General features: G+C 62.6%; 51 protein-coding genes and 2 pseudogenes (2 of these 53 cut by a window edge). 27 read left to right on the top strand and 26 right to left on the bottom strand.

All coding sequences use genetic code 11. The features are described 5' to 3' along the window. Both J0663_RS10955 and J0663_RS10950 read right to left on the bottom strand, forming a co-directional pair. Positions 1-1,306, bottom strand: partial view of an ATP-binding protein gene (locus tag J0663_RS10955; RefSeq protein ID WP_207240380.1) — the 5' portion only. It extends 212 nt beyond the left edge of the window; the window shows 1,306 of its 1,518 coding nt (coding positions 1-1,306); the start codon lies at positions 1,304-1,306; its stop codon lies off the left edge, out of view. 362 nt (positions 1,307-1,668) lie between these two features. Next, positions 1,669-3,666 carry a methyl-accepting chemotaxis protein gene (locus J0663_RS10950; RefSeq protein WP_207240379.1) on the bottom strand — a complete coding sequence of 666 codons (1,998 nt, stop codon included), beginning with the start codon at positions 3,664-3,666 and terminating at the stop codon, positions 1,669-1,671. A gap of 419 nt (positions 3,667-4,085) precedes the next feature. Between J0663_RS10950 and rpmH the strand changes: the two genes are divergently transcribed. From rpmH to yihA, 4 genes are all read left to right on the top strand, one after another. Further along, positions 4,086-4,220, top strand: a complete 135-nt coding sequence (gene rpmH / locus J0663_RS10945) for a 50S ribosomal protein L34 (protein WP_008524438.1) — start codon at positions 4,086-4,088, stop codon at positions 4,218-4,220. Between the two features lie 21 nt (positions 4,221-4,241). Next, the gene (rnpA, locus tag J0663_RS10940) at positions 4,242-4,643 is read left to right on the top strand and encodes a ribonuclease P protein component (protein ID WP_207240378.1); all 402 of its coding nucleotides are present in this window, start codon (positions 4,242-4,244) and stop codon (positions 4,641-4,643) included. Next, positions 4,643-6,436, top strand: coding sequence for a membrane protein insertase YidC (gene yidC / locus J0663_RS10935; protein ID WP_207240377.1), 1,794 nt, complete (start codon positions 4,643-4,645; stop codon positions 6,434-6,436). The genes rnpA and yidC overlap by 1 nt, the downstream gene beginning before the upstream one ends. A gap of 290 nt (positions 6,437-6,726) precedes the next feature. Then, a complete protein-coding gene (gene yihA / locus J0663_RS10930) occupies positions 6,727-7,380 on the top strand; it encodes a ribosome biogenesis GTP-binding protein YihA/YsxC (RefSeq protein WP_207240376.1) in 654 nt (217 codons plus the stop codon). A gap of 46 nt (positions 7,381-7,426) precedes the next feature. On the opposite strand, the gene J0663_RS10925 is transcribed toward yihA, so the two are convergent. The 3 genes from J0663_RS10925 to J0663_RS10915 all read right to left on the bottom strand — a co-directional run bounded on the left by J0663_RS10925 (position 7,427) and on the right by J0663_RS10915 (position 9,368). Next, positions 7,427-7,984 (bottom strand): fasciclin domain-containing protein, encoded by a 558-nt coding sequence (locus tag J0663_RS10925; protein ID WP_207240375.1) that lies wholly within the window; start codon positions 7,982-7,984, stop codon positions 7,427-7,429. 128 nt (positions 7,985-8,112) lie between these two features. Continuing rightward, positions 8,113-8,832, bottom strand: coding sequence for an anti-sigma factor (locus J0663_RS10920; protein WP_207240374.1), 720 nt, complete (start codon positions 8,830-8,832; stop codon positions 8,113-8,115). Then, positions 8,829-9,368, bottom strand: coding sequence for a sigma-70 family RNA polymerase sigma factor (locus tag J0663_RS10915; RefSeq protein WP_207240373.1), 540 nt, complete (start codon positions 9,366-9,368; stop codon positions 8,829-8,831). Before J0663_RS10915 ends, J0663_RS10920 begins: the two co-directional genes overlap by 4 nt. 145 nt (positions 9,369-9,513) lie before the next feature. Between J0663_RS10915 and argB the strand changes: the two genes are divergently transcribed. Together argB and J0663_RS10905 are read left to right on the top strand one after the other, a co-directional pair. Continuing rightward, the gene (gene argB / locus J0663_RS10910; RefSeq protein WP_207240372.1) at positions 9,514-10,401 is read left to right on the top strand and encodes an acetylglutamate kinase; all 888 of its coding nucleotides are present in this window, start codon (positions 9,514-9,516) and stop codon (positions 10,399-10,401) included. A gap of 169 nt (positions 10,402-10,570) precedes the next feature. Beyond that, on the top strand, positions 10,571-11,719 hold the full coding sequence (locus J0663_RS10905) for an alpha-hydroxy acid oxidase (RefSeq protein WP_207240371.1): 1,149 nt from the start codon (positions 10,571-10,573) through the stop codon (positions 11,717-11,719). Between the two features lie 18 nt (positions 11,720-11,737). On the opposite strand, the gene J0663_RS10900 is transcribed toward J0663_RS10905, so the two are convergent. The 3 genes from J0663_RS10900 to bchE are packed head-to-tail and all read right to left on the bottom strand — an operon-like array spanning position 11,738 to position 15,178. Then, positions 11,738-12,508 carry an isocitrate lyase/PEP mutase family protein gene (locus J0663_RS10900; RefSeq protein ID WP_207240370.1) on the bottom strand — a complete coding sequence of 257 codons (771 nt, stop codon included), beginning with the start codon at positions 12,506-12,508 and terminating at the stop codon, positions 11,738-11,740. After that, positions 12,505-13,590 (bottom strand): bifunctional transcriptional activator/DNA repair enzyme AdaA, encoded by a 1,086-nt coding sequence (locus J0663_RS10895; protein ID WP_207240369.1) that lies wholly within the window; start codon positions 13,588-13,590, stop codon positions 12,505-12,507. Before J0663_RS10895 ends, J0663_RS10900 begins: the two co-directional genes overlap by 4 nt. 55 nt (positions 13,591-13,645) lie before the next feature. After that, a complete protein-coding gene (gene bchE, locus J0663_RS10890; protein ID WP_207244382.1) occupies positions 13,646-15,178 on the bottom strand; it encodes a magnesium-protoporphyrin IX monomethyl ester anaerobic oxidative cyclase in 1,533 nt (510 codons plus the stop codon). A gap of 185 nt (positions 15,179-15,363) precedes the next feature. On the opposite strand from bchE, the gene J0663_RS10885 reads away from it, so the two are divergent. Together J0663_RS10885 and J0663_RS10880 are read left to right on the top strand one after the other, a co-directional pair. Next, positions 15,364-16,077, top strand: a complete 714-nt coding sequence (locus J0663_RS10885; protein WP_207244381.1) for a pyrimidine 5'-nucleotidase — start codon at positions 15,364-15,366, stop codon at positions 16,075-16,077. Positions 16,078-16,247: 170 nt separating this feature from the next. Next, complete coding sequence (locus J0663_RS10880; protein WP_207244380.1) at positions 16,248-16,874, top strand: EF-hand domain-containing protein; 627 nt, start codon at positions 16,248-16,250, stop codon at positions 16,872-16,874. A gap of 88 nt (positions 16,875-16,962) precedes the next feature. Here the strand turns inward: J0663_RS10880 and J0663_RS10875 are convergent, their stop codons facing one another. Then, entirely contained in the window at positions 16,963-17,829 is an 867-nt protein-coding gene (locus J0663_RS10875) for an LOG family protein (RefSeq protein WP_207244379.1), read from the bottom strand. A gap of 195 nt (positions 17,830-18,024) precedes the next feature. Between J0663_RS10875 and dapD the strand changes: the two genes are divergently transcribed. From dapD to J0663_RS10860, 3 genes are all read left to right on the top strand, one after another. Next, the gene (dapD, locus tag J0663_RS10870; RefSeq protein WP_207244378.1) at positions 18,025-18,885 is read left to right on the top strand and encodes a 2,3,4,5-tetrahydropyridine-2,6-dicarboxylate N-succinyltransferase; all 861 of its coding nucleotides are present in this window, start codon (positions 18,025-18,027) and stop codon (positions 18,883-18,885) included. A gap of 101 nt (positions 18,886-18,986) precedes the next feature. Beyond that, positions 18,987-20,180, top strand: coding sequence for a succinyl-diaminopimelate desuccinylase (gene dapE, locus J0663_RS10865; RefSeq protein WP_207244377.1), 1,194 nt, complete (start codon positions 18,987-18,989; stop codon positions 20,178-20,180). After that, positions 20,167-20,763, top strand: a complete 597-nt coding sequence (locus J0663_RS10860) for a hypothetical protein (RefSeq protein ID WP_207244376.1) — start codon at positions 20,167-20,169, stop codon at positions 20,761-20,763. The genes dapE and J0663_RS10860 overlap by 14 nt, the downstream gene beginning before the upstream one ends. A 6-nt stretch (positions 20,764-20,769) precedes the next feature. Here the strand turns inward: J0663_RS10860 and truA are convergent, their stop codons facing one another. The 6 genes from truA to J0663_RS10830 all read right to left on the bottom strand — a co-directional run bounded on the left by truA (position 20,770) and on the right by J0663_RS10830 (position 25,374). Then, positions 20,770-21,570 (bottom strand): tRNA pseudouridine(38-40) synthase TruA, encoded by an 801-nt coding sequence (gene truA / locus J0663_RS10855; RefSeq protein WP_207244375.1) that lies wholly within the window; start codon positions 21,568-21,570, stop codon positions 20,770-20,772. Continuing rightward, positions 21,570-22,505, bottom strand: coding sequence for a methionyl-tRNA formyltransferase (fmt, locus tag J0663_RS10850; protein WP_207244374.1), 936 nt, complete (start codon positions 22,503-22,505; stop codon positions 21,570-21,572). Before fmt ends, truA begins: the two co-directional genes overlap by 1 nt. Positions 22,506-22,525: 20 nt before the next feature. After that, positions 22,526-22,945 (bottom strand): type II toxin-antitoxin system VapC family toxin, encoded by a 420-nt coding sequence (locus J0663_RS10845; protein WP_207244373.1) that lies wholly within the window; start codon positions 22,943-22,945, stop codon positions 22,526-22,528. Continuing rightward, positions 22,942-23,202, bottom strand: coding sequence for a FitA-like ribbon-helix-helix domain-containing protein (locus J0663_RS10840; RefSeq protein ID WP_064707788.1), 261 nt, complete (start codon positions 23,200-23,202; stop codon positions 22,942-22,944). The genes J0663_RS10845 and J0663_RS10840 overlap by 4 nt, the downstream gene beginning before the upstream one ends. Before the next feature lie 63 nt (positions 23,203-23,265). After that, on the bottom strand, positions 23,266-23,781 hold the full coding sequence (gene def / locus J0663_RS10835; RefSeq protein WP_207244372.1) for a peptide deformylase: 516 nt from the start codon (positions 23,779-23,781) through the stop codon (positions 23,266-23,268). A gap of 96 nt (positions 23,782-23,877) precedes the next feature. After that, on the bottom strand, positions 23,878-25,374 hold the full coding sequence (locus J0663_RS10830; protein WP_207244371.1) for a globin-coupled sensor protein: 1,497 nt from the start codon (positions 25,372-25,374) through the stop codon (positions 23,878-23,880). A 200-nt stretch (positions 25,375-25,574) separates the two neighbouring features. On the opposite strand from J0663_RS10830, the gene J0663_RS10825 reads away from it, so the two are divergent. The 3 genes from J0663_RS10825 to J0663_RS10815 all read left to right on the top strand — a co-directional run bounded on the left by J0663_RS10825 (position 25,575) and on the right by J0663_RS10815 (position 30,385). Beyond that, positions 25,575-26,798: a DNA recombination protein RmuC gene (locus tag J0663_RS10825; protein WP_207244370.1), complete on the top strand. Its 1,224-nt coding sequence runs from the start codon at positions 25,575-25,577 to the stop codon at positions 26,796-26,798. 84 nt (positions 26,799-26,882) lie between these two features. Further along, positions 26,883-27,782, top strand: coding sequence for a ribokinase (locus J0663_RS10820; protein WP_207244369.1), 900 nt, complete (start codon positions 26,883-26,885; stop codon positions 27,780-27,782). Positions 27,783-28,024: 242 nt separating this feature from the next. After that, the gene (locus tag J0663_RS10815; RefSeq protein WP_207244368.1) at positions 28,025-30,385 is read left to right on the top strand and encodes a methyl-accepting chemotaxis protein; all 2,361 of its coding nucleotides are present in this window, start codon (positions 28,025-28,027) and stop codon (positions 30,383-30,385) included. Between the two features lie 74 nt (positions 30,386-30,459). Here J0663_RS10815 and ptsN read toward each other — a convergent pair whose 3' ends face one another. The 7 genes and pseudogenes from ptsN to lptC form a co-directional block, all read right to left on the bottom strand. Next, the gene (ptsN, locus tag J0663_RS10810; protein ID WP_003570770.1) at positions 30,460-30,924 is read right to left on the bottom strand and encodes a PTS IIA-like nitrogen regulatory protein PtsN; all 465 of its coding nucleotides are present in this window, start codon (positions 30,922-30,924) and stop codon (positions 30,460-30,462) included. A gap of 73 nt (positions 30,925-30,997) precedes the next feature. Next, positions 30,998-31,573 (bottom strand): ribosome hibernation-promoting factor, HPF/YfiA family, encoded by a 576-nt coding sequence (gene hpf, locus J0663_RS10805; protein ID WP_207244367.1) that lies wholly within the window; start codon positions 31,571-31,573, stop codon positions 30,998-31,000. A 381-nt stretch (positions 31,574-31,954) separates the two neighbouring features. Further along, positions 31,955-32,115 (bottom strand): annotated as a pseudogene (locus J0663_RS10800) (EamA/RhaT family transporter); the annotation flags it as partial. 4 nt (positions 32,116-32,119) lie between these two features. Further along, positions 32,120-33,679, bottom strand: a complete 1,560-nt coding sequence (rpoN, locus tag J0663_RS10795) for an RNA polymerase factor sigma-54 (protein ID WP_207244366.1) — start codon at positions 33,677-33,679, stop codon at positions 32,120-32,122. Positions 33,680-33,823: 144 nt separating this feature from the next. Beyond that, entirely contained in the window at positions 33,824-34,600 is a 777-nt protein-coding gene (lptB, locus tag J0663_RS10790) for an LPS export ABC transporter ATP-binding protein (RefSeq protein ID WP_207244478.1), read from the bottom strand. 37 nt (positions 34,601-34,637) lie between these two features. Then, the gene (locus J0663_RS10785; protein WP_207244365.1) at positions 34,638-35,270 is read right to left on the bottom strand and encodes an LptA/OstA family protein; all 633 of its coding nucleotides are present in this window, start codon (positions 35,268-35,270) and stop codon (positions 34,638-34,640) included. Between the two features lie 14 nt (positions 35,271-35,284). Continuing rightward, positions 35,285-35,950: an LPS export ABC transporter periplasmic protein LptC gene (lptC, locus tag J0663_RS10780; RefSeq protein WP_207244364.1), complete on the bottom strand. Its 666-nt coding sequence runs from the start codon at positions 35,948-35,950 to the stop codon at positions 35,285-35,287. Positions 35,951-36,172: 222 nt separating this feature from the next. Here lptC and sppA point away from each other — a divergent pair, with 222 nt between their 5' ends. The 3 genes from sppA (at position 36,173) to J0663_RS10765 (ending at position 37,956) form a co-directional block, all read left to right on the top strand. After that, complete coding sequence (gene sppA, locus J0663_RS10775) at positions 36,173-37,123, top strand: signal peptide peptidase SppA (protein ID WP_207244363.1); 951 nt, start codon at positions 36,173-36,175, stop codon at positions 37,121-37,123. A gap of 29 nt (positions 37,124-37,152) precedes the next feature. Beyond that, positions 37,153-37,452 carry an integration host factor subunit beta gene (locus J0663_RS10770; protein WP_003544934.1) on the top strand — a complete coding sequence of 100 codons (300 nt, stop codon included), beginning with the start codon at positions 37,153-37,155 and terminating at the stop codon, positions 37,450-37,452. A gap of 171 nt (positions 37,453-37,623) precedes the next feature. Continuing rightward, entirely contained in the window at positions 37,624-37,956 is a 333-nt protein-coding gene (locus tag J0663_RS10765) for a LapA family protein (RefSeq protein WP_207244362.1), read from the top strand. Between the two features lie 23 nt (positions 37,957-37,979). On the opposite strand, the pseudogene J0663_RS10760 reads toward J0663_RS10765, so the two are convergent. Further along, a pseudogene (locus J0663_RS10760) lies at positions 37,980-38,413 on the bottom strand (GNAT family N-acetyltransferase). A 57-nt stretch (positions 38,414-38,470) separates the two neighbouring features. After that, on the bottom strand, positions 38,471-38,926 hold the full coding sequence (locus J0663_RS10755) for an SRPBCC family protein (RefSeq protein ID WP_207244361.1): 456 nt from the start codon (positions 38,924-38,926) through the stop codon (positions 38,471-38,473). Between the two features lie 412 nt (positions 38,927-39,338). Here J0663_RS10755 and J0663_RS10750 point away from each other — a divergent pair, with 412 nt between their 5' ends. The 5 genes from J0663_RS10750 (at position 39,339) to olsB (ending at position 45,088) form a co-directional block, all read left to right on the top strand. Beyond that, positions 39,339-40,436 (top strand): class I SAM-dependent methyltransferase, encoded by a 1,098-nt coding sequence (locus J0663_RS10750; RefSeq protein WP_207244360.1) that lies wholly within the window; start codon positions 39,339-39,341, stop codon positions 40,434-40,436. Next, a complete protein-coding gene (locus J0663_RS10745; protein WP_207244359.1) occupies positions 40,433-41,293 on the top strand; it encodes a TrmH family RNA methyltransferase in 861 nt (286 codons plus the stop codon). The genes J0663_RS10750 and J0663_RS10745 overlap by 4 nt, the downstream gene beginning before the upstream one ends. Next, the gene (gene lspA / locus J0663_RS10740) at positions 41,290-41,793 is read left to right on the top strand and encodes a signal peptidase II (protein ID WP_207244358.1); all 504 of its coding nucleotides are present in this window, start codon (positions 41,290-41,292) and stop codon (positions 41,791-41,793) included. Before J0663_RS10745 ends, lspA begins: the two co-directional genes overlap by 4 nt. Before the next feature lie 55 nt (positions 41,794-41,848). Further along, positions 41,849-44,101: a PAS domain-containing hybrid sensor histidine kinase/response regulator gene (locus tag J0663_RS10735; RefSeq protein ID WP_207244357.1), complete on the top strand. Its 2,253-nt coding sequence runs from the start codon at positions 41,849-41,851 to the stop codon at positions 44,099-44,101. Between the two features lie 108 nt (positions 44,102-44,209). Next, positions 44,210-45,088, top strand: coding sequence for a l-ornithine N(alpha)-acyltransferase (gene olsB, locus J0663_RS10730; protein ID WP_207244356.1), 879 nt, complete (start codon positions 44,210-44,212; stop codon positions 45,086-45,088). A gap of 132 nt (positions 45,089-45,220) precedes the next feature. On the opposite strand, the gene J0663_RS10725 is transcribed toward olsB, so the two are convergent. After that, entirely contained in the window at positions 45,221-47,503 is a 2,283-nt protein-coding gene (locus J0663_RS10725; protein ID WP_207244355.1) for an NADP-dependent malic enzyme, read from the bottom strand. A 113-nt stretch (positions 47,504-47,616) separates the two neighbouring features. On the opposite strand from J0663_RS10725, the gene mutS reads away from it, so the two are divergent. From mutS to murJ, 4 genes are all read left to right on the top strand, one after another. Continuing rightward, complete coding sequence (gene mutS / locus J0663_RS10720; protein WP_207244354.1) at positions 47,617-50,343, top strand: DNA mismatch repair protein MutS; 2,727 nt, start codon at positions 47,617-47,619, stop codon at positions 50,341-50,343. A gap of 11 nt (positions 50,344-50,354) precedes the next feature. Next, on the top strand, positions 50,355-50,630 hold the full coding sequence (locus J0663_RS10715) for a hypothetical protein (protein ID WP_207244353.1): 276 nt from the start codon (positions 50,355-50,357) through the stop codon (positions 50,628-50,630). A 131-nt stretch (positions 50,631-50,761) separates the two neighbouring features. Further along, entirely contained in the window at positions 50,762-53,665 is a 2,904-nt protein-coding gene (locus tag J0663_RS10710; RefSeq protein WP_207244352.1) for a [protein-PII] uridylyltransferase, read from the top strand. 10 nt (positions 53,666-53,675) lie between these two features. Further along, positions 53,676-55,262: a murein biosynthesis integral membrane protein MurJ gene (murJ, locus tag J0663_RS10705; RefSeq protein WP_207244351.1), complete on the top strand. Its 1,587-nt coding sequence runs from the start codon at positions 53,676-53,678 to the stop codon at positions 55,260-55,262. A gap of 204 nt (positions 55,263-55,466) precedes the next feature. On the opposite strand, the gene J0663_RS10700 is transcribed toward murJ, so the two are convergent. Continuing rightward, on the bottom strand, positions 55,467-55,895 hold the full coding sequence (locus J0663_RS10700) for a YcbK family protein (protein ID WP_085776727.1): 429 nt from the start codon (positions 55,893-55,895) through the stop codon (positions 55,467-55,469). A 187-nt stretch (positions 55,896-56,082) separates the two neighbouring features. On the opposite strand from J0663_RS10700, the gene J0663_RS10695 reads away from it, so the two are divergent. Then, positions 56,083-56,250, top strand: partial view of a VOC family protein gene (locus tag J0663_RS10695; RefSeq protein ID WP_207244350.1) — the 5' end (the start) only. 240 nt of this gene lie beyond the right edge of the window; 168 of the gene's 408 nt are visible here — the first part of the coding sequence; its start codon is at positions 56,083-56,085; its stop codon lies beyond the right edge, outside the window.

The following is a 56,250-nucleotide window of genomic DNA, read 5'->3' as shown; positions in this document are numbered from 1 at the left end:
CCTTCAGCGGCATGCCGGGACCGGTATCGTCCACCGTGATGCTGACGACGCTGCCGACGCGCTGGGCGGAAACGGTGATGCGCCGGATGGCGCCTGGGCCGCCCTCGCCCGGCGAGGTCAGCGCCTGCAGCGCGTTGCGGCAGAGATTGTGAATGACCCGGAAAAGCTGCTCGCCATCGGCATCGACCTCGAGATCGCTCGCGAACTGCTCGACAAACTCGATGCCGCTTTGCGGCTCGATCGCCAGCATGTCCTTGACGTCCTGCGTCAGTTCCAGCAGCCGGACGTGGCGGCGGCGAGGCGCCGATTCGCTCGCCTTGCCATAGGACAGCACTTCCGTCGTATAACCGACGGCGCGGTCGATGGTGCGCAAGAGCTTCGGCGCGAAGCTCTTGACCATCGGATCCTCGACATCGACGAGCCGGTCCGACATCAGCTGGGCCGAGGCCAGGATATTGCGCATGTCGTGATTGATCTTGGAAACCGCCAGCCCGAGGGCGGCGAGGTTTTTCTGCTGCTTCAGCGTCTTTTGCAGCTCCATCTGCATCGAAGTGAGGTTACGGCCGGCCACCGCCAGCTCGTCGCGGCCGCCGTCCCCGATATAGATATGCGCCGGATTTTCCGGATCGGAGGAGAATTGCTGCATGCTGCCCGTCAGCCGGCGAATCGGGCCGATGAGAATGCGGTTGATCGCAAAGAAGATCAGCGTCGCGGTGAAGAGCGAGATCAGCACCGAAAGCAGCAGCATGTTGCGGGAATAGCCGAACATCGCCGTGCGCAGCTGCCGGTCCTTCATCACCACCTCGACGCCGGTATTGGTGTCGCCGACGGGGCCATAGACGCGGATCATCCTGCTGCCGCCGAAGATGAGGGTGTCGAGCGCATCGCGGATCGCCGTCAGCGGCGGCACGTCGGTGAGGTCGTAGGACTCGTCGACCGAGGTCGGCATGTCGGTCGTCGCCAGCAGCCGCGACGTGCCTTCCTTGCGCAGCACGATAGCCTTGGTGCCGGTCGCCTCGAGCGTCTCCTTCTGCAAGGCGCGCGGCAGCTCGACCGGCTGCAGCCCGTCGATGACGATGGCGGCAGCGGCGGCCGTGTTCAGCCTCTCCTGCAACCAGCGTAGACGCATGCTGGCGACCGAAGGGAAGAAGATCAGGATTTCGGCGAGCATGATGAAGATAACCGTGAGCCAGAGCAGCTTGCCCGACAGTCCGCCGAACATGCCAGACGGGCACCGCCCCCTGGCAGCCTCGCCAGCCGCCGGGTCTTCCGCCGAAGGATTGTCGCCCTGATCACGCACCGGCATTTTCGTCTCGCCCGATCGGCAGCATTGGAACCGCCCTCACCGCTGGAACTCTTATATTAGACCAAGACGCTCCGCTTTCAAATCTTTGCGAACAGCGTCACGTCGTCACAAAGAAACGTCCGGCCTGGAAGAAGCCCCCCAACCCCTCGCCACAAGGGGGAGGGACTAATTTGTGGCGCCCGCGGGCAGCAAATATCAGCCTTTCAGCGGATAGAACGATTAAGTGGGAAGCGCCGGTGGTGCCGCAGGTTAAGCCCCTGCCCTTGTTGGGAGGGATTTGGGGCGGGGTCTTTGCCCGGCGCGGGCAGAAAGAACGAACGCCGCCCGGAGGCGGCGTTAGAAGACGGCGTGATCAATCGAGCTTAAAATTCTTCCCAGCTCTGTTCGGCAGGCGCCGCATTGCCGCCGAAGGCGCGGGCGACCTTGGCGATCGCCCGGCGGGCGGGCGAGGCGACCGGCTGCCTCTGCGGCTCGTTGCGCACGAGCGCCACGGGTGCCGCCGCATCCGACAGCTTGAAGCGGGCGATGAGGTGCACCAGCCCGTTGGCCTCGGCCGAAAGCCTGTGCGTGGCGGCGGAGGTCTCCTCCACCATCGCCGCATTCTGCTGGGTCACCTGATCCATCTGGTTGACGGCGGTATTGACCTCCTTGAGGCCAGTCGACTGCTCGACGGCGGCCGTGGCGATCGAATGGATATGATCGTTGATGGCAATGACGCGGGTGCCGATTTCGGACAGCGCCTCGCCGGTCGCCTGGACGAGCTTGACGCCGACCTGCACCTCGTCGCCCGATTTGGTGATCAGCGCCTTGATGTCCTTGGCGGCCGTCGCCGAACGCTGGGCGAGTTCGCGCACTTCCTGCGCGACCACTGCGAAGCCCTTGCCGGCCTCACCGGCGCGCGCTGCCTCGACACCGGCATTCAGGGCCAGGAGGTTGGTCTGGAAGGCGATCTCGTCGATGACGTTGATGATCTGGCTGATTTCGCGCGAGGCCTGTTCGATGCGGCCCATGGCCTCGACGGCATTACGCACGACGACGCCGGAGCGGCCGGCATTTTCCTTGGCTTCGGACACCATGACGGTGGCTTCATGCGCCCGTTCGGTAGAGTTCTGGACGACGGCGGTAATCTCGTCGAGCGCCGCCGAGGTCTGCTCGAGGGCGGCAGCCTGCTGTTCGGTGCGCTTCGACAGATCGTCGCTGGCATTGCGCAGCTCGGCGGTGTTGGCGTTCATCGCTTCCGTCGTCTCGCGCACTTCGCGCATGGTCGCCTGCAGCGTTACGAAGCTGTTGTTGACATTCTGCTGCAGCTCGGCGAAGGCGCCCTGGAATTTGCCGTTCATCGTCTGGGTCAGGTCGCCTTCGGCAAGGCTTGCAATGACGCGGCGGGTCTCGCCAATGCCGGCATCGACGCTCGAGAGCAGCATGTTGATGTTGCCGGCGAACTGGTTGAGGTTCTCGTCCTGATAGTCCTTGTCGATGCGGTGGCTGAAATCGCCGGCGGCAGCGGCGGCCACGACGACAGACATGCTCGACTGCAGATCATCGCTCTTGGCGCGCATTGCCGCTTCCTGGGCGTTCAGGCGCTTGACGGCAAGGCCGTTCTCCTTGAAGACAGCGACCGCAGCGGCCATTTCGCCGATTTCGTCCTGGCGGCCGGCATAGGGAACCTCGGCCTCGAAATTGCCGTCGGCGACCTCCTTGATCGCATGGGTGACACGCTTGATCGGGCTGCTGAGATGGCTGGTGCCGATATAAAAGCCCATACCGATGCCGACGGCGATACCGATGCCGGTGATGCTGAGCACCAGCATCAGGACCCAGCTGCGGAAACTTTCGATCTCGGCGTTGACGGCTTCGAGCGCCGCCTTATCGGTGGCGACGACCGCGTCGATTTCCGCCTGGAAGGCCTTGCGGTTGGCGCGGTTGGCCTCGTTGTTGCCCTGCTGGCTGGCTGCCTCGGGACCGACTTCCGTGCCGAGGCGGGCCGTCTCCGTGCGGAACGTGCGGAATTCGGCGGCGCGGGAGACGAGCTTGGCGAAATCGGCCTTCTCGCTTTCGGGAACGAGCGGCGCCCAGTTGGCGATGACCTTGTCGATCTCATCCAGGGCGGCCGTCAGGCCCTTGGCGAAATTCGGCGTATCCTTGATCGTCTTGGCCGCATAAATGCCGCGCGATTCCATGACGACGGCGGTGACGAAACGGTTGAGGCGTTCACCGGCATAGGCGCGGGCAGCGGCGTGCTCATAGGCCGTGAGATTACGGCTGTATTCATGCATGGCGGACAATGCCGTTGCGCCGATCAGAAGGGCGACGGCGCCCATGACGCAAACCAGCAGATTTATTTTCCCGCGGATCTTCAATGCAATGCCTCCTAGCTACCCCACACTGCCTGGAAAGCAAATTCCAGCCGATGATCGGATTATCGGGGAAATTGATTAAAGTTAGATTTCTAATATTTACGATTATGACTGCGAAAATGATCCATTCCCGCGTCGGCCCGAGGCGCAAACCGCTGAAAACCAAGACGATCGGCGTGCTTGGCGGCAAATTACAACTTCACGGAGCAGCGCGATTTTATTAACACTTCAGTGTGTGAAAACCGTCCTTAATTTGGCACCGCAAGTGAAATGATCCGGTATAATTGACTTTGGCGGGCTTCGTCCGTATAAGCCGCCGCACGTCCGGTCACTCAAGGCCTTCATGGCCCGCCCGTTCGAAAAACAACGCTCCTTGCACTATGCAAATTCAAGAAGGGCCGCACTCCGCGGTGTTTAAATAAATGAAGCGTACCTACCAACCATCCAAGCTTGTTCGCAAGCGTCGCCACGGCTTCCGTGCGCGCATGTCCACGAAGGGTGGCCGCAAGGTCATCGCTGCCCGCCGCGCGCAGGGCCGCAAGCGTCTTTCGGCCTAAGGCCGGATTGCCCGATAAGAGATGGCGGGCGAATTGACGACCAGTGAGAAAAAACACACTGTCGGGCGGCTGAAGAGCCGCCCGCAGTTTCTTGCCGTGCGCGAGGGCGAAAAACGCCGCGGCGGCCTCTTCCTCCTCGAAGTCCTCGACCGGAGGGAACCCGACAGCCAAGCGCGTGTCGGTTTTACAGTCACCAAAAAACACGGTAACGCGGTCGAACGGAACCGCATGCGGCGGCGCCTGAAAGAGGCGGTGCGGCTTCATGCAGGGTTTGCAATGCAGCCCGGACACGACTATGTGGTTGTCGCGCGCAGGGACGTGCTTGAGGCGTCCTTCCAGGAATTGGCCGCGGAATTGAAATCCCGCGTGGAAACCAAGCCGAAACACCGGCGCTCCGGAGACGGACGCCCCAGGAACGTATGATGGAAAACAACCGCAATTACTTCATTGCGATCGCTCTCTCGGTGCTGATCGTCCTCGGCTGGCAGTTTCTCTATATGAATCCGCGCATCGAGGCCCAACGGAAAGCACAGGAAGCGCAAAAGGCACAACAGCAGACCGAGCAGGCTCAGCAGCCCGCGGCAGGCGGTCAGACGCCCGCCCAGACGAGCGGTGCTGCGCCTTCCGGCCAGGCGGCCGCAACGGCGACGCTTGAGCAGGCGCTCGCAAAAACGCCGCGCATCGCCATCGATACTCCTGCGCTTTCCGGCTCGATCAACCTTGCCGGTGCCCGCCTCGACGACCTGAAGCTGAAGGGCTATCACGAGACCGTCGACGACTCGAGCCCGATCATCACACTGTTCAGCCCGGCGGAAACCAAGGACGGCTACTTCACCGAGCTCGGCTATATCGGCAGCGACACGACGGGCGCCGTCCCCGGTCCCGCGACGCTCTGGACGGCACCGGAGGGCGCCAAGCTCACCGAAAAGACGCCAGTGACGCTCTCTTATACCAATGACAAGGGCCTGACCTTCACCCGCACGATTTCGGTCGACGAGCGCTACATGTTCACCGTCGCCGATAAGATCGAGAATACCGGCCAAGCGCCCGCCTCGCTCTCCTCCTACGGCCGCGTAACGCGCTATAACAAGCCGACGACGCCTTCGATCTACGTTCTGCATGAAGGCTTCATCGGCGTCATCGGCGATGACGGTCTCATCGAAACCAAATATAGCGCCGTCGAGGAAGAAGCCGTGCAGCCAGCCAAGTCCACTGGCGGCTGGCTCGGCATCACTGACAAATATTGGGCCGCGACGATCATTCCACCGCAAACCTCGGCCTATGAAGCGCGCTTCTCGCATTTCGCCGACGGCCAGCCGCGCTATCAGGCCGACTACAAGGACGACGCCTTCACCGTTGCGCCTGGCCAATCGATCGAGCTCAAGAACCTGGTCTTCGCCGGCGCCAAGGAGGTGCCCGTCATCGACGGCTATGAAGCCAGCTATTCGATCCCGAAGTTCGACCGCCTGATCGACTGGGGCTGGTTCTATTTCATCACCAAGCCGATGTTCAAGTTGATGGACTTCTTCTATCGCTTCTTCGGCAATTTCGGCGTGGCGATCCTTTGCACCACCATCGTCGTGAAGCTGTTATTCTTCCCGCTCGCCAGCAAGCAATATGCCTCGATGGCGAACATGAAGCGCGTGCAGCCGAAGATGGAGGAGCTGAAGACGAAATTCGGCGACGACCGCATGGGGCTGCAGCAGGCGATGATGCAGCTCTACAAGGAAGAAAAGATCAATCCGATCGCCGGCTGCTGGCCAGTGGCGCTGCAGATCCCGATTTTCTTCTCGCTCTACAAGGTGATCTACATCACCATCGAGATGCGGCATGCGCCGTTCTTCGGCTGGATCCAGGACCTTTCGGCGCCCGATCCGACGACGATCGTCAACCTGTTCGGCCTGCTGCCCTTCGAAGCACCGGCCATCTTGCATCTCGGCGTCTGGCCGCTGATCATGGGCATCACCATGTTCGTGCAAATGCGCATGAACCCGACACCGCCCGATCCGACGCAGGCGATGATCTTCAACTGGATGCCGCTGGTGTTCACCTTCATGCTGGCAAGCTTCCCAGCCGGCCTCGTCATCTACTGGGCCTGGAACAACACGCTCTCGGTGCTGCAGCAGTCGCTGATCATGAAACGCCACGGCGTCAAGATCGAGCTCTTCGACAATCTGAAGGGCCTGTTCCGACGAAAAGCGGCGCCATCGAAATAGGGCCCGCAGCGTTCCGTCATGCATGGGCTTGGCCCACGGCTGCTTGTTTGCGCCGGGCTGCCCCTCACCCTAGCCCTCTCCCCGTAAAAACGGGGAGAGGGGACGTGCCCTGCGAGAGGTGAGCAGGGAACGGAGAGTTCGCGGCATATCCCTTCGCCCCGTTTACGGGGAGAAGGTGGCGGCAGCCGGATGAGGGGCCGTTATCAACCAACTCCCGGGCCGAGGATGACCCGGTTGAGAGCGAGCTTGTCAAACAAACTTGATAGCAGATCAAACCCGGAGAGCCCCGCATGCCCGAAACCGAAAAGCCGCTCTTCGGCCACCCCTGGATCTTCATCCGCGGCGTACCGTCGCTCAACTTCCTGCCGCCGGAAGGGCCGCTTGAGGTGGCCTTTGCCGGGCGGTCGAATGTCGGCAAATCGTCGCTGATCAACGCGCTGGTCGGGCAGAAGGGCCTCGCGCGCACATCGAATACGCCGGGACGCACGCAGGAACTCAATTATTTCGTTCCGGACGGCTATTCCGGCGAAGCGGCTGACCTGCCGCCGATGGCGATCGTCGACATGCCGGGCTACGGCTATGCGCAGGCGCCGAAGGAGCAGGTCGACAAATGGACCAAGCTCGTCTTCGATTACCTGCGCGGCCGCGCCACGCTGAAGCGCGTCTATGTGCTGATCGACAGCCGTCACGGCATCAAGAAGAATGACGAGGAGGTGCTGACCCTGCTCGACAAGGCGGCCGTCTCCTACCAGGTCGTCCTGACCAAGACCGACAAGATCAAGGCGCCCGCCGTGCCGAAGCTCCTGGCCGAGACGGCGGACAAGATCCGCAAGCGTCCGGCTGCCTATCCCGCCGTGCTGTCCACCTCGTCCGAAAAGGGCGACGGGCTCGACGAGCTGCGCCAGGCGATCGCCGAAACCGTCGGCATTGCCAGCTGGAAATAAAAGGGCGCTCCGAAAAGCGCCCCGTGCCTCTGCCGATACGGTCGTTTTACATCTTCGGCAACAGCACCTTGTCGACGACGTGGATGACGCCGTTCGACTGTTTGACGTCGGCGATCGTCACGTGGGAGATGCCGCCGTTTTCATCGGTCAGCGTGATCTTGCCCATGCTCTCCCTGGCTTTCAGCACGCAGCCGCCGACGGTCTTGATGTCGTGCTCACCGCCGTCATCCTTGATCATCTTGGCAACCGTCTTGGCCATCGCATCGGCGGCCACGACGTGGCAGGTCAGAACCTTGGTCAGCGTCGCCTTGTTTTCCGGCTTCAGCAGCGTATCGACAGTGCCCTTGGGCAGAGCTGCGAAAGCCTCGTTGGTCGGCGCAAAGACCGTAAAGGGCCCCTTGCTTTCGAGCGTGCCGACGAGGCCGGCAGCCTTGACGGCGGCGACCAAAGTCGTGTGATCCTTGGAGTTTATGGCATTTTCGACGATGTTCTTGGTTTCGAACATCGCTGCGCCGCCGACCTTGGGGTTCTTCGCATCAGCGGCGAAGGCGACGGCTGACATGGCGGCTGCGAGCGTAAAGCCGCGCAACAGGTTCTTGCTCATGATTTTCTCCTCTGGCCGGGCACCGTCCGCTGGGCGTCATGCCTCAAGCGTCGTCCGGACATTTCGAACTACGGAAGGCCGTGCCGAAGAGTTTCACACAGGAGAAATTGATTCATGGTGGCGCAAAATCATGGCCGCCGCACCGTGCCGCTCGCAATCACCGGGCCGGTCACCTGTCCGGTCGGCGAGCCGCCGAAAGGTTCGAGGCTGACGGCAAGGGTTGCGCCATCGGCGACATTGCCGCGCAGATCGGCGGGAATGACGAGTTCACCGCTCTCGCCCGGCTGGAAGATGCCGAGGGATTTCGGCGTGCCGCTGCCCGGCACCAGCCAGAGTTCCAGCGATTTTTCTTCCGGCTTGCCGGCCGCGACGGGCACGATCTTCAGCCGGCCGCTCTGGATCTCGTAGGAGGCGTGAAGATTGATGGCGTTGTTCTGGCCGGAAAGCTCGGCCACCAGCGGTGTCGGCCCCTGCGGCTGCGGCACGACGCCGGAGGCGAAGATGACGGCGCTGACGGCGACGACGATGCAGGCAAAGGCCAGCGAGCGCCAGAAAACCGCCGAATTCCAGAGCCCCTGCGAGAAGGATGCGGGCTTTTCGGCATTGCCGAACAGTCGCGACTCGATCTGCTTGAAAGTTTCACGGCTTGGCGCCACGCCGTCATATTCGTCGTTGAAGGCGGAGAGATTGGTTTCCCAGCGGCTGACGATTGCCGCAAAGGTGCGATCGTGGCGCATGCGCTCTTCGACCACCCGGCGATCCTGCAGCGACAGGACGCCCAACACATATTCGCCGGCGAGAACCTCGTCTCGGGAGCGGTCTCCCTTGCTTTTGTCGGGCGATGTCATCGTTCCATGCACTCTCTCAGTTTCAAGAGGCTGCGCCTGAGCCAGGTCCGCATCGTATTCAGCGGGACATCAAACTGATCCGCCAGTTCCTGATAGCTCAGCCCTTCGACATAAGCCCGTTTCACGGCGACCGCACGATCAGCTTCCAACTCTTCCATGCAGGTGTCAATCCGCCTTCCTTCATCCCTGGTCACCGTCTGACTTTCCGGGTCGGGTTCGGAATCGGCAAGATCGTAAGCGCTGTCGAGTTCGTCGGCGACGGGCTTGCGCGCGCGCATGAGATCGATCGACCGGTTGCGTGCAATCGCGGCCAGCCATGCCGTCGACGAGCCCGTGGCCGCCTGGAAGCTCCGGGCTCGCTGCCAGATGCTGATATAGACGTCCTGCAGGGCTTCCTCGGCTTCCGTGCGGTCCTTCAAGATACGCAGGCAGATTGCGAAAAGTTTCGGCGCAGTCTGGTTGTAGAGGGCAACGAAGGCCTTGCGATCGCCGAGCGCGACCCGGCCGATCAGCTCCTTGATCTCATCGCCTGGCATGCCGTTCCCCATATCGTACTTGCGCTCAGCCGGCGGGCGAATTCCTCCGGCTCCGTGCCACATACGAAAAACTATTGCGTTCTGGATTATTCCCTCTGTCAGAAACTTGCGATAAAAGGCCGCGATCAATTCCTGCGGGGTTCCCATGAACGAGTCCGAAAGCGAAATCCAGGCACGGCTTCTGGCCAAGGCGCTGCCCTTCATGCAGCGCTACGAGAACAAGACGATCGTCGTGAAATATGGCGGTCACGCCATGGGCAACCCCGAACTCGGCAAGGCCTTTGCCAGCGACATCGCGCTTCTGAAGCAGTCGGGCGTCAATCCCATCGTCGTTCATGGTGGCGGCCCGCAGATCGGCGCCATGCTCAACAAGATGGGCATCGAATCGAAATTCGAAGGCGGGCTTCGCGTCACCGACCAGAAGACGGTCGAGATTGTCGAGATGGTGCTCGCCGGCTCTATCAACAAAGAGATCGTCGCGCTGATCAACCAGACGGGCGAATGGGCGATCGGCCTTTGCGGCAAGGACGGCAACATGGTCTTCGCCGAAAAGGCGCGCAAGACCATCAAGGACCCCGATTCCAACATCGAGCGGGTGCTCGATCTCGGCTTCGTCGGCGAAGTGGTGGAGGTCGACCGCACACTGCTCGATCTGCTCGCCCGCTCCGAGATGATCCCGGTCATTGCGCCGGTGGCGCCGGGCCGCGACGGGGCGACCTACAATATCAACGCCGACACTTTCGCCGGCGCCATCGCCGGCGCGCTGAACGCCACCCGCCTGCTGTTCCTGACCGACGTGCCCGGCGTGCTCGACAAGAACGGCCAGCTGATCAAGGAGCTTTCCGTCGCCGAAGCGCATGCGCTGATCGCCGACGGCACGATCTCGGGCGGCATGATCCCGAAGGTCGAGACCTGCATCGATGCGATCAAGGCCGGCGTGCAGGGCGTCGTCATCCTGAACGGCAAGACCGCCCATTCCGTCCTGCTGGAGATCTTCACCGAGCACGGCATCGGAACGCTGATCGTTCCCTGAGCGAGGCTGCGCCCTTCACGACGCGAAGGGCGCCTCTCCATGAGCCTAAATCTGCCTGCATTCTCGTGAAACGACCGTCCGACAGGACGAAAATCGCCCGATATAGCCTTGGCAAGATTTGCAATCGTGCTTTAGGTTGCGGCCCGAATTCAAACGGGTCGAGCAAAAGATGCGCCTTCAGGACTGCCATAATTTTCATGATTTCCGGCGCATGGCCAAACAGCGTCTTCCCGGGCCGATCTTCGACTATATCGATGGCGCGGCCGATGACGAGGTGACCTATCGGCGCAATACGGCGGCCTTCGAGGCTTGTGACCTCGTGCCCGACGTTTTGCGCGGCGTGGCCGAGGTCGACATGTCGGTGACGGTCATGGGGCAGAAACTGGCAATGCCGGTCTATTGCTCGCCGACGGCGCTGCAGCGGCTTTTTCACCACCAGGGGGAGCGGGCGGTCGCGGCGGCGGCGGCGAAATACGGCACGATGTTCGGCGTGTCCTCACTCGGTACGATCAGCCTTGAGGAAGCGCGGCAGATCAGCGCCGGGCCGCAGGTCTATCAGTTCTATTTCCACAAGGATCGCGGCCTCAATCACGAGATGATGGCGCGGGCGAAAAATGCCGGCGTGCAGGCGATGATGCTGACGGTCGACAGCATCACCGGCGGCAATCGCGAGCGCGACAAACGCACGGGTTTTTCGATTCCCTTCAAGCTCAACCTCGCCGGAATGACGCAGTTCGCCATAAAGCCCTCCTGGGCGATCGGCTGGCTGACGCATGAGCCCTTCCGGCTGCCGCAGCTCGAAAACCACGTCAAGATGGATGGCGGCGCGCTGTCGATCAGCCGCTACTTCACCGAGATGCTCGACCCCTCCATGTCGTGGAACGATGTGGCGGAGATGGTGCGCGCCTGGGGCGGACAATTCTGCCTGAAGGGCATCATGTCGGTCGAAGACGCCAAGCGCGCCGTCGAGATCGGCTGCACCGGAATCGTGCTTTCCAACCATGGCGGACGCCAGCTCGACGGCTCGCGCAGCGCTTTCGACCAGCTCGCCGAGATCGTCGATGCCGTCGGCGACCGGATCGACGTCATGATGGATGGCGGCGTGCAGCGGGGAACCCATGTTCTGAAGGCCCTGTCGCTGGGGGCCAAGGCCGTCGGCCTCGGCCGCTACTATCTCTTCCCGCTCGCCGCTGCCGGACGGCCCGGCGTCGAACGGGCGCTGGAGACGATGCGCACCGAGATCGAGCGCGACATGAAGCTGATGGGCTGCACCTCGGTCGACCAGCTGACGCGGCGCAATCTGCGCTTCCGTTCCTGAAGCCCTTCCGGGCAGCCTTCAGAGCAGGCTGTAAATTGCTGCCGCGTCCTGCTTCAGCTTTTCCATCATCGACCGGTAAGGACCGGGGCCGTAACTGATACGGCCGACGCCGAGCTTTGCCAGCGTTTTCACATCCGGGGCTCCTGCCCGCATCATGACGTTGACCGGAAGCGACGATGCCGCGCAGATCTTTTCGATCAAGGCTGGATCGATCAGGCCGGGAACGAAGAAGCCGCTGCCGCCGGCCGCCGCATAGGCCCTGCCCCGCTCGATCGCCTCGTCCACAAGGCCAGCATGTTTGGCAAGGTCGCTTTCGGCAAGAAAGAGGTCGGTGCGGGCATTGATGAAGAAGGGAATGCCCCTGCCGTCGGCCATGCCGCGAATGGCGCGGATGCGGGCCGCCTGGCGCTCGACCGGATAAAGCCCCTCGCCGCTCACGATCCGATCCTCGATATTGATGCCGATGGCGCCGACATCGACCAGCCTGGCGACATTGGCGGCCGCACCCTGGGGTTCCGCCGAATAAGCGCCTTCGAAATCGACAGAAAGCGGCAGGTCGATGACATCGGTGATGGATTTCACCGTCTCGACCAGCACCGGCATCGGCAGCTTCTCGCCATCGGCAAACCCATGGGCTGCGGCGACCGACCAGCTTCCGGTCGCGAGCGCCTTGGCGCCGGCATCGGCAACCGCCTTCGCCGTGCCGGCATCCCAGATATTATAGAGGACGATCGGATTGCCCTTCCGATGAAGCGAGCCGAAAAGCTCGGCCTTTTCAGTCTGGTTCATGCTGTCTCCTCCATCCTTGCCCGTGTGTTGATCTGCGGGCTGATCTTCTCTTCATGGCGCAACAGCCATTGCTTGCGCCAGAGCCCGCCCCCGTAACCGGTCAGCGACCCATCGGCGCCGAGGACGCGGTGGCAGGGCACGATGATGGCAAGCCGGTTGGCGCCATTGGCGCGGCCGACGGCACGCACCACCTCCGGCCGCTCCATCTCCCTTGCGAGATCGCCATAGGCGCGCGTCTGACCGACGGGGATTTCCATCAGCGTTGCCCATACATGCTTTTCGAAGGGCGTGCCGCCGAGCGCCAGCGGCGTCCTGAAGACGGCCAGCCGGCCGTCGAAATAATCCCTTATCTCCGCCTCGATCTGATCGATCGCCGGCGTGCGGCCGACGGCGACGGAGGAGCGGACGCGCTTCTGCAGGGCTTCGAGCTCGGTCGGCAGCGCCTTACGGTCGTGAAACTCGAGAAGATGCAGATGCGTCTTGTCGGCGACCGCGATCATCGGCCCGAGCGGCGAGTCGAACCAGTCGGCAAACAGCAGTTCGCGGTTCTGCGAGAGCGCCGGCGCCTTGCCGACGAGCCGCTGGAAGGCCGACCGGAAGCCGCTCGAAGAGCCGTATCCGGCGTCGAGCTGCGCATCGATGACGCGCGCCCCGTCCGCCAGTTGCCGGGCGGCTTCGCCGAGCCGGCGGAAACGGACGATGTCGTGGAAAGTCATGCCGAGCGCCCGCTTGAAGGCGCGCCGCACGGTCGAAGGATCATGGCCTCGTCGAATAAGCTCGTCCTCGCTCCAGCGAACCTCGGGTTCGTCGTCGAGCCGCGCCAGCAGCTCATCGACAACAGGCTCCCGGCCCGGCTGCTCCAGCGGCTTGCAGCGCCGGCATGGGCGAAAGCCCGAATGCATGCAGGCGGCGATCGTATCGAAAAACAGCGTGTTTTCCCTTTTCGGCTTGCGTGCCGGGCAGGTCAGGCGGCAAAAAATGCCCGTCGTTTTCACGCAGACATAGGCCTGGCCCTCGTAATCGGCGCTGCGCGCGATCAGGGCGTCATAGAGCGTATCATCGTCGGGACGTTCGAATAACATGCCGACTTTCTAGCATCCTCGGCCGCGGCCGTCCGCCGAAAATCGGGCGTCTATTTTATTCCGCTGCGTCGAGGCTTTTTGAATGCCGCTGCGGGCGCAGCATAGACTCCTCCTCGTCATCCTGTGGCGCACCCCAGAAATTCTCGAGCGTCGGACCATCCTTGATATGACGGCGGCGAAAGAGGAATTCGAGGATCTCGTGAAACCAGACGCGGCGGCCCATCTGCGTGTACCAGCGCATGGAGTGGCGCTGCTCGGGATCGCGATGGACGAGGATACGCATCAATGCCTTCGGCCGGGCCTGGACCGCCACCTCGATGAGCTTGACGCAGATAACCAACACGAACGGGCTTAGATGGCGCATCCTCAGGACCTGATGCTTGTAATCCCATTTGCGGATGTCGGTCTCGATCACCCGCCGGTCACGGGCAATGCGGAAGAAGGGTGTCCAGCGATGCGGCGTCACATAGAGCGCCTGGATCTGGTCGGGATCATAGGAGAGCAATTGCCGGAAGCCGCGCCAGAGATCGCTCAGTTTCTCCTCTTCGAAACCCACCACCCAGGTCGCCATGGAGAGAATATCGTACTGGCGCAGGAGGCGGATCGCCTCCCGGTCCGTTGCTTTCGCTCCTCCTTTCTTGATCAAGGCCAGGGTTGCCTCATCGGTGTTTTCCATACCGAGCAGCCAACGGACGACACCAGCCTTGCGGTAGAGAGGCAGGATATCGGCGTCGCGGACAATGTCATCCGCCCGGGTCGACCCGACGATCTGGACGGGCACGTTCTCGGCTATCATTGCTTCGAGGAAAGCCAGCCAGGCCTTCCGCGACGAGGTTGGATTCTCGTCGGCAAGATTGATGAGCTCAACACCTTCTTCGCGATAGAGCCTGGCGATCTCGCGGGCAAACAGTTCCGGCGAGCGGTGACGCCAGCGGGTCCAGAAACCGCGCTGTCCGCAATAATTGCAAAGATGCGGACAGCCGCGGGAGAACTGCATCACCACCGCCCGCTTGCCGCCCCAGTAACTATAGCGGCGATGATCGATCAGCTCCCAGCCGACGCGATAGGCATCGAGATCGGCAATCGCCTGCGCCGGTGGTGTTGCCAAGACTTTGCCGTTGCCATCGCGAAAGGCGATGCCGGGAATGGTTGCCAGCGGCGGCCGGTTTGTCGCGAGGGCATCGGCGAGGCGCCGCATCGTTTCCTCGCCTTCGCCACGCACGAGGATATCGAATGCCGCCGTCTCGGCGAGCACCTCCCGCCAGTGATAGGTCGGAAAGACGCCGCCATAGATGATGGAGATTTTGGGATCGCGGGATTTGATCGCCTCTGCGATCGCGCGGGCGGTGGGATGAGCCGAGGTCGAGCCGGAATGGCCAATCAGCACCAGATCGGGGCGGCCGGCCACCACATGGCCGACAATCTCGGCTAACTCCATCGGTCCGAATTCGGCATCGACGAGGCTGACGGCGTGACCATCATCGAGCAGCGGCCCTCCTACGGAGAGAAGACCAAGCGGCGGAAGGTGATCATCGGGAATACGACTGCCGATCGCCGTATGCGGCGGATTTACCAGAACGATCCTCATGCGACTTACCCTTCCGGGCCCCCTGACTGACGCAGGCAGAAGTCACCAGCGATCAATGGCTATATTCAGCCAAAATCCTCTTAAAGTTGTGAAATTCTAGCGGCATTTTTGCGGTGGCCGATGTCGCCAGGCTTGGAAGGCAAAAGCCTTTGGTTTCCCGTCGCAGCCGTGCCATAAGGGCGGCCATGACAAAGATCGACCGCACGCCTGAAAGAGCCGATTTCGAACACGTCACCGACTGGGTGTTCGACCTCGACAACACACTCTATCCCCATCACGTCAACCTCTTCGCGCAGATCGACAAGAACATGACCGCCTATGTCGCGGCGCTCCTGCAGATGGAGCGGGAGGAAGCGCGCAAGCTGCAGAAGCAGTATTATCTCGACCACGGCACGACGCTGCAGGGCCTGATGATCCATCATGGCATCGATCCGAACGACTTCCTCGAAAAGGCGCATGCGATCGACTATTCGGGCCTGACGCCGCAGCCGGAGCTCGGCGAGGCGATCAAGGCGCTGCCGGGGCGCAAGTTCATCTTTACCAACGGCAGCGTCAGGCATGCCGAGATGACGGCCGGCGCGCTCGGCATTCTCGAGCATTTCGACGACATCTTCGATATCGTCGCCGCCGACTACGTGCCGAAGCCGGCGCAGGCGACCTATGACAAGTTTGCGGCGCTGAAGCGCGTTGAAACGAACAGGGCGGCGATGTTCGAGGATCTGCCGCGCAATCTGACGGTGCCGAAGGCGCTCGGCATGCAGACCGTGCTGCTGGTGCCGCGCAATCTGGAAGAGACGGTCGTCGAATGGTGGGAAAAGACCAGCGGCGAGGAGGATCACATCGATTTCGTCACCGACGACCTCGCCGCCTTCCTCGGCAAGATCACCGGTCCCGGCTGAAGCGCGCCGCGATCGGTTCCGACGCCTCAGATCTCTGGTCTGCGCAGGGCCTTGACCGGCGGCTGGCGGCATTACCAAAGTTTCATTCAGCTTACCGATGTTTAACTGGGTCTTTCGGGCCTGCTGCCGTAGCTTCCTCAGTGAGGAGACACCTCACGAAAGGAGATACGATGTACCGCAACAAGCTGATACTGGCAGCGCTTTCCTCCGCCTTCGTCTTCGGCGCAGCCGCCGGGACAGGCTTTGCCGCGCCCGGGGACGGTCCTCGCCCGCATCCCGGCATGGGCCGTCCGGGTCCGGCGGCCTTCCGCGAAGTCACCTATATCAGAATGCTCAAGCAGTTCGACACGAACAAGGACGGCAAGGTCTCCAAGGAAGAGGCGACCGCCGGCCTAGACAAGGTCTTCGCAACGATCGATACCAATAATGACGGCTCCCTGACCCCGGGCGAAATCCGCCAGTATCGGGAAGCCCAGATGAAGGCGATGAAGGACGAGCGCAAGCAGGAGGCCGGCGAAAACGAAGACGCCAACGCCGCGCCCGACATGTTGGACAATGACGATCAGGGGCGGCCGCCGCGCGAGGGTCACGAAGGCCGCGACGGACATCACTGGATGCGCCATGGCGGCAACTTCATGCGCGCTTCGATGATGATGCGTCGGGTCGACACCGACGAGGACGGCCAGATTTCCAAACAGGAAGCCGTCTCCGCCTTCGACAAGCTGTTTACACGCATGGACCGCAACAAGGACGGCGTCATCTCGATCGACGACATGCCGGACCGGCCGCTGCTGTAAGTCCGGACGAACCATTGCGCCCCTCTTTTTCCCGAACCGACAGGGAAAGAGACGGCCTGACAATCAAGAGGCGGCGCCCGTGGCGCCGCTACTCCCGATGCTCGTAGAATTCCTGGATGATCTTCCACGCGGCTTCGGCGGTGTCGACGAAGCTGATCAGCTTGACGTCATCCGGCGCGATCGTGCCGAATTCGGCCAAGGCCTCGAAATTGATGATGCTTCGCCAGAAGGCCTCGCCGAAGAGGATCAGCGGCAGGCGCTCCATGCGGCCGGTCTGGATCAAGGTCAGGCATTCAAAGAATTCGTCGAGCGTCCCGAAGCCGCCGGGGAACACCGCGATCGCCTTGGCGCGCACCATGAAATGCATCTTGCGAATGGCGAAATAGTGGAAGTTGAAGCTGAGTTCCGGCGTCACATAGGCGTTCGGGGCCTGCTCGTGCGGCAGCACGATGTTGAGGCCGATTGACGGCGCGCCCTCGTCGGCCGCGCCGCGATTGCCCGCCTCCATGACGCCGGGGCCGCCGCCGGTGACGATGACATATTCCTGGAAATCGAGGCTGGCCGAATATTTCGAGCAGAGACGGGCAAATTTGCGCGCCTCGTCATAATAGACCGACGCCCCCTCGAGATTGGCGCGCTGGATGTCGTTGCGTGCCGCCCAGGCACTCTGGCCGGGAGCGGGAATGCGGGCCCCGCCGAACATGACGACCGTCGAGCGGATGCCGCGTTCGGTCAGCATCATCTCCGTCTTCAAGAGTTCCAGCTGCAGGCGGATCGGCCGCAATTCTTCACGACAGAGGAAATCCTCGTCGACATAGGCGAGCCGATAGGCCGGCGACAGCGTTTGTGGCGTCTTCGGCACGGCTTCTGCGCGCTGCCTGTCGGTCGAACTGCTCTTCAGCGGATCCCATACACCGTCCTTGCGCCGCGAACCGCCGTTTCGTCCCTTCGCCATCTCGAAATGCCTTTCAGTATTGCCAGCACCAACTGCCGGATATGTCGCTATAACGCCTTGAATCCAGGTATGATCTTGTTCGAAAAATCATTCCGTTCTACGGGTGCATGCTATAGAGCAGGACAAACCCACGCCGATCGCACGTCCGGAGACTCCGCCGTCTCCACGATAAAGATCGAAGTTTAAGGAATTCTCATGAGCGCCATCGACCTCGCCTCCCTCGAAAAGATCATCGAAACCGCCTTCGACAATCGCGACAATGTGAACACGTCGACCAAGGGCGAGGTTCGCGACGCGGTCGAAGCGGCGCTCGATCTGCTCGACGCCGGCAAGGCCCGCGTGGCGACGCGCGGCGACGATGGCGCCTGGACGGTCAATCAGTGGCTGAAGAAGGCGGTGCTGCTCTCCTTCCGCCTTAACGACATGGAGGTGGTCAAGGGCGGCTCGGGCAGTTCCACTTGGTGGGACAAGGTGCCCTCGAAATTCGAGGGCTGGGGCGAGAACCAGTTCCGTGCCGCGGGCTTCCGCGCCGTGCCGAACTGCGTCGTGCGCCGCTCGGCCTATATCGCCACGAATGCGATCCTGATGCCCTCCTTCGTCAATCTCGGCGCCTATGTCGGCGAGGGCACGATGGTCGACACCTGGGCGACGGTCGGCTCCTGCGCGCAGATCGGCAAGCATGTGCATCTCTCCGGCGGCGTCGGTATCGGCGGCGTGCTCGAACCGATGCAGGCAGGACCGACGATCATCGAGGACAATTGCTTCATCGGCGCCCGGTCCGAGGTGGTCGAGGGCTGCATCATCCGTGAAGGCTCCGTGCTCGGCATGGGCGTCTATATCGGCAAGTCGACCAAGATCGTCGATCGCGCCACCGGCGAGGTGATGTACGGCGAAGTGCCGCCCTACTCCGTCGTCGTCGCCGGCTCGATGCCGTCGGGCAATGCGACGATGGCGAACGGCCAGCCGGCGCCGCATCTCTACTGCGCCGTCATCGTCAAGCGCGTCGATGAACGGACCCGCTCCAAGACCGGCATCAACGAGCTGCTCAGAGATTGATGACATCAGGACATTGATCCGGTAAACAGACGGCGTCTTTTTACGCGAGGCGCCGCCGCCTTGCCATGTCTTTGCCATTCCCGCCGGATAGTTCGACCGCCATGACCGCTACCGATCCCGTCGCCAATCTGCAGACGCTGATTCGCTGCCCCTCCGTCACGCCCGCTGAAGGCGGCGCGCTCACGGCGCTCGCGGCGATGCTCGCACCGCTCGGCTTTAAAGTCGACAAGGTGACGGCGCGCGAAGAGGGAACGCCCGACATCGAGAACCTCTATGCCCGGCTCGGCAAGGACGGCCCGCATCTGATGTTTGCCGGTCATACCGATGTCGTGCCGGTCGGCGACGAAGCGGCCTGGACGCATCCGCCCTTTGCCGCCGAGATATCGAAGGGCGAGCTTTTCGGCCGCGGTGCCGTCGACATGAAGGGCGGCATTGCCTGTTTCGTCGCCGCCGTCGCCCGCCATATCGAAAAGAACGGGCCGCCCGCCGGCTCGATTTCGTTCCTGATCACCGGCGATGAAGAAGGCCCGGCGATCAACGGCACGACCAAACTCCTGGACTGGGCTGCCGAACGCGGCGAACGCTGGGACGCCTGCCTGGTGGGCGAACCGACCAATCCGGACAGGCTCGGCGACATGATCAAGATCGGCCGGCGCGGATCGCTGTCGGGCAGGATCACCGTGCATGGAGTCCAGGGCCATGCCGCCTACCCGCACCTTGCCGACAATCCGGTGCGCGGGATGCTGCAACTGACTCAGGCGCTGATGGACCCGCCCTTCGACGGCGGTACCGACGATTTCCAGCCGTCGAACCTCGAGGTGACGACGGTCGATGTCGGCAATCCGGCCACCAATGTCATTCCGGCCAAGGCGTCGGCAAGCTTCAACATCCGCTTCAACGACAGCTGGACCGTCGAAACGCTGCGCGCCGAAATCCTGCGGCGGCTCGACGCCGCCGCCGGCAGCGGCCAGCTGCGTCCGGGCCGGGAGCCGGTGAAATACGACATCGTCTGGGCCGATCGTCCGAGCCATGTCTTCCTGACGCGCAACAACGCCCTGATCGCCTCGCTGTCGTCCGCCATCGAACGTGTGGCCGGCCGGTCGCCCAAGCTCTCGACCACCGGCGGCACCTCGGATGCGCGGTTCATCAAGGACCATTGCCCAGTCGTCGAATTCGGCCTCGTCGGCCAGACGATGCACATGGTCGACGAGCGCGTCACTGTTGCCGATCTGGAGACCTTGACGGCGATCTACGAGACCTTCATCGACCGCTGGTTCGCCCATGCCGGGTCTTAAGGAAGTCCAGTATTATCTGGCCGGCCTCTGGCTGCTGATCCGGATGGATCCGCGTGGCTTCCGCTTCCTCGATTTGTCGGAGCGCGGCGTCAACCGCTCGTTCTGGGCGATGGTCTGGTGCCTGCCGCCGATGGGCATTTCCTGGCTCTGGTGGCGACAGGCCTTCCTGCGGTCGATGCCGCCGGAAGCCGATGTCGACTTTGCCTTCTTCATCAGGCTCGGCCTCGTCGAGGTCGCCAACTGGTTCGTGCCACTGGTCTTGGCCGGGCTGCTGCTGCTTGCCTTCCGCATGGGCGAGCGCTTCGCCCCGATCGTCGTCAGCGTCAACTGGCTCTGGGTGCCGCTGTCCTATATCAACGGTGTGCTGCTGGCACTGGTGTCCTTCCTGCCAGGCACCGTCGGCTTCGTCTCGCTGCTGCTGCTCGCCTTCATGCTGGCGCAGGTCTTCGTGCTGGCGCGCATCCTCAGGATGATCTGCCACGATCACGCGCTGATGGTCGGCGCGCTGACGCTGGTGCTGCTGGTGCCATCGATGATCCTGTCGGAATATTTGCAGCACTTCCTCGGCATCTACCCCGCCTGAGCGACCTTATGACGGATCGTCGTCGTTTTGGTCGGCCGGCCTGCGGCGGTCGGTGATCACCTCGGGATAATCCACCTGCAGGAAATAGAGCCCTTCCGGCGGCGCCACCGGGCCGCAGGCCTTGCGGTCGCGCGCCTGAAGCGCCGCCTCGACATCATCGGGCGTCCATTTGCCTTCGCCGGCGAGCTTCAACGTGCCGGCGAAGGACCGGATCTGATTGTGGAGGAAGCTCTGCGCCGTGGCGCGGATCTCGATCAGCTCGCCGTTTCGCGTCACGTCAAGCCGGTCGAGCGTGCGCACCGAGCTGTTTGCCTGGCAATGAGCGGAGCGGAAGGTGGAAAAGTCGTGGCGGCCGACCAGCCTCTGGGCGGCGGCATGCATGACCTCGTGATCGAGCGCCTTCGGCACCCACCAGGCCTTGCCGGCGTCGAGCGCCAGCGGCGCCCGGCGGCTGATGATGCGGTAGAGATAGTGGCGCCTGAGGGCGGAGAAGCGGGCATCGAAGAAGTCGGGCACCGCCTCGACGTCGAGAATGGAGACACGCTCGCCGGCAAGCCTCAGATGTGCGTTCAGGGCGTTCTGCAGCTTGTAGGGTGACCAGCCCTTGGAAAGATCGGCATGGATCACCTGTCCCATGGCGTGGACGCCGGAATCGGTGCGTCCGGCGCCGCGGATCGACACCGTCTCGCCGGTCAATGACAGCACTGCGGCTTCAAGCGCGCCCTGCACCGACGGGCCGTTCTCCTGCCGCTGCCAGCCGACATAGGGGCCACCGTCATATTCGACGGTCATGCGGAAACGCGGCATCAGGAAAGCCTCGTGCCGGCGCCGAGCGGCGTGCCGCGGAGGAAATCCGCCGCGGCCAGCGGCTTGCCGCCTGCTTTCTGCAGCCGTGTCAGCCGCACGGCGGCGGTAGCGCAGGCGACGACAAGATCGTCGGTCAGCAACTGTCCCGCAACGCCCCGCCCTTCCGTGAGCTCGGATCCCAGCACCTTCACCCGTTCCGGCCGACCGCTGATCTCCAACTCGAACCAGGCGCCGGGAAACGGCGCAAGGCCGCGGATATGGTTGTGCACCTCTAGCGCTGGCTTGGCGAAATCGATGCGCGTCTCGGCCTTGTCGATCTTGGAGGCATAGAGCACGCCCTCTTCCGGCTGCGGCGTCAACGGCAGGTCGTTCATCTCCAGCTTCACCATGGCTTCCGCCATCGCCTTGGCGCCGACCTGCATCAGCCGGTCATGCAATTCGCCTGCCGTCATGTTCGGGCCGATCTCGACTTCGCGGGTCAGCGCGACTGCGCCGGTATCGAGACCCTTGTCCATCTTCATCACCATCATGCCGGTCTTATCGTCGCCGGCCATGATTGCCCGCTGGATGGGGGCGGCACCCCGCCAGCGCGGCAACAGCGAGGCATGGCCGTTGTAGCAGCCCTCGCGGGTGCCGTTCAAAATCGCCTCCGGCAGCAGCAAGCCATACGCGACGACGACAGCGACATCGGCATTGAAGGCGGCAAAGCGCTGGCGCTCCTCCGGGGCCTTGAAATTGACCGGTGTGAAGACCGGCAGGCCGAGCAATTCCGCCGCCTGATGCACCGGCGATTTCTGCAGATCGAGCCCGCGCCGGCCGCCCGGTCGCGGCGGCTGGGTGTAGACGGCGACGATACTGTGGCCGGCATCGACGAGCAGGCGCAGGGTCGGAACCGAGAACTCCGGCGTTCCCATGAAGATGATGCGAAGAGACATACTATCTCGCCAGTTGAGGATCAGCCGTCTTCAAACGGGTTTACGAGCTTGAGATCAAGCCCTTCGAAATCTCTGGTGTTGCGGGTGGCGAGCGTCGCGCCGTTCGCAAGGCAGATGGCGGCGATCATCGCATCCTTCGTTTCCACCGGCCGTCCCGCCTTTCTGCGCGCCGCAGCGAGGAGGCCGTAACGATTCGCCGCACTAAGCGAAAAACCGAGTATGCGACCAGAAAATTCGGATTCGATCCGGTTGAAGTCGGAAATCAATGCTTTCTTTCGCCTGCCGTCATCAAGGAGTTCAAGCCCATAGCGCATTTCCCCCACGGAGATCGTTGTCAGAAAAAGCGTCTCGACGTCGTAAGCGTCTAGCCAGTTCAATACCCGCTCGCTATGGGTTCTTCCCTGCAATTCGGAAATTACGTTGGTATCAAGGACGATCATTTGTCGAAACTTGGCGGTTCCCGATCACGTTCATGGCGAGACGCGGCGATAGCCTCTACTTCGTCATCGCTCAATCTTTCCTCTCCCATCAGCGATCTCAAGCGCCGCCCCGCGGGTGCTCCCGAGCGTTCCGCCGCGATCTGACGGCGGATGATTTCGATCGCCTCTTCTGAAAGGCTGCGGCCATTGCGCTGGGCACTTTCCTGAAGCTGCCGCTTCATCGCTTCCGGAACATCTCGAATAAGCAGATCGCCCATCCGCACCTCCACTATGATATCGGTGATATCATAGTGCCTTACGGGCGCATATTCAAGGCTTCCTCAGAGCGCCTTCGTCTTCGCCGCCTTGGTGAACTTCTTGATCACCATCTCCCGCTTCAGCCGCGAGATATGATCGATGAAGAGCACGCCGTTCAAATGGTCGATCTCGTGCTGCAGGCAGGTGGCGAGCAGGCCGTCGGCTTCCACCAGCTGTTCCTTGCCCTCGCGATCGAGATATTTGACCGACACGACAGCCGGGCGCTCGACCTCGGCATAATAATCCGGGATCGACAGGCAGCCCTCCTCATAGACCGAACGCTCGTTGGAAGATTTGACGATCTCCGGATTGATGAAGACCTGCGGCTGCTTCTCCTCGCCCTCGCGCGACACATCGATGACCAGCATGCGGCGCGGCACGCCGATCTGGATCGCAGCAAGGCCGATGCCCGGCGCGTCGTACATGGTGTCCAGCATGTCGTCGGCAAGACGCTGAAGGTCGGCGTCCACCCGCTCGATCGGCTTGGAGAGCTGGCGGAGAAGGGGATCGGGAAGAATGATGAGTGGCTTGATGGTCATGGCGTTCCCATAACCCATCTTTTCCGACTATGGAATTATCCGGCGGGCGGGGAAGGCGCTTTTTTCCATCCCCGCTCCGAATTTCGCCATAGAGCCTCACGCGGCCCGGCGGGCGGCGGTGACGGCATGGCCCTCCGGGCGGGCGCGGAAGCGGCGCAGCAGTTCGATCAGCTTCTCCACCTCGCCGTTGAGGCGGCGGGTTTCGGCCGAGGTGTGCTCGACCATGCCCGAATTCTGCTGGGTGATTTCGCCCATGCTGCGGATCGCCACGCTGACCTCGTTGACCCCGGTTGCCTGATCGCGGGCGGCAGCGGCGATATCGGCGACGAAGCGGTTGATGATGTCGATGCGGCTGATCATGTCGCTCAGCGCCTCGCCGGTGCTGGAGACGATGCCGACACCCTCATTGACCTGGGTCGAGCTCTGCGAGATCAGGTTCTTGATCTCCTTGGCGGCTTCGGCAGTGCGCTGGGCGAGTTGGCGGACTTCCTGGGCGACGACGGCAAAACCCTTGCCGGCATCACCGGCGCGCGCTGCCTCGACGCCGGCATTCAGCGCCAGAAGATTGGTCTGGAAGGCGATCTCGTCGATGACGCCGATGATCTTGGAAATTTCCGTCGAGGATTTCTCGATCCCGGCCATCGCCGAGACCGCGCTGGTGACGAGTTCACCGGAATTCTTCGCCTTCTGCTGCGTCTCGCGCACCGCGTCGGAGGCCTTCTCGGCATTGGCAGCCGTCTGGCCGACGCTGACGGAAAGCTGCTGCAGGGCGGCCGAACTCTCCTCGACGCCCGCTGCCTGCTGGGCGGTGCGCAACGCCAGGTCGTTGGTCGCGTTGGAGATGGCGTCGGCGCCGTTCATGATCTGGCCCGAGGTGTCGCGCACGGACGCGAAGGACTGGCGAAGGGCCTTGACGGCACGGTTGTAATGCTCGGCCATCTGCTTGAAATTGCCGGGCAGGTCGGACGGCAGAGTGGCTTCGAGATCGCCGTTCGACAGCGCTTCGAGACCGCGGCGCAACTCTTCCAGCGCCATCGCCTGATCGGCTTCGGCCTGGGCCCGCTGCTCCTCAACGGCCCGGCGCTTGGCTTCAAGCGTCTCGAGATAGACCGAGATCGAATAATCCATGTCGAGCATGCCCGATTTGATGACTGCCGACAGTTTCTCGGCGAGCTGCCTGCCTTGCTGGCGCGCGAAGACCGACGGCCATTGCTTCTCCATGATACCCTTGACGAGTTCGGACAGAACAAGCGCATAGCCGCCGACATACCAGCGCGGCTCCAGCCCGATGCTGGCGTGCGTCCGGCCGACCGCGGTCACGCCGTCGACATAGCGCTCGTCGAAGGTGCCGCTGGCGAGATTGGCCCAATGATCCTGCTGGCGCTTCTTGGCATGGGCGACATGGCTCTTATCGGCGAAGAAGCCCGAGACCGCGGGGGTCCTGGCGACCTTGGCGTAAAATTTATCGAGGGCGGCGCCGATCAGCTCCGAGATGACCGGGCTGAGATCCCGCATCGACCGGCGCGCCGCCTCGTCCAGTTCGATGAAATCGAGGCGCTGCCTGAGAGCATTGTCGGTCTGCTGGGATGTCATGGTAATCTCTGTGATTGGCGCAACGGCGCGGGAGGGAATTCTACGCAACAGATTTTGGCGAATATGGTTGAGCAATGGTTAAGTCGGCGGCGATTTTCCGCATCGGCGACGAAAAAGGGCGACACAGAAGATATTGGGGACCGCCGATTCTGTTCCCGTTTTGATCTATATATTGCCGCATCTTCTGTTATGGTTGCGGCATGACCGTCCATTCCGAATCGCTCGCCCTTTCCGTCGCCTCGATCAGCCCGGCCATGCTGGCGCTTGCCGGCGGCCTTTTCGTCGCCCTCGTGCTTTTGATGATCATTCTGCTCTTGCGCGGCGCCAGCCATCGCCGCGAGCAGGCGGAGGAGGCGCGCCTGCGAGCTGGCGAAAGCGAGGCGCGCATGGCCGAGCTTTTGAAGGTCCAGGCGGAGATGCAGGGCCGCATCGCGGCCATGGCCGAGGTTTTCGGCGCGCGGCAGAGCGAACTCAACCAAGCGATCAGCCAGCGCCTCGACGGCATGTCGCAGCGCGTCAACTCGACGATCACCGAGCAGACGAAGTCGACGCATGAGAACCTGCAGCGGCTGCAGGAGCGGCTGGCGGTCATCGATGCCGCACAGAACAATATCCAGACGCTCGCCAAGGACGTCGTCGGGCTGCAGGCCATTCTTTCCAACAAACAGACGCGCGGCGCCTTCGGCCAGTCGAGGATGGAGACGATTGTCGCCGACGGCCTGCCGATGGGCGCCTATGCCTTCCAGCAGACGCTCTCGAACGGCTCGCGGCCGGACTGCACGATCCGCATGCCGAACGGTGCGCCGCCGCTTGTCATCGATGCGAAGTTCCCGCTCGAAGCCTGGAACGCGATCCGCGATGCCGGCAGCCCCGAGGCCGGCAAGATCGCCGGCCAGCAGTTCCGCCGCGACATGGAGATCCACATCCGCGATATTTCCGAGAAATATCTGATTCAGGGAGAAACCCAGGATACGGCCTTTCTCTTCGTACCATCGGAATCGATCTTCGCCGAGATCCACGAGAACTTTGAGGCGCTGGTGCAGAAGGCGCACCGCGCGCGCATCGTCATCGTCTCGCCGTCGCTGCTGATGCTGTCGATCCAGGTCATCCAGGCCGTGCTGAAGGATCAGCGCATGCGGGCGCAGGCGCATCTGATTCAGGGCGAGGTGGCGATCCTGATGGACGATCTCGGCCGGCTCGACGAGCGGGTGCGCAAGCTGCAGGGTCATTTCGCCATGGCGCAGAAAGATATCGACATGGTGGTGACGTCAGCAGACAAGCTCACCAAGCGCGGCGCCAAGATCGAGGCGCTGGAATTCGAGGCAGGCGGCGACGCCAAGCCCGCCCGCGACAGCGAGGCTCCGGCCAAATCCGTGGAAAGCCGTACCGGCCTTCTCAAGCTTCGGGTGGTTGACGAGGAGTAACCGCTTCGGGCAGTGTCTCGCGCGCATTCTATCAAAGGATTGGAGCATGATATCGCCCGATGCTCCAAAGGACGGGACATCCTCATGATTACAGTTTTCGGGTCCATCAACATGGACCTCATCGCCACGACGGAGCGCCTGCCGAAGCCCGGTGAGACGGTGGCCGGCAACGGTTTTGCCACTGCTGCCGGCGGCAAGGGCGCCAACCAGGCGCTGGCAGCGCGCCGCGCCGGCCGCTACGTGCATATGGCCGGTGCCGTCGGCAAGGATGCTTTTGCCGCCGATGCTCTTGCCCTGCTTGATGAGGCCGGAACCGATCTCTCCCTCGTCAAGCATGTCGACGGTCCCACAGGAACGGCGCTTATCCTGGTCGGCGGCGACGGCGAGAACATGATTGCCGTGGTGCCGGGCGCCAACGGCCTGGTCGCGCCCGCGGACGCGGAAACCGCTATCGGCCGCATGAACGAAGGCGACATACTGATGTTGCAGCTTGAGGTGCCGGTCGCAGCCGTCGAACGCGCGCTATCGGCCGCACGCACCAAGGGCATCACCAGCATCCTCAACCTCGCCCCCTTGACCCCCGATGCATCGCGTCTCGGCCGGCTGGCCGATATCGTCATTGCCAATGAGACGGAGTTCGAGCGGCTTGCCGGACAGACCGGCATGGACGCAGGAGCGCGCGAGGCAGCGCTTGTCCGCCTGTATCAGGAAACCGGGCAGACGCTGATCGTGACGCTCGGCGGCGATGGCGTCATAGCCATCCGGGACGGCGCCATTTCACGGGCGCAAGGGCTGGCGATCGACCCCGTCGATACGGTCGGTGCGGGAGACACCTTCTGCGGTTATTTCGCCGCCAGCCTCGATGAGGGCCTTGACTTTCCGGCGGCGCTGCGGCGCGCGGCAGTTGCCGGTTCACTTGCATGTCTCAAATCAGGAGCGCAACCGTCGATTCCTTTGACTGGGGAAGTCGCAGACAGAATATAGCCTGGCCTGCCTGCGAAACGTCGCCAGATGTCCTTCAATTCAATGGGGGATTCCTGCGGTTTTGCTCGTATAAACCACTTAAGTTTCACTCAAATTTAATAGGTCTCCGGCGATCTTCCCAGCGATCGCCGGATCCTCGCGCATGCGGAATCCACGGCTGATGCGGCTGCTTCATGACGGAGCCATGCCTTCGCCCCTGCGCCGAAGAATGCCCGTTCGGCGCATCCTTGCCTGAGGAACCCATGTTCATTTTTCGCATGAAATCGCTTGCGGCGAAACTTATCGCCATCACCGGCATCGCCATCGCACTTGTTCTCATCGCTTCGAACTTTTTCCTCATAGGGCAGACCCGGGCTCGCGTTCAGACGCTGACGATGGATCAAGCCAATATCGAGGCAAAGTCGATCGCCAATGAGATCGCCGCCAATGTCGGCGAACTCGCCAGCGCTGCACGCAGCATGTCAGGTGTCATCGGCCGAGCCCACGATGGCAAGTCGCTCGATCGAAAGGGCATGATCAACGTGCTGAAAGCCAATCTGGAACAGAATGCCTTCGCCTTTGGCAGCTGGTTCTGCGAGCAGCTTGGCGCCCTGGATGGAAAGACGACCGAGATCGCCAACAACAATGACGAGGGCACCAACAAGAACGGCGCCTTCACGCCCTATTGGTCGAAAACCAAGGATGGCGGCGTCCAGTATTCGACCTTCGACAATGATTATACCGCTGAGTGGTGGAAGCTTGCTGCCGACAGCGGCAAGGGCGCGATCACCACGCCCTACATGGCCGAGGGAACCGACGTACCAACGCTGCTGACCTCCATCGCCTATCCCGTCATGTCGGGCGGCAAGATGATCGGCGTCGGCGGCGTCGACATCTCGCTGAAGTCGCTGACCGATAAGCTGCAGGCGCTGCACCCCTTCGGCTCCGGCCGTGTGACGCTGCTGTCGCAGGCAGGCAATTGGATCGTCGCGCCGGTACCCGAGCTGATGACCAAGCAATATGACGGCGAGGGCGCCGACGTCGTCAAGGCGGCGCTGTCGACCAAGCAGCCCGGCCTCGTCAAGAACCTCAGCTATGACGGCCTCGACCCCTTCGACCGCGTCGTCTATCCATTCGAAGTCCCCGGGGTCAACGCCACCTGGGTCGTGCTCGTCGACGTCCCGCATGCAGTGATCAACGCGCCGGTGCAGGCCCAAACCTACATGATGATCGTCACCGGTCTGATCGTGCTCGGCGCGGTGATGCTGGCCCTCTATTTCGCCGTCCGCTCGTTCGTGCAGCGGCCTCTCGGCAGTCTTGTCGCCAGCGTCAAGGCGCTCAGCGATGGCGAATATGCAGAACCCATCGCGGCCCAGGACCGTACCGATGAAGTCGGTTCGGTCGCAAAGGCGCTCGAAGGCTTCCGCTTCAAGCTCGCCGACAGCCAGCGCCTCGAAGACGAGGCCACTCACCAGCGGCAGGTCGCCGAGACCGAACGCAGCCGCTCGGAATCGGAACGGCAGCAATCGGTGTCGCTGCAGCGTCACATCGTCTCGATCGTCGGCGCCGGACTCTCGGAATTGTCGCAGGGCAATCTGGGTTACCGCATCACCGAAGAGTTCCCCGGCGAGTACGGCAAGCTGAAGCAGGACTTCAACGCCGCACTTGCAAGCCTCGAAGAGACCATCCACACAATGAACCTCAGTGTGATCAATATCGGCGCCGGCACCGGCGAGATCAGCAACAGCGCTTCCGACCTCGCCAAACGCACCGAGCAGCAGGCGGCAAGCCTGGAAGAGACGGCGGCCGCGCTCAATGAGCTCACCGCCCAGGTCGATTCCAGCGCCGAGAATGCACGCACGGCCGCCGACAACGTCAATCTCGCCTGCCAGGATGCTGAGAAATCGGGCGAAGTCGTGCAGAAGGCCATCGCCTCCATGCAGGGGATCGAGCAGTCTTCGACCGAGGTTTCGCGGATCATCGGCGTTATCGACGAAATCGCCTTCCAGACGAACCTCCTGGCGTTGAACGCCGGCGTCGAAGCCGCACGCGCCGGGGAAGCCGGCAAGGGTTTCGCCGTCGTCGCCCAGGAAGTGCGTGAACTCGCTCAGCGTTCGGCCAATGCCGCCAAGGAGATCAAGACGCTGATCAACACGTCAGCCGTCCAGGTCAAGGAAGGCGTCGATCTCGTCGGGCGCGCCGGCGGCACGCTGCACAAAATCGCCGAACAAGTTATGGGCATCAACAGCCTCATCCGACAGATTTCGGCATCGGCCAGCGAACAGGCGGTCGGGCTCAAGGAAATCAACCAGGCCATGAACCAGATGGACCAGGTGACGCAGCAGAATGCGGCGATGGTGGAGGAAGCGACCGCCGCAAGCGTCGCCCTCAACGACGAGGCACAGACGCTGAAGGCGCTTGCCACACGCTTCCGAGTCTCCGGCTCTAATAACGCGACAGCGCTCGCTTCCATGGCGAGGCAGATGCGTGCCCCGGCCGCGGCCCCCTCGCATTTCGCACCCGCTCCTGCCGTCCGCCACGCTGCCGCCCCGGCGATACGCCGCGCCGCAACCGTATCGCAAGGCTCAGCCGCCGCGGCTCAGGACAACTGGGAAGAGTTCTGACCATTCCGTCCGTGATAAATGAAAGAGGCGCCTGAGAAATCAGGCGCCTTATTTCGTTCTGCTATGGATGCGGCTCAGGCAGCGTTCGACGTCTGCTCCTCGTTGAGGAAGGCGTAGATCGCCGAGGCGGAATCGGTGGCCCGCAGTTTTGCAACCAGGTCATGATCGCGCAGGACGCGGGCGATGCGCGACAGGGCTTTGAGATGATCGGCGCCCGCGCCCTCCGGCGCCAGCAGCAGGAAGACGAGGTCGACCGGCTGGTCGTCCAGCGCTTCGAAATCGACCGGCTGCTCCAGACGGGCGAAGATGCCGACGATCGAATGAATGTTCACCAGCTTGCCGTGGGGAATGGCGATACCGTTGCCGACGCCGGTCGAGCCCAGGCGTTCGCGTTGCAAGATGACGTCGAAGATCTCCCGTTCGGAGAGGCCGGTGATCCTCGCGGCTCTTGCCGCCAATTCCTGAAGCAACTGTTTCTTGGAATTTACTCTGAGGGCGGGAATGATCGCATCCTGATGGAGCAAATCTGCCAATGCCATTTCTTTTTCCTTCTGTCGCCGGGATCAGATGAAGCAAGGAGCGACGGCGATACCGCCGCTCACCACCCTGATCTCAGCCTTTGATATTGGCCGAATCGATCCAGCCAATATTTCCGTCGTGCCGACGGTAAACGATATTCAGATGTTCCTTGCCGGGGCTACGGAATAGGAGAAGCGGCTCGTCGGTCATGTCGAGCGCCATCACGGCGGTGGCGACCGACATGGTCTTCAGCTGCTTCGTGCTTTCAGCGACGATGGCCGGGGCGAAATCGTCGGGGACTTCATCCTCGTGATCAGGAACGGAGTCCATAACTGTGTAGGAGACTTCTGCAAAACCATTCAGGTGGTTACCGGCATGATGGTCCTTCAGCTTGCGCTTGTAGCGACGCAGACGCTTCTCGATGCGCTCGGAAGCGGCGTCGAAAGCAAGCTGCGGATCCGTCGCTTCGCCGGCGGCATGCAGCACCACCCCGCTGTCGAGATGAAGCTTGCAGTCTGCCGAAAAACGGGAACTCGCCTTTTCCACGGTGACCTGGCCGGAATACCCTCCGTCGAAGTATTTCGTGATGGCCATACCAATTTGGTCCTCGATCTTTTGACGGAAGGATTCACCAATTTCCATATGTTTCCCGGATACACGCACGCTCATGGAGTTTCCCTTCTTATGGTCGTTTGCGGGTATCAGTTTACGCCAAGCCTCGGGTTCATCCAAGCACTTCGCGCAATCTCAAGCAAGATCGGCGTGGGCCTGCGGGCCCTCGGCGCCCTTGGGATGATGGGGATAACTTCAAAAAGCCGTTCACGGCTTCGATTGCGGCGGGCTTCTAGCCAGAGGTTACCGAAAAGTCAATAGGGCCGCATATCGACACCGGATATGCTCGCACAAGGTGCGGCAAATCCCTTGCGGAAAACGCCTTCCAGCGATTTCCCCCTTCATCACGTCGCGCGTTGCACGCCTGCGTTGCGCACCCCCGGGTTGCCGGGATCGCCATGGCGATGACGCCGAGAAATGACGCAGCCCAGTCCGATGCAGGCCGTCGGCCGCCGGCACGGCAGGATCAAGCCTCTGGTCTTGCCGAAAACCGCGGCACCTGCACAACGGATGGTCGCCAGGATGATGGCAAGCTGGGCAAACAGGTTTTCCCCAAGACCGCCGAGCATTTCGACGCCGATGACGAGGCAGAAGCCGGCAGCGTCAGAAGCCCGCGACCTTGGCGAGCGCCCGCTTCTCACGGCGGCGCTGGACCGAGGAAGCAATGTTCATCGCTTCCCGGTATTTGGCAACCGTGCGGCGGGCGAGATCGACGCCGCCTTTCTTCAGCATTTCGACGATATCGTCATCGGAGAGCACCGCGTCGGGGCTCTCCTGCATGATGAGCGTGCGGATCTTGTGACGCACGGCCTCGGCCGAATGGCTGTCGCCGCCTTCGACGGCGCCGATCGACACGGTGAAGAAATATTTGAGCTCGAAGAGGCCGCGCGGCGTCAGCATATATTTATTCGAGGTGACGCGGCTGACCGTGGATTCATGCATCTTGATCGCCTCGGCCACCGTCTTCAGGTTCAGCGGCCGCAAATGGTCGACGCCGTGCAGCAGAAAGGCGTCCTGCTGGCGCACGATCTCGCTGGCCACCTTCATGATGGTCTTTGCCCGCTGATCGAGGCTGCGGGTCAGCCAGTTGGCGCTCTGCAGGCACTCGGAAAGAAAGGCGTGATCCTCGCCGTTCTTCGTTATCCGGGAAAAATAGGACTGATTGACAAGGACGCGCGGCAGCGTATCCGGATTGAGCTCGACCAGCCAACCACCCTCCGCGGAGGGTCTGACGACGACATCGGGCATGATCGCTTCGGAAACACCCGTCTCGAAACCGCTGCCGGGCTTCGGATTGAGCTGGCGGATTTCGCCGAGCATGTCGAGAAGGTCTTCCTCGTCGACGCCGCAGAGCCGCTTCAGCGTGGCAAAGTCGCGCCGCGCCAGGAGTTCGAGATTTTCAACCAGCGCCTGCATGGCAGGATCGTAGCGGTCCTTCTGCTTGAGCTGGATCGCCAGGCATTCGGCGAGGCTGCGGGCGAAAACACCCGGCGGATCGAGCGTCTGGAGGGCGGCAAGCACGTGTTCGACCTTGGCAAGACTGGCACCCAGCCGCTCGCCGGTCTCGACGAGATCGGCCTGCAGATAGCCGGCATCGTCGAGCTGATCGACGAAATTCTGCGCGATCAGCCGGTCACTCGTATCGGGCAGGACGAAGGGGATCTGCTGGGTGAGATGGTCGCGCAGCGACACCTGGCCGGCGACGAAATCGTCGAGATCGTAATCGGCGCCCTCGGCGCTGCCCGGCATCGACTTCCACTGACCGACGAGTTCCGGTGCGTCAAGTCGCTGCGGTGCACTGTCATCGGGAAAGACATTGGTGTAATTGGCGTCGAGCTCGTCGGTCAGCCGGCTGCTGCTGTCGCTGCCGCCATTGTCGTACCATTCGCTGGAGAGCGCCTCGGCACGGTTGTCGGCGCCGTCGTCCGAGCCGGCGTCCTCCGGTTGGCGGCCATACTGGTCGTCGTCGCTTGCCGCCCGTTCGTCGCCCGCCTCGCCGTCGTTCGACGGAAATTCGAGCAGCGGGTTCTTCTCCACTTCCTGAGCGATGAACTGGGTCAGCTCGAAATGCGTCATCTGCAGCAACTGGATGGACTGCATCAGTTGCGGTGTCATGACCAGGGACTGGCTCTGGCGCAGGAATAGATTGGCGGACAGTGCCATGACGGACGCGAAACTCCCCTCGATTCCTCCGGGAAACCGCGTCCAGTTAACGCTTCAGGCCACGGAAATCCAACTTGGCCCAAAAATTGCTTTTTTATCTCATTTGGTCAAGCGGAACTACGCGGGAAGGTGAATTTCAGGAGATCAGAGGCTGAATTTGTCGCCGAGATAGAGCCGGCGCACTTCCGGGTTGTTGACGATGTCGTTCGCCCGGCCATGGGTCAGCACTTCACCGGCATGGATGATGTAGGCGCGGTCGATGAGACCGAGCGTCTCGCGCACATTGTGGTCGGTGATGAGAACGCCGATGCCGCGCGCCGTCAGATGATGGACAAGATTCTGGATGTCGGCGACCGAGATCGGATCGACACCGGCGAAGGGCTCGTCGAGCAGCATGAAGGTCGGGTCGGTCGCCAGCGCTCGCGCGATTTCGAGGCGGCGTCGCTCACCGCCTGAAAGGGCGACTGCTGCACTCTTGCGCAGCTTCTGGATATGAAATTCCTCCAGCAGCTCGTTCAGCTTCTGCTCGCGCGCGGCCTTGTCCTTGACATGCACTTCGAGGACGGCGCGGATATTTTCTTCCACCGTCAGCCCGCGAAAAATCGAGGCTTCCTGCGGCAGGTAACCGACGCCGAGGCGCGAGCGGCGGTACATCGGCATGGTCGTGACATCGTTTCCGTCGATCTCGATCGTGCCTTCATCCACCGGCACGAGGCCGGTGATCATGTAAAAACAGGTCGTCTTGCCGGCGCCATTCGGGCCGAGCAGGCCGACGGCCTCGCCCCGGCGCACCACCAACGACACGCCGTTGACGACACGACGAGTCGCATAGGTCTTCGTGAGGCCGCGTGCGATCAGCGTTCCCTGGTAGCGGCTCTTGTCGGCGGCACCCATAGCTTGTGGCCCGGGCTGACCGAACATGGTGGATAGCGATGATAATTTCACGTGGGAGGCCGGTTCAGTTCTGCTTCTGCGCGTTCGGCTGCGATTTCGGATCGAGTTGAATCTGGACACGCCCGCCGCAGCTTTCAAGCTCCGCCTGGCCGGTTTGCATGTGAACGGTCAGCTTGCAGCCGGTGAAGACGTTCGGCCCGTCCGACAGAATAACCTTGTTTCCCTGATCCGCCGTGAGGATGAATGTCTGCGAGGCCATGTCGAAGCTGCCGTCATCCGCCGTCGCCGTCTGCGTGCCCGAGACCAGGTAAACTTTGTCCGTCACCAGGATCTTGTCGATGTCAGCGCTTCCCGATGCCAGCGAGGCCGACTGTTCCGGCTTCGCCTCGGGTTGGGCGGCAGCGCCGGCGCCCGATTTTGCCGCCTTGTCCTTGTAATAGACGGTCATCTTGCCGGACTGCAGCGTGGTCGTGCCCTGGACGACCTTGACGTTGCCGGTGAAAAGGGCGGTATGCTCCTGGTCGTGGATCTCCAGCTTGTCGCTTTCGATCTGAATCGGCTGATCGTTGGAAAGCTTCATGCCGGACATGGTCGTCGACTGAGCGCCCGCGCCCGAGGCCGTCAGAATAAGGGCAAATGCGCCGGCAGCGAATGCTATGCCAGTCTTGCAAGCTGAAATGCGACAATCTTTTGTCATGGGTGACCCGGCTGTTAAGTGCCCTGTTTATGAATCGTGGATGGATCGACATTCATGCGAACATTCCCCTCGAATGTGATCACGCGCCCCTTATCGGTTATCTCAAGCGTCTGCGCAACAATGGAGGCATTGTCCTTGGTGATGGTGACGGGGTCGTCGCTTCGCATGTTTCCGCCCTTGATGTCGAGCCGGGCGGACTGAAACTTTGCGTTGAGGCCGCTGCTCAGCACCAGGGTGAAGGGCTCGGTCATGTGCAGGTTGTCGGTGGCGCGATTGTAATCGGCAGTCGAGGCGACGACGCGGGCAATCAGGCCGTCATTCATCGGCACGGCGGCCTTGATGGTCTCGAGCGTGATGAGATCGGGATTGCGGATATCCTGCAGCGCCCTTTCGGCAAGCATGGAATAATTGACGCCGTCGGAGTTGCGCCCGGATATCGCCGGCTTTTCCATCACGACCTTGCCGTTCTCGATCTTGGCGCCTTCGAGCTTGATGTTCTCCGGTAAATAGGCCCGAACCACAGCTACACCACCGACGATCGACGACACGACAAGCGCTGCCACAGGCAACAAGATCTTAAGCCGCCGCACGCGGGCGGAATGGAACAACGCATCGCCATAGGCGCTTTTGCCGGACCCTGCATAGGCGGCATTCCCGTTGTTCTTCAGGGTATCGAGCATAGGCCTCGTCCATGTGCGGTGATCGCCGCGCTTCGATAACAAAGCCGGCCGCAATCACAGTTCGTTTCGCATTATTACATTGGCTTGCCAATATGGAATTTTTTCTGCAACAAGCAACAAAACGGAAAAACATCAAAAAGTGGCACTCATAAGCGCCGCTGCCACCCATCTCACCGGATCGATCGGCGCGAGGCCGACACCGGGTCAGTGCTGGAGGTTTCTATGGACAGTTCGATCATTGCGGATCGCCGGCGGCTGCGCCGCAAGCTCGGCTTCTGGCGCATCCTCGCCGCGGCCCTCATTGTGGCGCTCGGATTCGCCTTTTACCGCTTTGCCGTCGGCGATGCCGGCACGGCAAGCCCGCATATCGCCCATGTGACGATATCGGGGCTGATTGTCGACGACGACGAGCTGCTGGAGCGGTTGAAGAGGGTCGAGACCAGCGATCAGGTCAAGGCCGCGGTGATTTCGATCTCCTCGCCCGGCGGCACGACCTATGGCGGGGAAAAAATCTTCAAGGCGATCCGTGCCATATCAGCCAAGAAGCCGGTCGTCTCCGACGTGCGCACCTTGGCCGCCTCCGCCGGCTACATGGTCGCCACCGCCGGCGATACGATCATTGCCGGCGACAGCTCGATTACCGGCTCGATCGGCGTCATCTTCCAATATCCGCAGATCCAGCCGCTGCTCGACAAGATCGGCGTGTCGCTGCAGGAGATCAAGTCCTCGCCGCTGAAGGCCGAGCCCTCACCCTTCCACGAGGCGAGCGAGGAGGCCAAGGCGATGATCCGCAACATGGTGCTCGACAGCTACAACTGGTTCGTCGATCTGGTCGCCGACCGGCGCAAGCTGCCGCGCGACGAGGTGCTGAAACTCGCCGACGGCACGATCTACACCGGCCGGCAGGCGCTCACGGCCAAACTGATCGACACGATCGGCGGCGAGGCGGAAATTCGTGCCTATCTCAAATCGCGCGGCATCAATGCCGACCTGCCGATGGTCGACTGGGACAAGAAGAGCAATACGCCTTTTCTGCTCGCTGGAGCTGTTTCACGGTTGATTGCTATCTTTGGTTATGATGATCTCGTCAGAGGCCAGGATATCAATGGAATCCTGCCCCCGAAGTTGCTTCTTGACGGGCTGCTTTCAGTTTGGCAGGTTGGCCACGATTGATAAGAAATCAATAATTTAAGGGGGCGACTGTGATCAAGTCCGAATTGGTGCAGATTGTTGCGGCACGCAACCCGCATCTCTATCATCGCGACGTCGAAAATATCGTCAACGCGGTTCTCGACGAGATCACCGATGCACTGGCTGCGGGCAACCGCGTCGAATTACGCGGCTTCGGCGCGTTTTCGGTCAAGAACCGCCCTTCCCGCTCCGGCCGCAACCCGCGCACCGGCGACACCGTCTTCGTCGAGGAGAAGTGGGTTCCCTTCTTCAAGACCGGCAAGGAATTGCGCGAGCGGCTCAATCCCGGCCAGGCCGACGAAGAGGATTGAGCCGTACCAGGCGGCCTGCGGCGAAACCGCACTTGAACTTGAAGAGCGTTTTCCTATTCTGCTAGCGCATCGACCCGAAAATCGGAATCGATTTTCGGGTCGATGCATATAACGGCACCCTTTGCCCATCTTGAAAGATGTGCGGGCGCAACCGGCGCGTGGAGACCTCAAATGGCCAAGAAGATCGTCAACCTGTTGATTCTGCTGCCACTCGGCGTCATCCTCATCGTCTTCTGCGTCGCCAACCGGCAAAGCGTCACGCTCGCTTTCAATCCGTTCCGGCCCGACGATCAGGTGCTTGCGGTTTCGGCGCCCTTCTTCGTCTTCCTGTTCATCGCGCTGATATCAGGCATGCTGATCGGCTCGGCCGCCACCTGGTTCAGCCAGGGCAAGCACCGCAAGCGCGCCCGCACCGAGGCCAAGGAAGCCATCCGCTGGCAGGGCGAGGCCGACCGCCACAAGAGCCGCGCCGAGGAAATCGCCGGGCAGCTTCCGGCCCGGTAAACCGGCTCGACATTCGCGCACGATCAGAGCGGGAAAAAGCTTAATTCCTCATAGTCGCCCTCCGGCGACGCGCCATTGCCGGTCACCTCGAAGCCGTGTGAAAGGTAGAAAGCCTTCGCCCGCCGGTTGTTCACCAGGCATTTCAGCCGGTACTTATGCTGCGGCCATTCCGGCAGCGCCTGGAGCAGCGCCGTGCCGGCGCCGCGGCCCTGGATTCCGACCTTATATAAAGCATGTGAATGAAATCGTCCTCCGGCCAGAGCGACAAGAAGCCGGCAAGGCTGCCATCGGCATGCTCGCAGACGAAGACCGTCTCACCATTGGTATGGGCGGAAAAATCCTCGTGATGGAATTTACCGGGATCGACCCAGACGAATGTCTGGCGCCGCACGGAAAGATAGATGTCCGCGAGCATTTCCTGGTCTTCCGCCCGCGGCGGCCTGATGGTCCATGTCATGATGTCGGCTTAAACCAAGCTCCTGTCCGCGCCAAGCCGCACCCACGCCTTCAGCCCTCAATCAACGGCCATTTTTGCGACGACGGCAGCATTGAAATCCGAGAAGAAGCCTTCGGCGAGCCGCTGCGAGGTCGAATCCAGCAGGCGGGCGCCGAGCTGGGCGAGCTTGCCGCCGAGTTCGGCCCTGGCGCGGTAATGCAGGATCGTCTCGACGCCGCGGTCCTCGAGCACGACATCGGCGCTGCCCCTGGCGAAGCCGGCAATGCCACCCTTGCCTTCGGCCCACAACGTGTAACTTTTCGGGGCATCAATATTCGACAGCGTCAGCAGTCCATGGAAGGTGGCCGACAGCAGGCTGAACTTCACCTTGATCGTCGCCTCGAAAACATCGGGCGACAGCTGCTCGATGTTCTGGCAGCCCGGAATGCAGCCGCGCATGATCTCGGGATCGTTCAGCGCCGCCCAGACCATGTCGCGCGGCGCGGCGATACGTTCTTCGCCGGTGAAATCCATTCGATAGCTCCATCTGCGATTCGCCCATCTTATCCCAGCGGGAAAGCGCTTTGCCAAGCTGGAGGAGAATGTTATCCGGCGGACTTGCGATCTGGGCGAGCGAGGAATTGACCGTGCGGCATTCTTCAACGGACCTCGTCCTGCGGTGGGCAGCCCATAGGCCGGAGCCTCGAAGGGCACGTCAGGACGAGGCTCTCTCTTGAGCCGCGGTCCGAATCCATACCTTCGACGCCAGCCACAGCTATCTGGTGATAATCGGCTGCCTGCACAGGCATCCGAGGGCTTGAAATAAAAGCTGCGCGGGGAGAACCTGTTTCAAGGCTTGGTCGGCGCAGTTGATCCGGCGCGGTCTTCTGGGCTAGAGGACGAAAAACCTAGAAAGACACCTCCGACAGAGACGCGGAAGAGCACATTGAAACAAAGAGAACGCCGGCCGGGCCAGAAGAAGACAGCCGGTCCCTCCGGTGAGAGCCGCAGGGATGATCGGGCGGGCCGGCCGCCGAAGCCGGCCGCGCGGCCCGCGGCTGGCCGCGAGACGGTACGCGAGACCGCAGCCCCGGCCCCCGTCAGCCGCCCCCTGATGACACGAACCGGCGAGCGTCCGATCGAGCGCGTGCCGGTGATCCTTGAATCGCTTGGAGCCGGCGACTTCCATCTGATCGACAGCGGCAATGGCCAGAAGCTGGAACAGTACGGCCCCTATCGGATCATCCGGCCGGAAGCCCAGGCGCTGTGGCGGCCGTCGCTGGCGCCCCAGATCTGGGAAAAGGTCGACGCCGTCTTCACCGGCGATACCGACGAGGAAGGCACCGGTCGCTGGCGTTTCCCGAGGGAGGCGCTCGGCGAAACCTGGCCGCTCAATCTGCTTGGCGTCGATTTCCTCGGCCGCTTCACCTCGTTCCGGCATGTCGGCGTCTTCCCCGAGCAGATCGTCCACTGGAGCTGGATGAAGGATCAGGTAGAACAGGCCGGCAGGCCGCTGAAGGTGCTGAACCTCTTCGGTTATACCGGTGTGGCTTCGCTGGTCGCTGCCGCCGCCGGCGCCGAGGTCACCCATGTCGACGCGTCGAAGAAGGCGATCGGCTGGGCGCGCGAAAACCAGGCGCTCGGGCGCATGGAGAAATTGCCGATCCGCTGGATCTGTGAGGATGCGATGAAATTCATCCTGCGCGAGGAACGCCGCGGCAGCCAGTACGACATCATCCTCACCGACCCGCCGAAATTCGGCCGCGGTCCCAATGGCGAAGTCTGGCATCTCTTCGAGCACCTGCCGCTGATGCTCGACATCTGCCGCGAGATCCTGTCGCCGAAGGCGGTCGGCCTGGTGCTGACGGCCTATTCGATCCGCGCCAGCTTCTATTCCATCCACGAGCTGATGCGCGAGACGATGCGCGGCGCCGGCGGTGCGGTCGAATCCGGCGAACTGGTCATTCGCGAGGCCGGCACGGATGGCCGGACTGCGGGCCGGGCGCTTTCCACCTCCCTCTTTTCCCGCTGGGTGCCGCAATGAGCAAAGACTTCCACGATCAGGGACCGCGCAGGGTCGGACAGGTGAAGGAAGTCACCTCGCTCGCCAATCCGATCATCAAGGACATCAAGGCGCTGACGAACAAGAAGTCGCGCGAGGAAAGCGGGACTTTCCTCGCCGAAGGGCTGAAGCTCGTCATCGACGCGATCGAACTCGGCTGGACGATCCGCACGCTGGTCTATGCCAAGGCGGCTAAGGGCAAGCCGCTGGTCGAACAGATGGCGGCAAAGACCGTCGCCTCTGGCGGGCTGGTGCTCGAAGTCAGCGAAAAGGTGATCGGCTCGATCACCCGGCGCGACAATCCGCAGATGGTCGTCGGCATCTTCGAGCAGCGCTGGACGCCGCTCAAAAATGTTCGCCCGCAACAGGGTGAGACCTGGGTGGCGCTCGACCGGGTGCGCGATCCCGGCAATCTCGGCACGATCATCCGCACGGCGGATGCGGCCGGGGCTTCCGGCGTCATTCTGGTCGGAGAGGCAACCGATCCCTTCTCGCTCGAAACCGTGCGGGCCACGATGGGCTCGGTTTTCGCCGTTCCGGTCGCACGCGCAACGCCGGAGGAATTCATCGCCTGGCGGAAATCGACCGGCGTTTCCGTCATCGCCACCCATCTGGCCGGCGCCGTCGATTACCGCACGATCGACTACCGGAAGAAGCCCATCGTGCTCCTAATGGGCAACGAACAATCCGGCCTGCCGGACCAGCTCGCCGGGCAAGCCGATGCGCTTGCCCGGATTCCCCAGCAGGGTCGCGCCGATTCCCTGAACCTCGCCGTCGCTACCGCCGTCATGCTTTTCGAGGCGCGCCGCCATCTCCTCTCACTTGCCGAGGGCAAATGACCGAACCGACGCATGCACGCCCCGCGCTGTTTTCGCGCCCGGTGCCGATCTTCTTCTTCATCGTCGCCGCCGTTCTCATCGACCAGGCCGTCAAGATCGCCGTCGATCATTACCTGCCGCTGCAGGAAGCCGTGCCCGTCTTCCCGATGCTGGCGCTCTACCGCACCTATAATCTCGGCGTCGCCTTTTCGATGCTGTCGGGCATGGACGGCTGGTTCATCGTCGGCATGCGGCTCCTCATCGTCGCCTTCGTCATCTGGCTCTGGTACCGCACGGCAAAAGACCGCTGGCTCGCCCATCTCGGCTATGCGCTGATCATTGCCGGGGCGATCGGCAATCTTGTCGACCGCTTTGCCTACGGGCATGTGATCGACTACATCCTCTTCTACACCGAAAGCTGGTCTTTCGCGGTCTTCAATCTCGCCGACAGTTTCATCACGATCGGCGCCGGCTGCGTCATACTCGAGGAGCTGCTGCTGCCGAAAAAGGCCGGCCGCTAAAATCTTATCGAATTCCTGAAGGCATTCGGAATAAGCCTCATGTTATCCGGATACCATGCAGAACCTGGGACAGTTGCAGGAAAGATTGTCCGCCGCCTTCGGCGGATCCGCCGCCAAGCCGCTCCAGGAGCGGATGGGGCAGCCCTGCCCGCGACCACGCGCAGCGACACCGACGCCGACACGGCGCCTGCTGTTCTACTGGCTGGGCGGCGCCGGCTTCCTTGCCGCAATGTTGCTCATGCTGCTTGCCCATGCCGGCGACCCGCTGCTGCTCTCAGGCGGGCTCGTCGTTCTCGGCCTTGCGGTCATCGCCAGTTATGCCGTCCTGATGATCCGTCGGCGGAGATCAAACAGGCCTGGCCGCCCGTCCCTGCCGGCGTGGAACGATGGCACGAGGCTGTTCGCCGAGGTGCACGACGTGCTCGGCGACATCACCGTCAGCCGCACCATGGACCGGCGCATCATCTCCGCCAACGATACGTTCCGCCGCCTCACCGGCCGGCTGCGTCCGGAAGGACGCACCTGCGAGGAGATCGGGCTGGCCTTCCGCCCCGGCCCGATCCCACATTGTTACGATGTGGAGATTTCGACGCCGGAGGGGCAGCGCATCTTCCTCTGGCGCGACGTCGTGACCCGCGATCCGGCCAATGGCCGCCTGCTGCTGCAGAGCGTCGCCCGCGACGTTACCGAAGAACGGCTGATCGCGCAGAGCCGCGAGGAGGCTCGCCAGAAGGCCGAATATAGCAGCGCCGCCAAATCCAGGCTGCTTGCCACCGTCAGCCACGAAGTGCGCACGCCGCTTTCGGGCATCCTCGGCATGACGCACCTGATTGCGGAGACGCGGCTGACGCAGGAGCAGCAGAATTATCTGGCAAACATCCGCCAATCCGGCCACGCGCTGACGCAGCTCGTCGAGGACCTGCTCGATTTCTCCACCATCGAGGTGGGCCGCTTCGAGCTTCATCCGCGCTCGGAATCGCTGCGCAAGCTTCTCGAAAGCGTCGTCGAGATGCTCGCCCACCGGGCGCATGAAAAGGGCATCGAGATCGGCGCCACCGTATCATCCGATGTGCCCGAGAATATGAGCTTCGATCCGGCGCGGCTGCGCCAGGTTCTGTTCAACGTCATCGGCAACGCGGTGAAGTTCACCCAGGTCGGCGGCGTCTTCATCCGCGTCTCGCTTGACGCCGGCGACCTCCTGATCACCGTGGCCGATAGCGGTCCCGGCATGACGACGGAGGAGCAGGCCCGCGTTTTCGGCGAGTTCGAGCAGGGCGGAAGCGTTGCCGACAAGAGCGCCGGCACCGGGCTCGGCCTTGCCATCTCCGCCCGTATCATGCGCGAATTCGGCGGCGCATTGACGGTTGCCAGCGAAAAGGGCCGGGGCAGCACATTCACCATCCGCTTCCCCGTCGAACTCGGCACCGAGCGGCCCGACCGGCGCAACATGCTGCTTGCCGGCAACAGCGTCGTGCTGTTGGCGCCGGCCGGGGCTGCGCGCACCGCCATCGCCGAAACGATCACCGCGCTCGGCGGCGTCTGCCATCTCGTCGGCGACGGCGAAACGGCACGGGCAAGGCTGCTCGGCATGGCGACCGGCGGCGGCCGCCCGACCGATATCATCGTCGACCATCGCATGTCGGCGGAATTTTCAGCCCACCTTGCCGATCGCGCCGAAATCGCTGCCCTCGGCCTGCGCAAGGTTCTCCTCGTCAACCCGGAAGAGCGCAGCGCCCATCCGCTCGACCTGTTCGATGCCTGGCTGATCCGGCCGCTGCGCGAACAGTCGCTGATCGATGTGCTGCGCGGGCGCATGCGCGGCATGGAGAAGCGCGACGCGCTGAACGACAACCAGCCGGGCTTCGGGCTTTCGGTGGCGGAGACGCGGGTCGCCGCGAGCGGGCTCAGCATTCTGCTCGGCGAGGACGACCCGATCAATGCGATGCTGGTGCGCGTCGTCCTGGAAAAAGGCGGACACAAGGTGCGCCATGTCGACGATTTCGAGACGCTGCTCGATTGCGCCCTTGGCGAGGTCGATGCCCGGCCCGACATCATCATCAGCGACCTTTCGATGCCCGGCGGCAACGGCATCGACATGCTGGGACGGCTTCGCGGCCACGAAAGGCGGCTCGATCTTGCCCCGGTGCCGGTGATCGTGCTCACCGCCGACAAGAGCGACGAATCACGCCGCCAAGTCTTGCTCAACGGCGCCAACCGCGTCATGGTAAAGCCGGTCGACCCGGTGCGGCTGCTGACCGAAGTTCAGGCGGTCGCAGCACTTTCCGCCCGCCGGGCAGAGGCGCGGTAAGGAGCGTGGAACCGGCAAGGGTTGTTGCAGCGGGAAATGCAATATGTCACTTTCCTGTCGTACAGAAGTGTTTTATGGCGTCGATAAGCCGGCAACGGGAGAATCGCCATGTCCTCCATCGACATTCTGAATCGTGACGTCACCGCGGAGACTGCACGGCCGTCGACGGCTGCTGAGCAGAAGGACGGCGACATCCTCGGCCGGATCGGCAATCTGGAAACCCGCCTTGCCCGCACGGCACGCGAGATCGATGCCGCCCAGGCCGTACGCTACCGCGTCTTCGTCGACGAGATGAAGGCGCAGCTGCCGCAGGAGGCCATGCGGCGCCAGCGCGACGTCGACGCCTATGATGCCTTCTGCGACCATCTTCTCGTTCTCGACCGATTGATCGAGGGCGACCCGGAAGACCAGATCGTCGGCACTTACCGGCTGCTGCGCCAGGATGTCGCGATGGCCAATGGCGGTTTTTACTCGGCTTCCGAATTCGAGATCGATGATCTCATCGCCAAGCATCCCGACAAACGCTTCATGGAACTCGGCCGCTCCTGCGTGCTGCCGGAGTACCGCACCAAGCGCACCGTCGAGCTTCTGTGGCAGGGCAACTGGGCCTATGCGCTGAAGTACGGCATGAGCGCGATGTTCGGCTGCGCTTCGTTCCCCGGCGTCTATCTCGAAAGCCATGCGCTGGCCCTGTCCTTCCTCTATCACAATGTGCTGGCGAAGGACGAATGGGCGGTCGGCGCACTGCCGCATCTCGCCCGCAACATGGATCTGATGCCGGCCGAGGCGGTCAACCCGAAGCGGGCGCTGATGGCCCTGCCGCCGCTGATCAAGGGTTATCTGCGCCTCGGTGCGATGGTCGGCTCCAGCGCGGTCATCGATCATGCCTTCAACACGACCGACGTGCTGATCGTACTGCCGATCTCCAGCATTTCCGACCGCTACCTGAACTATTACGGCGCCGACGCCGGCCGCTTCGCGAGCTGATCGCAATTCATAGTTCTCGCTTCGTCGCACCGCTGCCCGGTTCGCACCGATAGCTGCTCCTCACCCGAACCTGGCGGGTCGAGACATTTGTCTCGACTCCGTTCGGTGGCGGCAGCCCGCACTAGTCTCTTCTTACGAACCACCATAGGCGGCGATTGCCGCCATGTTGACGATGTCGCTGTCCTTGGCGCCCATTGAGGTGATCTGCACCGGCTTGTCGAAGCCGACCAGGATCGGGCCGATTACCGTCGAGCCGCCGAGTTCCTGCAGCATCTTGGTCGAGATCGAGGCCGAGTGGAAGGCCGGCATAACGAGGACATTGGCCGGACCGGAGAGGCGGCAGAACGGATATTGCTCCATCACCTTGCGGTTCAGCGCGACGTCGGCCGCCATCTCGCCGTCATATTCGAAATCGACGCGGCGCCGGTCGAGGATCTTCACCGCCTCGCGCACCCGCTCGGAACGTTCGCCGGAGGGATGGCCGAAGGTGGAATAGGCCAGCAGGGCGACGCGCGGCTGATAGCCCATGCGTCGCGCCAGACCCGCGGCCTCCTCGGCGATATCGGCAAGCTCTTCGGCCGTCGGCATATCGTGCACCGCCGTATCGGCGACGAAGACCGTGCGGCCGCGGCAGAGCGCCAGCGACACGCCGATGACGCGGTGGCCAGGCTTTGCGTCGATGCAGCGGCGCACATCCTCGAGCGCCGTCGAATAGTTGCGGGTGATGCCCGTCACCATGCCGTCGGCGTCGCCGAGCGCCACCATGGTGGCGGCGAAGTGGTTGCGGTCGTTGTGGATCAGCCGCTGCGCGTCGCGGTGGAGATAACCGTGCCGCTGCAGCCGGGCATAGAGATAGTCGATATAGGCCTCGACGCGGGTAGAGATGCGGGCGTTGACGATTTCGAGGCCGGGCCGGTTGAGATCGATGCCGGCACGTTCGGCCGTCGCCCGGATCAGGTCTTCGCGGCCGAGCAGGATGGCGGTGCCGAGCTGCTGGTTGGCGTAGGAAAGTGCGGCGCGCAGGACCTGTTCTTCCTCGGCCTCGGCAAAGACGATCCGCTTCGGGCGCCGGCGCACGCGCTCGTAGAGGCTGGCGAGCGTCGAGGCGATCGGATCGCGACGCGCCGAAAGCTCGCGGGCATAACCGGCCATGTCGGTGATCACCTTGCGGGCGACACCGCTTTCGATCGCAGCTTCTGCAACGGCGACCGGGATTGCCGAGATCAGGCGCGGATCGAAGGGAACCGGAATGATATATTGCGCACCGAAACGCGGCCGGTTGCCCTGGTAGGCGGCGACTACGTCGTCGGGCACATCCTCGCGGGCGAGATTCGCCAGCGCCTTGACGGCGGCGATCTTCATCGCGTCGTTAATGGTGGAGGCACGCACATCGAGGGCGCCGCGGAAGATATAGGGAAAGCCGAGGACGTTGTTGACCTGGTTCGGATAATCGGAACGGCCCGTTGCCATGATGGCGTCGTCGCGGATGCGGGCGACCTCCTCCGGCGTGATTTCGGGATCGGGATTGGCCATGGCAAAGATGATCGGCCGGTCGGCCATCGAGCGGATCATGTCGGCTGAGAAGGCGCCTTTCTGCGACAGGCCGAAGATGACATCCGCACCGTTCATCGCCTCTTCCAGCGCGCGCGCGTCGGTCTTTGCCGCATGCGCCGATTTCCACTGGTTCATGCCCTCGGTGCGGCCCTGGTAGATGACGCCCTTGGTGTCGCAGAGGATGATGTTTTCGGGCGCGAAGCCCATCGCCTTGATCAGTTCGACGCAGGCGATCGCCGCCGCCCCGGCACCGTTGCAGACGAGCTTCGTTGTCTTCAGGTCGCGGCCGGTCAGCTCCAGCGCATTGATCAGGCCGGCGGCGGCAATGATCGCCGTGCCGTGCTGGTCGTCGTGGAAGACCGGAATGTCCATCAGCTCGCGTAGCCGGCTTTCGATGACGAAACAATCCGGCGCCTTGATATCCTCGAGATTGATGCCGCCGAAGGAGGGGCCGAGGAAGCGCACGCAGTTGATGAACTCGTCGACATTTTCCGTGTCGATCTCGAGGTCGATGGAATCGACGTCGGCGAAGCGCTTGAAGAGCACCGACTTGCCTTCCATGACCGGCTTGGACGCCAGCGCGCCGAGATTGCCGAGGCCGAGAATGGCCGTGCCGTTGGATATGACGGCGACCATATTGCCGCGCGCCGTGTAGTCATAGGCGGTCTGCGGATCGGCGGCGATCGCCTTGACGGGAACGGCAACGCCCGGGGAATAGGCGAGCGAGAGGTCGCGCTGCGTCGCCATCGGCTTGGTCGGGTTGATCTCCAGCTTGCCGGGGCGGCCCATGGCGTGAAAATCGAGCGCCTCCTGATCGGTCACCGAGGTCACCGGCCGGTCCTTCTTATCGATATCGGGCATAAATCCTCCAACGTCCTGTGGGCGACGCTTCGCTCTTCCTCAAATGCTGTTGTCATCTATAGCGGCGCGCGGATAGGGTTGGCACCTGTTTTTTTGGGAAAAACTGCACCTCCGTGAACGCACGAATAGACATTGGGAATGAAGCCTTTTCGGCTGCCGAGCTCGCCACGGCGGAAAGCCGCGCCTCGGCGACGCCGATGATGGAGCAATATATCGAGATCAAGGCGAACAATCCGGGTTCGCTGCTGTTCTATCGCATGGGCGACTTCTACGAGCTGTTCTTCGAAGACGCGCTGGAGGCCGCCCGCGCGCTCGGCATCACGCTGACGAAGCGCGGCCAGCACATGGGCCAGGATATCCCGATGTGCGGCGTCCCCGTGCATGCGGCCGACGATTACCTGCAGAAGCTGATTTCGCTCGGTTTCCGCGTCGCCGTCTGCGAACAGATCGAAGATCCGGCCGAAGCCAAGAAGCGCGGCGGCAAATCCGTCGTCAAGCGCGACGTCGTTCGTCTCGTCACGCCCGGCACGATCACCGAGGAAAAGCTGCTCTCGCCATCGGAATCCAACTATCTGATGGCGCTGGCGCGCATTCGCGGCGGAGCGGAGCCGGCGCTGGCGCTTGCCTGGATCGATATTTCCACCGGCGTCTTCCGCCTGGCCGAGACGGAAGCCTCGCGGCTGCTTGCCGATATCCTGCGCCTCGATCCGCGCGAGCTGATCCTGCCCGATACGATCTTCCACGATCCCGAACTCAAGCCCGTTTTCGACGTGCTCGGCCGCACCGCCGTGCCGCAGCCTTCCGTGCTCTTCGACAGCGCCAGCGCCGAAGGCCGGATCGCGCGATATTTCGGCGTCGCCACACTCGACGGCTTCGGCAGCTTCTCGCGCGCCGAGCTGGCGGCGGCGGCCGCCGCCGTCGCCTATGTCGAGAAGACGCAGATCGCCGAGCGGCCGCCGCTTGGCAAGCCCGAGCGGGAAAGTGCGGCGTCGACGCTCTTCATCGATCCTGCCACTCGCGCCAATCTGGAACTCGCCCGCACGCTGTCGGGCGAGCGTAACGGCTCGCTCTTGAAGGCGATCGACCGCACCGTCACCGGCGGAGGCGCGCGGCTTCTCGCCGAACGGCTGATGTCGCCGCTGACCGACCCCACCCGCATCAATGCGCGGCTGGATTCGATCGGCTTCCTGATTGACGAGCCTTCGCTCTGCGGAAATCTGCGCGACACGCTGAAACATGTCCCCGACATGCCGCGCGCGCTCTCGCGCCTGGCGCTCGATCGCGGCGGACCGCGCGATCTCTCGGCGATCCGCCAGGGGCTTCAAGCAGCAGCCGAACTTGCCGAGATGCTTGGACAGGCGATGCTGCCCGAAGAGCTCGGCGAGGCGCTCGCGGGATTGAAGGCTCTGCCCCCGACCCTCGAAAACCTGCTTGCCGAGACGCTCGCCGATGAACTGCCGCTGTTGAAACGCGACGGCGGCTTCCTGCGCGATGGCGCGAGCGCCGAGCTCGACGAGGTCCGGGCGCTGCGCGACCAATCCCGCCGCGTCATCGCCGGTCTGCAATTGCAATATGCCGAGGAGACCGGCATCCGGTCGCTGAAAATCAAGCACAACAATATCCTCGGCTATTTCATCGAGGTGACCGCCGGCAATGCCGCCCCGATGACGGATACGGCGGAGGCGAAGGCACGCTTCATCCATCGCCAGACGATGGCGAGCGCCATGCGCTTCACTACGACCGAGCTTGCGGATCTCGAAAGCCGCATCGCCAATGCCGCCGACCGGGCGCTGGCGATCGAACTCGAAGCCTTCGACAGGATGACGGCGGCCGTCGTGGCTGAAGCCGAGGCAATCAAGGCAGGCGCCAGGGCGCTTGCTGTGATCGACGTCGCCGCGGGCCTGGCGCTGCTGGCCGAAGAGCAGGCCTATTGCCGGCCGCAGGTCGACTGCTCGAAGATGTTTGCGATCGAGGGCGGGCGCCATCCGGTCGTCGAACAGGCGCTGCGCCGCCAGGCCGGCGGCCCCTTCGTCGCCAACAATTGCGATCTCTCGCCAAAGACCGGCGAAAAGGACGGGGCGATCTGGCTGCTGACCGGTCCGAACATGGGCGGTAAATCGACCTTCCTGCGCCAGAACGCACTGATCTCCATCCTGGCACAGATGGGCTCCTTCGTGCCGGCAACATCGGCCCATATCGGCATCGTCGACCGGCTGTTCTCGCGCGTCGGCGCATCCGACGACCTGGCGCGCGGACGCTCCACCTTCATGGTCGAGATGGTCGAAACGGCGGCGATCCTCAACCAGGCGAGCGACCGTTCCCTCGTCATCCTCGACGAAATCGGCCGCGGCACCGCCACCTTCGACGGTCTGTCGATCGCCTGGGCCGCCGTCGAGCACCTGCATGAGGCCAATCGCTGCCGCGGCCTCTTCGCCACGCATTTCCACGAGCTGACCGTGCTGTCGGAAAAGCTTGGCCGGCTATCGAACGCCACGATGCGCGTCAAGGAATGGGACGGCGACGTCATCTTCCTGCACGAGGTCGGGCCGGGCGCGGCCGACCGCTCCTACGGCATACAGGTCGCCCGTCTTGCCGGGCTTCCGGCCTCGGTCGTGGCGCGGGCCCGCGACGTGCTCACCCGCCTCGAAGATGCCGACCGCAAGAATCCGGCGAGCCAGCTGATCGACGACCTGCCGCTGTTCCAGGTGGCGGTGCGCCGTGAGGACACGGCCCGCGGCCCGTCCAAGGTCGAGGAGGCACTGAAGGCGATGAACCTCGACGACATGACGCCGCGCGAGGCGATGGATGCCCTTTACGACCTCAAGAAGAAGCTGAAATAGGAGCGCGCGCCATGTTCATGGAAAAGCTGGTTCGCGAAACCGAGCGCCTGTCGCTCATCTGCTCGATGCTCGACACGATGCGGCGCGCCGACAAGGATCGCAATGCCCGCGGCTGGACGTCACCGATCGGCCTGCTGAAAATCACCCGCTCCTGCGCTATGATCTCTGAACTCGCAACGTCGATCGCCAAAGCAGGTTATGGCGAATGCGACAGGGCAACGCTCGAGGAGATTCTGCGCGAGACCCGGCAGGTGCTGTATTCGCTGCATGCGCACGTCGCAGGCTGAGGCTTTTCGGCAAGACCGCCGCTGGCGACAAAGCGTCCCGCATTGCAGCATGGCAACACCATTTCGCCAAATTTAAAGGTTCTTGCAGTATGAAGCCCCGTGTCAATCGCCGGGCAATGAGGTTATAGCGCATGCAGATGAAACGTGAGGCAAGCCCCGATCCGGCAGCCCGGCATGAACAGGAAACCGCTCCTGTGAGCGCGATGCGCGACCTCGATTTCTCCGATATCCTTGACGTCGAGCTTCTGCAGAAGCAGTGCGACGCCGTTGTCGAGGCCAACCGGACCCGGCCCGACATCATGCGCGCCGATCTTCTGGCGGCGCTGAAAAGGGCGAGCACCGAAGGCCGGCAGAGGGCGCGCGCGGCCCTGGCCGCCGACGGCAGCGGGCTCAAATGCGCCTATCGGATTTCCTGGCTTCAGGACCAGATCATCACCGTCCTCCACAATTTCGCCACGACGCATATCTTTCCGCAGCAGAAGGACAAATTCGCGGTCACCGCCGTCGGCGGTTACGGCCGCGACACGCTGGCGCCCGGCTCGGATATCGACCTGCTCTTTCTCTTCCTGCCGAGGCCGGCGGACGAGACGCACAAGGCGGTCGAATTCATGCTCTATATGCTCTGGGACATGGGTTTCAAGGTCGGCCATGCCACCCGGACGGTGGAGGAATGCATCGCGCTGTCCAAGTCCGACATGACGATCCGCACCGCCATCCTGGAGATGCGCTATATTTGCGGCCTGCAGCGGCTGGAAACCGAGCTCGAAGCCCGTTTCGACAAGGAGATCGTCACCGGCACCGGCCCCGAATTCATCGCCGCCAAGCTGGCCGAACGCGATGAGCGCCACCGCAAGGCGGGCGACACGCGTTACCTCGTCGAACCGAACGTCAAGGAAGGCAAGGGCGGGCTTCGCGACCTGCACACGCTGTTCTGGATCTCCAAATATTATTATCACGTGCGCGACCAGGCGGAGCTGGTCAAGCTCGGCGTCTTGTCGAAGCACGAATATCGACTGCTGCAGAAAGCCGACGATTTTCTCTGGGCGGTGCGTTGCCATATGCATTTCCTGACCGGCAAGGCCGAGGAACGGCTGTCCTTCGATATCCAGCGCGAGATCGCCGAAGCCTTCGGCTACCATACCCGCCCCGGCCTTTCGGCGGTCGAGCGCTTCATGAAGCACTACTTCCTCGTCGCCAAGGATGTCGGCGATCTTACCCGCATCCTCTGCGCTGCACTCGAAGATCAGCAGGCCAAATCGATCCCGGGCCTGACCGGCGTCATCAGCCGCTTCACCCATCGCACGCGCAAGATTGCCGGCAGCGTCGAATTCGTCGAAGACCGCGGCCGCATCGCACTCGCCGACGCCGAGGTCTTCAAACGCGATCCCGTCAGCATCATCCGGCTCTTCCACGTCGCCGACATCAACGGGCTGGAATTCCATCCGGACGCACTGAAACGCGTCACCCGCTCGCTTGCCCTGATCGATAATACGCTCAGGGAAAACGACGAGGCAAACCGCCTGTTCATGTCGATCCTGACGTCGAAGCGCGATCCGGCGCTCATCCTGCGGCGCATGAACGAGGCCGGCGTGCTCGGCCGTTTCATTCCCGAATTCGGCAAAATCGTCGCGATGATGCAGTTCAACATGTATCACCACTATACCGTCGACGAGCATCTGATCCGCACCGTCGACGTCCTCTCCGAAATCGACAAGTCACGCGCGGAGGACCTGCATCCGCTCGCCAACAAGTTGATTTCGGGGATCGAGGAGCGCGAGGCGCTCTATGTCGCCGTTCTCCTCCATGACATCGCCAAGGGCCGCCAGGAGGATCATTCGATCGCCGGTGCCCGTGTCGCCCGCAAGCTCTGCGCCCGCTTCGGCCTGTCGCAGAAGCAGACGGAACTCGTCGTCTGGCTGATCGAGGAACATCTGACCATGTCGATGGTGGCGCAGACCCGCGACCTCACCGACCGTAAGACGATCATCGACTTCGCCGACCGCGTGCAGTCGCTCGACCGGCTGAAGATGCTGTTGATCCTGACGATCTGCGATATTCGCGCCGTCGGCCCCGGCGTATGGAACGGCTGGAAGGGCCAGCTGCTGCGCACGCTCTATTACGAAACCGAACTGCTTCTGGCCGGCGGCTTTTCAGAGGTCTCGCGCAAGGAGCGGGCCAATGCTGCCGCCGAGGCACTGCGCGCTGCGCTCGCCGACTGGAGCCAGAAGGACCGCAATACCTATACCAAGCTGCACTACCAGCCCTATCTGCTCTCCGTCCCGCTGGAGGACCAGATCCGCCACGCCCATTTCATCCGCCAGGCCGACAAGTCGGGCCAGGCGCTCGCCACCATGGTGCGCACCGACAGTTTCCACGCCATCACCGAAATCACTGTGCTGTCGCCCGACCATCCGCGCCTGCTTGCCGTCATTGCCGGCGCCTGTGCCGCGGCCGGCGCCAACATCGTCGACGCGCAGATCTTCACGACGTCGGACGGACGGGCGCTCGACACAATCCATGTCAGCCGCGAATTTGCCGACGATGCCGACGAATTGCGCCGCGCCGCCACGATCGGTCGGATGATCGAAGATGTGCTGTCCGGCCGCAAGCGCCTGCCCGAGGTCATTGCCACGCGCACGCGCAACCGCAAGAAGAGCAAGGCCTTCGTCATTCCGCCGTCGATCAACATCACCAACAGCCTGTCGAATAAGTTCACCGTCATCGAGGTCGAATGCCTCGACCGGCCGGGATTGCTGTCGGAAATGACAGCGGTGCTCTCCGATCTGTCGCTCGACATCCAGTCGGCGCGCATCACCACGTTCGGCGAAAAGGTGATCGACACCTTCTACGTCACCGACCTTGTCGGCCAGAAGATATCGGGCGACAGCAAGCGCGCCAACATCACCGCCCGGATGAAGGCCGTGATGGCCGAGGAGGAGGACGAACTGCGCGAACGCATGCCTTCCGGCATTATCGCGCCGGCCGCCACCCGGATATCGCCCCCCGCAGAAAAGAAAGCCGATTCTCCCACATGAGCCCGCACGCATGAGCCTCGTCAAGAAATTCGCGACCGTCGGAGGCGCCACCCTCGGCAGCCGCATCTTCGGTTTCGCCCGCGAAACACTGATGGCGGCGGCGCTCGGCACCGGGCCGATGGCCGACGTCTTCTACGCCGCCTTCCGCTTCCCGAACCTCTTCCGCCGGCTGTTTGCCGAAGGCGCTTTCAACGCCGCCTTCGTGCCGCTCTTTGCCAAGGAGATCGAGGCGAACGGCACCGACGGCGCCAAGCGCTTTTCGGAAGAGGTCTTCGGCGTCCTGTTTTCGGTGCTGCTCCTCATCACCATCGTGATGGAGCTTGCCATGCCGCTCTTGGTGCGCTTCATCATCGCGCCGGGCTTTGCCGACGATCCCGACAAGTTCTCGATCACGATCCGCATGGCGGCCGTGATGTTTCCCTATCTCATGTGCATGTCGCTGACGGCGATGATGAGCGGCATGCTGAATTCGCTGCATCATTTCTTCGCCGCCGCCATCGCTCCCGTTTTCCTCAACGTGGTGATGATCGCGGCGCTGTTTTATTCGCTCTATACCGGCGCCGATCCGCTGGCGACGGCCTGGTATCTTTCCTGGGGTGTGCTCATGGCCGGCCTGCTGCAGCTCGCCGTCGTCTATATCGGCGTGCTGGCCGCCGGCATGAGCATCGGCCTGCGCTTCCCGAAGATGACGCCGAATGTCAAGCGGCTGCTGATACTGGCGGTGCCGGCCGCGGTGACCGGCGGCATTACCCAGATCAACCAGCTGATCGGCCAGGCGATCGCCTCCTCCCGTGACGGCGCGATCGCAGCGCTGCAATATGCCGACCGGATCTACCAGCTGCCGCTCGGCGTCGTCGGTGTTGGCGTCGGCGTCGTGCTGCTGCCGGAACTGGCCCGGGCGCTGAAGGGCGGCGCGTTACGCGAAGCGGCAAACCTGCAGAACCGTTCGATCGAATTCGTGCTGTTCCTGACCATTCCCGCCGCCTTCGCCCTCTGGATCCTGTCCGACGAGATCATTCGCGTGCTCTACGAGCGCGGCGCCTTCCACCAGGAAAATACCCTCGTCGTCGGCTCGATCCTGGCCATTTACGGCATAGGCCTGCCGGCCTTCGTGCTGATCAAGGCGCTGCAGCCGGGCTTCTATGCCCGAGAGGACACCAAGACGCCGATGCGCTTCTCGGCGATCGCAGTGGGGACCAACTGCGCGACGGCGCTGACCCTGTTCCCCTTTATGGGCGCGCCCGGCATCGCTGTCGCCGAAGCCACCGCCGGCTGGATCAGCACGCTGCTGCTGTTCACCACGCTTTTGCGCCGCGGCCATCTGACCTGGGAATGGGCGCTGGCAAAACGCGCCGCCCTGCTGATCGTCGCCTCGGCCGTCATGGCCGCGGCAATCGTCTTCCTCAAGCAATATTGGGCGCCGTGGCTCGCCTCCGGCGCGCCGCTTCTGACCAAGGTCGGTACGCTGGGGCTGCTAATCGCAATCGCAATGCTCATCTATTTCGCCGCCGCCTTCCTGATCGGCGGAGCCGACCTCGGCATGATTCGGCGCAATCTGAACCGCAAGCCGGTGCCGGCGAAGGATGCACAAAGCTAGTTGATTGCCGAGAAAGCCCCTCATCCGGCTGCCGCCACCTTCTCCCCGTTCTGACGGGGAGAAGGGACTTGCCGCGCCGCCGCGCCTCTCGTAGGCACGTCCCCTCGCCCCCTTTATGGGGAGAGGGTTAGGGTGAGGGGCAAAAGCCGCCGGCGCAAACCTGACCGCCGCGGCACAAAACCCCTGCACACTTTTCTCGCTCGCCTAACAATCGACCCATCGTCTCTGCGGGCCGACATCGACATGAATGATGCCGTTGCAATAGCTGCCGATGCCGCCGATGCCTGGAGCTGTCTTGGCGGCAGCAATGATGGTTCGTTCCGAAAGGCCCGGCACCCGGATATCGGCCGCCAGGCATTTTCCATGCAGGGAGCCATGACGGCGGGGATGTGGCCGGAGGCCGGAGGTAACAATCGGGCGGCGTCCGGTCTTTGCGGCGATATGTGAGAGGATCGCTCGCAGGCGCTCTGGAAAACAGCCGGCGCGCACGCTGACGGTCTGAACCGCATAGGCAAGTCGCGTCTCATGCTTGGGAAGATGAACGGCCGGTCTCTTGCTGTCTTGACCGACGGCATCGGTTGCGGATTGTAGGGCGAAAAGGCCTGCCATGACGAGCAAACGGGTGTTCTGCATGGTCCCCTCCGGGCGGTTGGCCTGGCGACTGACGGGCCGCCAGTGTGCGGAGAGGATTTTCAGTTCAATAAGAGCTTTTCTGTGAAATTTTATACTCATTTTGAACTAAGGACGCTGATCAATTCGGCTTAAAAGTGAGCATCCTTCGCGTTCTAGATGGAATAAACATCCAAACATGGGAGATCACATGACCGTCCAGTCTCTTTTTCTCGTCACGCTCGTCGTCGACGATTACGACCGCGCCAAAGGCTTCTATTGCGGCCCCCTCGGTTTCGATTGCCTTCAGGACGAGCCCCAGCCGGAGGGCAAGCGCTGGGTGGTCGTGAAGCCGAAAGGCGGGGATGGCGCAGCCTTT

It is taken from the genome of Rhizobium lentis (assembly GCF_017352135.1).
Taxonomy (GTDB): Bacteria; Pseudomonadota; Alphaproteobacteria; order Rhizobiales; family Rhizobiaceae; genus Rhizobium; species Rhizobium lentis.
The sequence above is the reverse complement of the archived record's forward strand: the minus strand, read 5'-3'. Positions and strand labels throughout refer to the sequence as shown.

Excerpts from the sequence above, each read along its gene's own strand:
- rpmH (WP_008524438.1), top strand. The coding sequence starts at position 4,086 with ATGAAGCGTACCTACCAACCATCCAAGCTTGTTCGCAAGCGTCGCCAC.
- rnpA (WP_207240378.1), top strand. The coding sequence starts at position 4,242 with ATGGCGGGCGAATTGACGACCAGTGAGAAAAAACACACTGTCGGGCGG.
- yidC (WP_207240377.1), top strand. The coding sequence starts at position 4,643 with ATGGAAAACAACCGCAATTACTTCATTGCGATCGCTCTCTCGGTGCTG.
- yihA (WP_207240376.1), top strand. The coding sequence starts at position 6,727 with ATGCCCGAAACCGAAAAGCCGCTCTTCGGCCACCCCTGGATCTTCATC.
- J0663_RS10925 (WP_207240375.1), bottom strand. The coding sequence starts at position 7,984 with ATGAGCAAGAACCTGTTGCGCGGCTTTACGCTCGCAGCCGCCATGTCA.
- J0663_RS10920 (WP_207240374.1), bottom strand. The coding sequence starts at position 8,832 with ATGACATCGCCCGACAAAAGCAAGGGAGACCGCTCCCGAGACGAGGTT.
- J0663_RS10915 (WP_207240373.1), bottom strand. The coding sequence starts at position 9,368 with ATGCCAGGCGATGAGATCAAGGAGCTGATCGGCCGGGTCGCGCTCGGC.
- argB (WP_207240372.1), top strand. The coding sequence starts at position 9,514 with ATGAACGAGTCCGAAAGCGAAATCCAGGCACGGCTTCTGGCCAAGGCG.
- J0663_RS10905 (WP_207240371.1), top strand. The coding sequence starts at position 10,571 with ATGCGCCTTCAGGACTGCCATAATTTTCATGATTTCCGGCGCATGGCC.
- J0663_RS10900 (WP_207240370.1), bottom strand. The coding sequence starts at position 12,508 with ATGAACCAGACTGAAAAGGCCGAGCTTTTCGGCTCGCTTCATCGGAAG.
- J0663_RS10895 (WP_207240369.1), bottom strand. The coding sequence starts at position 13,590 with ATGTTATTCGAACGTCCCGACGATGATACGCTCTATGACGCCCTGATC.
- bchE (WP_207244382.1), bottom strand. The coding sequence starts at position 15,178 with ATGAGGATCGTTCTGGTAAATCCGCCGCATACGGCGATCGGCAGTCGT.
- J0663_RS10885 (WP_207244381.1), top strand. The coding sequence starts at position 15,364 with ATGACAAAGATCGACCGCACGCCTGAAAGAGCCGATTTCGAACACGTC.
- J0663_RS10880 (WP_207244380.1), top strand. The coding sequence starts at position 16,248 with ATGTACCGCAACAAGCTGATACTGGCAGCGCTTTCCTCCGCCTTCGTC.
- J0663_RS10875 (WP_207244379.1), bottom strand. The coding sequence starts at position 17,829 with ATGGCGAAGGGACGAAACGGCGGTTCGCGGCGCAAGGACGGTGTATGG.
- dapD (WP_207244378.1), top strand. The coding sequence starts at position 18,025 with ATGAGCGCCATCGACCTCGCCTCCCTCGAAAAGATCATCGAAACCGCC.
- dapE (WP_207244377.1), top strand. The coding sequence starts at position 18,987 with ATGACCGCTACCGATCCCGTCGCCAATCTGCAGACGCTGATTCGCTGC.
- J0663_RS10860 (WP_207244376.1), top strand. The coding sequence starts at position 20,167 with ATGCCGGGTCTTAAGGAAGTCCAGTATTATCTGGCCGGCCTCTGGCTG.
- truA (WP_207244375.1), bottom strand. The coding sequence starts at position 21,570 with ATGCCGCGTTTCCGCATGACCGTCGAATATGACGGTGGCCCCTATGTC.
- fmt (WP_207244374.1), bottom strand. The coding sequence starts at position 22,505 with ATGTCTCTTCGCATCATCTTCATGGGAACGCCGGAGTTCTCGGTTCCG.
- J0663_RS10845 (WP_207244373.1), bottom strand. The coding sequence starts at position 22,945 with ATGATCGTCCTTGATACCAACGTAATTTCCGAATTGCAGGGAAGAACC.
- J0663_RS10840 (WP_064707788.1), bottom strand. The coding sequence starts at position 23,202 with ATGGGCGATCTGCTTATTCGAGATGTTCCGGAAGCGATGAAGCGGCAG.
- def (WP_207244372.1), bottom strand. The coding sequence starts at position 23,781 with ATGACCATCAAGCCACTCATCATTCTTCCCGATCCCCTTCTCCGCCAG.
- J0663_RS10830 (WP_207244371.1), bottom strand. The coding sequence starts at position 25,374 with ATGACATCCCAGCAGACCGACAATGCTCTCAGGCAGCGCCTCGATTTC.
- J0663_RS10825 (WP_207244370.1), top strand. The coding sequence starts at position 25,575 with ATGACCGTCCATTCCGAATCGCTCGCCCTTTCCGTCGCCTCGATCAGC.
- J0663_RS10820 (WP_207244369.1), top strand. The coding sequence starts at position 26,883 with ATGATTACAGTTTTCGGGTCCATCAACATGGACCTCATCGCCACGACG.
- J0663_RS10815 (WP_207244368.1), top strand. The coding sequence starts at position 28,025 with ATGTTCATTTTTCGCATGAAATCGCTTGCGGCGAAACTTATCGCCATC.
- ptsN (WP_003570770.1), bottom strand. The coding sequence starts at position 30,924 with ATGGCATTGGCAGATTTGCTCCATCAGGATGCGATCATTCCCGCCCTC.
- hpf (WP_207244367.1), bottom strand. The coding sequence starts at position 31,573 with ATGAGCGTGCGTGTATCCGGGAAACATATGGAAATTGGTGAATCCTTC.
- rpoN (WP_207244366.1), bottom strand. The coding sequence starts at position 33,679 with ATGGCACTGTCCGCCAATCTATTCCTGCGCCAGAGCCAGTCCCTGGTC.
- lptB (WP_207244478.1), bottom strand. The coding sequence starts at position 34,600 with ATGTTCGGTCAGCCCGGGCCACAAGCTATGGGTGCCGCCGACAAGAGC.
- J0663_RS10785 (WP_207244365.1), bottom strand. The coding sequence starts at position 35,270 with ATGACAAAAGATTGTCGCATTTCAGCTTGCAAGACTGGCATAGCATTC.
- lptC (WP_207244364.1), bottom strand. The coding sequence starts at position 35,950 with ATGCTCGATACCCTGAAGAACAACGGGAATGCCGCCTATGCAGGGTCC.
- sppA (WP_207244363.1), top strand. The coding sequence starts at position 36,173 with ATGGACAGTTCGATCATTGCGGATCGCCGGCGGCTGCGCCGCAAGCTC.
- J0663_RS10765 (WP_207244362.1), top strand. The coding sequence starts at position 37,624 with ATGGCCAAGAAGATCGTCAACCTGTTGATTCTGCTGCCACTCGGCGTC.
- J0663_RS10755 (WP_207244361.1), bottom strand. The coding sequence starts at position 38,926 with ATGGATTTCACCGGCGAAGAACGTATCGCCGCGCCGCGCGACATGGTC.
- J0663_RS10745 (WP_207244359.1), top strand. The coding sequence starts at position 40,433 with ATGAGCAAAGACTTCCACGATCAGGGACCGCGCAGGGTCGGACAGGTG.
- lspA (WP_207244358.1), top strand. The coding sequence starts at position 41,290 with ATGACCGAACCGACGCATGCACGCCCCGCGCTGTTTTCGCGCCCGGTG.
- J0663_RS10735 (WP_207244357.1), top strand. The coding sequence starts at position 41,849 with ATGCAGAACCTGGGACAGTTGCAGGAAAGATTGTCCGCCGCCTTCGGC.
- olsB (WP_207244356.1), top strand. The coding sequence starts at position 44,210 with ATGTCCTCCATCGACATTCTGAATCGTGACGTCACCGCGGAGACTGCA.
- J0663_RS10725 (WP_207244355.1), bottom strand. The coding sequence starts at position 47,503 with ATGCCCGATATCGATAAGAAGGACCGGCCGGTGACCTCGGTGACCGAT.
- J0663_RS10715 (WP_207244353.1), top strand. The coding sequence starts at position 50,355 with ATGTTCATGGAAAAGCTGGTTCGCGAAACCGAGCGCCTGTCGCTCATC.
- J0663_RS10710 (WP_207244352.1), top strand. The coding sequence starts at position 50,762 with ATGCAGATGAAACGTGAGGCAAGCCCCGATCCGGCAGCCCGGCATGAA.
- murJ (WP_207244351.1), top strand. The coding sequence starts at position 53,676 with ATGAGCCTCGTCAAGAAATTCGCGACCGTCGGAGGCGCCACCCTCGGC.
- J0663_RS10700 (WP_085776727.1), bottom strand. The coding sequence starts at position 55,895 with ATGCAGAACACCCGTTTGCTCGTCATGGCAGGCCTTTTCGCCCTACAA.